Raw genomic sequence first — 57,671 nt, forward strand, 5'->3', positions numbered from 1 at the left:
ACAGTAGTAACGGGAAGCACAGAAGCGGGCGCAGAAGTGCATGTGAAAATTGACAAAAAAGTAATTGGCAAAGGAAATGCAAAATCGGATGGAACGTTCAGCATCACCATTCCAAAGCAGTCTGCTTCTACAAAATTAGCTGTTATTGCAAAAGATGCAGCTAATAACTACAGCTCCAACACGTTTGTAACAGTCAGTGATGCGCAGACAAAACCAGCGCTTCCAACCGTTAATACACTTACTGAAAAAAGTACAGCGGTAACGGGAACAGGAGAAAAAAATGCGTCTATTTATATTAAAGTAGGCGGAAAGATTATTGCGAGTGGAAAAATTGATGGAAATGGCAAGTTCAGCGTAAAAATTCCTGCTCAAAAAGCAGGAACAGAAGTGACGGCAGTTCTGCAAAATAAAGTAGGATACAGTCCGTATAAAATTGTAAAAGTACAAGACACAACGCCGCCGGCACCTCCGGCAGTTAATGCCGTTACGTCTTTGTCCACATCTATCTCTGGAAAAACGGAAGCGAATGCCGTGATTACGATTAAAAGCGGTACAAAGCTGATCGCATCAGGCAAAGCAGATGGCAAAGGACAGTTTAAAGTAACTATCCCAAAACAAAAAGCAGGCGTAAAGCTGGCTGTGACGGCAAAAGATGCCGCTGGAAATACAAGTTCAGCAACGAACGTAAGTGTTAAATAGAAAGAGGCTGGGACAAAAGTATTTTAGTTAAAGTTAAACACGAACTATCTATCGAAAACTGATGGATAGTTCGTGTTTTTTTTTATGATCATGGTGAACGTAGGCGTCATGTAGGTAAGTGCTTCTAGCGGTTGATTGGAGGGGCAAGGCGAAGACTCCTGCGGAAAGCGAAGCCTTGCACGGAAATCAACAGCGGTGGAAAAAACAGTCCAGATTATTTATCCCGATTGTTCGTCTTTAGATTGGATTCATTTCGTTATGTCCCAATCTCTTTTAGCGGTTTTTAAGTGAAATGGCAGGTTACTTCCAAGTTACCTTAGAACTTTGAAGTGCCTAACTTACTTTAAAGTGGGTTCTATCTTTTTCTTTTTTTCTGTTTCATAATAACAAATGTAAAGAAATTAGTAGGGGGTTTTTTATAATGAGTAATCATTTGCAAGATACAGTAACACTTCACAACGGAGTCAAAATGCCTTGGCTTGGACTAGGTGTATTTAAAGTAGAAGAAGGGCCTGAATTAGTGAATGCGGTGAAAACAGCTATCGTCAAAGGCTATCGCAGCATTGATACGGCAGCTATTTATGGAAATGAAGAAGGTGTAGGAGAAGGAATTCGCCAAGGTCTGAAAGAAGCAGGTCTTTCACGCGAAGACATTTTTGTTACATCAAAAGTTTGGAACGCAGATTTAGGCTATGAAGAGACACTAGCTGCTTACGAAACAAGCTTACAAAAGCTTGGCTTAGAATATTTAGATCTATACTTAATTCACTGGCCGGTAGAAGGTAAGTATAAAGAAGCGTGGAAAGCATTAGAAACGCTTTATAAAGAAGAAAAAGTAAGAGCTGTGGGTGTAAGTAATTTTCAAATTCATCATTTAGAAGACTTAATGAAAGATGGAGATGTTAAGCCTGTTATTAACCAAGTGGAGTATCATCCTCGTTTGACGCAAAAAGAGCTGCATGCTTTTTGTCAAAAGCACGATATTCAGCTAGAAGCATGGTCTCCGCTTATGCAAGGAGAATTGCTAGATAACGATGTGTTAAAAGGAATTGCTGAAAAACACGGTAAATCAGTTGCTCAAATTATTTTGCGATGGGATCTGCAAAACGGAGTTGTAACGATTCCAAAATCAACAAAAGAACATCGTATTGTTGAAAATTCATCGTTATTTGATTTTGAATTGGATGCTGAAGACGTAAGCAAAATTGATGGATTAAATCAAAATCACCGGGTAGGTCCAGATCCGGACAATTTTGATTTTTAATAGAAGAACTAAGAGGCTGGGAGAAAAGTAATTTAGCCCAAGTGAAAAACGAACCATTCATCAACAAGTTTGATGAGTGGTTCGTTTTTTTTTGTTATGGTGAATACAGCTTCATCTGTTTCGTCCCTTCTAGCAGTTGATTGAAGGGCAAGGCGAAGACTCCTGCGGGAAAAGCGGGACAGATGAGACCCCGCAGGAGCGCAAGCGACGAGGAGGCTCAGCGCCCGCCCGCGGAAAGCGAAGCCTTGCACGGAAATCAACGGCGGTGTCATAAGCGGTTCAGCTCATGTATCTCATTTGTTCGTCTTTAGGTTGGATTCATTTAGTTATGTCCCGGCCTCTTTTTATGCATTATTACATAAATTTAACATTTTCTTCACAGTAAGCTAAAGGACGGGCCGTATGATAAAGAAAGGTCGTGAAACATAGAGAAATCATTTCATTTTTAAGTGTAAAATAGGCGGTGTAACGATGACAAAACAAGCTTACTCTCACATACAATGTAAAAAAACATCAATGATTGATTTATTGCTGGATGCAGGGGTTTATAAAAAAGGAAACAAGCAGCTATATGAGCTTACGCTTCAAGAACTAGAAATAGAATACGAAGCTATTTCACAACAGCGCATATCCCGATGAAATTTTGATACATTGCTAGAATTTGTTATAATAGAGGAAAGGATAGGAGTTGATTTATATCGAAAAGCACCCGACAGACTCGCAGCCCATCCGTATGGATATCCTCGATTCTATATTTGCTAAAATGGTATTAAATAAGGCTATCCGAGATTTTAGAAGAGATCAAATTTTACGTGAAGTCGATCAAACATTAGAAGAAAGAAACAAAGAGAAATTTTTTCAATTAATTGAAGAATTAAAATCAATTTCATAAAGGGCGTTCGCGCGGTAGAATTTGATTTTATCATTTTAGCATATAAAAACAGGTAAGAAGCGGCATGCTTAGTTACCTGTTTTTTTGTTGTCTTATTGCAAAACAAGGCCTCACATAACAAGTGCACCTTGCTAGTAAACAGACAAAAAGAGCAAGTCTAATGTACTCACTCTTTTCAGAAAGGTATGGGTGTTACTGAGAAAATGAATGTCACTTTCTAAGTGTTGCGTGTGGGGTTTAGAAAGTTCTATGCATCTGCATATTTTCTAATTCATTCGCTCTATGTATTGTTAAAGTAACAATATAACCATATCTTATCACATGAACGAAATTCGATTCAATATATTTATTGATTTTCTTTTTAAATTGTTCTAAATAATTAGTGAATGTAAAAAAATGTTTTTATTAGGTGAATGTGTATCTATGAAAAAACAATAGAAAAATATAGTGATTTTTTATGAGAGACATTCGTTTATTTCTGACGGACTGTAAGCTTCAAAAGAGTACAATCCGTCCTGTAAATCAGTATTAAGAAAAAATGAGCTGAACCCAGTAGAATAGGAGGAAAAGAGTAACGATAGTGGTAAGCGGGATAACGATAAGTGATACTTTTAAATAATCTTTCCATTTTACCTTGATATGATTTTCTTTTAAAATATGCATCCAAATAAGAGAAGCCAGTGTTCCAATCGGCAATAAAAGCGAGCCCATATCACTTCCAATAATATTAGCAAGATAAATGGTTTTAAGAGTAATAGGATCGAGCCCCATTTCAGTCAAGGTAATGGTTCCGACCATTAGGGCGGGGTGATTGTTAAACAAGTTAGAAAGAATGGAAACAAGTCCTCCCATGATAAAGCTTGCTTCAAAAAGTCCTCGATTTACAATTGGTTCGCAAACTTTTACAAGTAGCTCCGTCAACCCTACGTTATGCAGTCCGTAAATAATAACGTACATCGAAAATGCAAAAACAAAAATGTGCCACGGCGTTTTCTTTAAAATATCAATTGGGTTTGTACGTAAGTGATACCATCTCCAAATAAGTAAGATCAGTGAGCCCAGTACAGCAACCAATTCGATTGGTATGCCGAAATAAGAGGCGACAAATAGGAGACAGCGCATAACAAACACAAATAATAAAACTTTCAGCATAAATTGTGTGCGTTTACGTTTTGTTTCAACAGAAATGCTTCCTTTTAAGGGGTGAAACTGTTTCGTAAAGAAACTCTCTTCTATATCTTTTGAAGCATGCGGCAGTTTTTTTGGCAAATGGCGTTTTACGACCGTATACATGAGCCAAGACATAAATAATAAACCAAGTGTCGCCGGTACGAACATCATCGCCGTGTGCATATAAAGCGACATATGAACAATTTTTAAGGCAATCAAATTGACAATATTACTTACACCTATAGGCGCGCTGGAAGCGGTAGCAATAAGCGCTCCACTTAAAAGGTAGGGGATCTGCTGGTGGGGTTTTAGCTGAAGGTTTTTCAAAAGTAGAATTAAAATTGGAGTGGTAATTAAAATACTGCCGTCATTATTAAATAGTAAAGTCATTAGAAAGCAAAGCAGTTGAATGTACCAATATAATCGGTACCCTGAGCCCTTGGATAAACTCACTAGCCGTGCAGCTGCCCAGTGGAAGAATCCGAAACTTTCTAATATGACGGCCATAACAATGGTGGCAATAATGGTGATAGAAGCGCCGCTTATCTTTCCGAAAATATCAACAATGTCTGATTTGGATACAATCCCTGTAAGTAGGATAATGGCTGCTCCTATGGATGCCGGCCATGCTTCGTTGATGCCGTTTGGCCTCCAAAAAATGACGAGCATTGTCATTGTAAACACGAAAATGGCAATTCCAATTTCAATATTCATCAGTATGCTCCTTTCTTCTAAAATTTGTAATGAATATACCCTTGCATGTCCCTTACACTCTATTTATATTCATTTATTACTAGAAGGATTGTGCATAAGACCATTTTTGCTAATATGTTTGTTTATCTTGCCAAGGCACGTATCATCTCGGGAGAGGAGCCTATAAAAAAGAGGCTGGGACATAACTAAACCCATCTAATCTAAAGAGAAATCAATTGGATAAAGGAGCTAGTATGCATTGCTTTTTAAAACGCTGTTGATTTCCATGCCAGACTTCGCCTTCCGCGGGCGGGCGGTGAGCTTTCTCGTCGCTTGCGTTTCTGCGGGGTCTCATCCCTTCCGCTTGTCCCGCAGGAGTCTTCGTCTTGCCCTCCAATCCACAGATAAAAGCCACTATATACATGAAACCTACGCTCACCATATCAATAAAAAAATCCGAACCATTCATCGTTCGGATCTTCCTTCAACTAACATACTTTTGTTCCAGCATGTTTAAGATTAGCAAGTATAGATTTTTTCGTGTAAAGTTAGCGCTTGTATCTGATCGTGATCAGGTTCGTAGCCGATGCCTGGTGTATCAGGAACGGAAATAATACCGTTGTTGACCGTGATTTCCGGATGAACGATATCACGCGGCCAGTATTTAGATGATGCGGCCGTATCTCCGGGAAGCGTAAAATTAGCAAGTGTGGTAATGGCAATATTATGTGCTCGTCCGATACCTGATTCCAGCATACCGCCGCACCATACGGGCACACCGTGAGTTTGACAAAGGTCATGAATTTTTTTAGCTTCTGTTAGTCCTCCTACTCGTCCAATTTTAATGTTAATAATTTGTGTGCTTCCAAGTTTAATAGCTTTTCGAACGTCTTCAGCTGAATGAATGCTTTCATCTAAGCAAATGGGCGTGCGCATGCGGGCCTGCAGTTCAGCGTGATCAATTAAATCATCATGAGCCAACGGCTGTTCAATCATCATTAAATCAAACTCATCAAGCTGAGCAAGGTGATCAGCATCTGCAAGCGTATAAGCAGAGTTCGCATCAACCATCAGCGGAATAGAAGGGAACTCGTTTCGAACCGCGCGCGTCAAGTTAAGATCCCAGCTCGGCTTAATTTTAATTTTTATCCGCTTATATCCTTCATTCAAGCCGGCTTCAATTTTTCGAAGCGTTTCGTCAATCGTAGGCTGAATACCAACGCTGAGACCAACTTCAATTTGACTTTTACTGCCTCCTAACGCTTTAGATAGAGAGAGGTTTTGCCTGCGCGCATACAAATCCCAAACTGCGCCTTCTAACGCCGCTTTTGCCATGTAATTGCCTCGAATATGAGCAAAGCGTTCAGATACTTCGTCAGGATGCTGAATTTCTATCTGTTGAAGCAATGGAATTAAAAAATCCTCCATGATGTGCCAGTTTGTTTTAAGCGTTTCTTCTTTATAAAAAGGATCCGCGCACGCTACGGATTCAGCCCAGCCGGACCGTCCGTCTTCGTCTTGAATTTCTACTAAAATAAAATCTCGATCCACTTCTTTTCCAAGGCTTGTGGTAAAAGGGTGAAGTAAATCCATTTTTAAATGCCGTAAAATGACGTGTTTTATGTTCATTTTTGCACCTCTTTTTTCGTTAAAATATAAAAATGAACGGGTGCGCTGCTTTCTGGATACTTCATGAAGTCTGTTACTTCAAACCCTTTTGCAAAACACGTTTGAAATACGTGTCTTGTACGCATCCGCCAGTCCAATGCAAGAGAAGGAGAAGCTTCTTTCATTTGCTGAAAAGCAGACGGAATAGCTACAGACACGACGTCATGATCCAACAATTTTTCATCAATATCTGTAACAGAAGGAAACCCTTCATCCGTTAACGTCCATTGAATGAGCGATGCGTCCATTATTTGATCTGGCGTATAGAGAAGCTGAGCTCGCTTTGTATCCTCTGAGGATGCCCATTCTACAACGAATCGATCAGAAGGCAAGTCAGCATTTAACGGATCATTCATATCTCCGTAGCAGTTTTCAATATACGTAGAACAAACGGCTCCAAGCTTTCCAATATTTAAATACCCGTTGGCGCTTTCTAACGGATCGTACGTCCAGCTGATATATGAATACCCTATTTTTTTACTTTCTTGCCGCTGCGCATGCTTAAGCTTGGCACCGATACCCATGCTGCGATAGGCAGGGTCAACTGCTAATATATGAGAACATAAATAGACGCACGTTCCGTCAAACCCTGGAAAACTATATTGAAAGCCAATCAGCTTTTCATTTAGAAACGCACCAAGAACAAGACCTCCGTTTTTAACAGCGGTTAAGGTTTGATGAACGGGCGTTGCTTCTTCTTCCCCCCAGACGCGGCTTTCTAATGCGCGTACCTCTTCTAGTTCATTGGTTGTTGTAAGTGAACGAATCGTTAAGGCTTCAGTCATATGTTTACTTCCTTTCTTTTTATCATTTATTCTAAAAAGATGTCTTGCTCGGCATAGAGCTTTTCCAAATGTTCTTGTCTTTTTCCAGCCGTTTTTTCATCTCTTTTTTGCATGCTGCTAATTACAACTTGAGATAGAGCAAGAAGCGATAAAATATGTTCGGTTGTGCCGGCTAAAAGCGTGATATCAGCGATTTGACCTACCGGAGATAGACGGCGGTCTGTAATGGCAATCACTTTCGCTCCTTGTTTTTTAGCCTGCTGAGCTACTTCAAGCGCTTCTTTTGTATAGCGCGGCAGTGAAAATACAACAACCGTTGATGCGCTCGTGAGATTGCATAGCGTTTCAAGCAAAAATCCTGTTGGAAAAGATAAAAGAACATGATTGCGAAGCTGATTCATTTTATAATACAGCCAGTAGGCTGCCGTATGAGATTCACGGAAACCCGCAATATACACTTGATCACTTTTGATAAGCGCATCTACAGCTTGAGATAATTCCTTTTCGTCAACAGGGGAAAGCCATTCACTAAAAGGTTTCTTTTCTTCCGCTGCAGAATCAGCTGCATGCTTGCTAGCTGCTTCTTTTAATTCGGCAGAAGAAAGCCATTCTTTTCGCATTAGCTCCTGCAAATCAGAAAAACCATTTAACCCAAGTGCGTAAGCTAGACGAATAACGGTTGTTTCACTGACCCCTGCTTCTTTGCCAATTTGCCCAGCCGTGTACAGCGAGCCTTTTTCCATAAAATTAACGAGAAACTCAGCTACTTTTTTTTGACCGCGAGAAAGGTCAGGGAATTTATGTTTAATTAATTCTTGAAATGATTGATTCATATAGCCTCCTAAAAAAAAGAAGTTATAACTTCATAAAAATATATTAATGCATTTTTTACTTCATTTCAATTGCTGTTTCAAAATAAAAAGAAGCGCTCGTGATATAATAAATTGATTATTCAAAAATAAATGCCGTTATTCAAAAACGAATTGTATTTTATTCAAAAATGAATAGAAAGCGGGGAGCATACATGAATTCAGAATGGAATGAAAATCAGTGGATCCTTCATTCATTAAAAGATGATTTGCTTGTCACGGATGAAAAAGGCATCATTGTCCGAATACATGAAGGAACGGGAAACATTTACGATGTAAAAGCTGAAAAACTGCTGGGAAAGTCTGTTTATGAACTTGAAAAACAAGGGTTATTTACACCAATCGTTACGCCAATTGTGCTTGAAACAAAGAAGAAAATTACGCTTGTACAAACAACTAAACAAGGCAAGCAAGTGCTCGTTACAGGCATTCCTGTCAAAGATGAAAAAGGAGAGATTAAAAGAATCGTCAGCTATTCTCATGATGTGACGGAGCTTATGGAAATGAAAACATATCTTGATGCGATGGAAGGCGAAATGCAGCGTGTAAAGAGCGAGCTTATGCTGCTGCGGAACCAAAATCTATCAACAGAAGGAATTGTATGCAACAGCGAAAAGATGCAGCACGTTCTTCGTACGGCTGTTCACGTTTCGAATGTAGACGTAAATATTTTACTTTTAGGGCAGTCAGGAGTAGGAAAAACGCACTTAGCCAAGCTGATACATAACAAAAGTACAAGAAGCAAAGGGCCGTTTATTGAAGTGAACTGCGGGGCGATTCCAGATCATTTATTTGAAGCTGAACTGTTTGGCTATGAAGCGGGTGCTTTTACCGGTGCATCTAAAAATGGAAAAGTGGGGCTAGTCGAATTAGCAGATGGAGGTACGCTTTTTTTAGATGAAGTGGGAGAACTGTCACCGGCGCATCAAGTAAAAATCTTAAAGCTCATTCAAGAAAAACAGTTTTATTCTGTTGGAGGAAGAAAGCCTAAAACCGTGGACTTTCGCTTAATTGCAGCGACGAACAAAGATTTAGAAAAAGCCGTTGCTGAAAAAGAATTTCGAGAAGATTTATATTTTCGTTTAAGCGTCGTACCGATTACCATTCCATCTTTGAACGAGCGCCCTGAAGATATTTTTCCGCTGCTCACACATTTTGCCGAGCAGTTTGAAAAGAAATATAACCGAAAAAGAACGTTTGATAATGCGGTTATTCACGCACTGCTTGCACATGAGTGGAAAGGAAACGTACGAGAGTTAATCAATGTGATTGAACACGCCGTGGTTGTGTCTTCACAAACGCTGATTACAATGGAGCATTTGCCGCATTCTCTGCATAGAAAAAAACGGATTCAGCACGTTGAAGAACATGGGGAAATGAAGCTTAATGACGCGTTAAACGAGCTGGAAAAAGAGATATTAGTAAAAGCAAAAAAACAGTATAAAACGACAACAGAAATAGGTGAAGCACTTGGAATCAGTCAGCCTTCAGTTGTTAGAAAATTAAAAAAACATTCCGTTTTTTAACGTCTTTGGCACGCTCTTTGCATGTAAAACAAGTACAAACACATTACTTGATAGATTGCGAGGAGGAAGTCAGATGACGCAGGCATCACTTACACAGTTAATGAACAGTCTACCAGATTTACTGGCACCAAGCATGGCGAAAGATCATCCTAATTTACCGGTGGTAAAAGCAGAAGGCTGCTACTACTACGGAGCGGACGGAAAAACGTATTTAGATTTCACATCAGGTATTGCAACAGCGAATACGGGTCATCGTCATCCTAAAGTTGTACAAGCGATTAAAGATAGCGTTGATCATCTTATGCACGGTCCGTCAGGTGTGATTATGTACGAATCTATTTTACAGCTTGCCGAAGAGTTAAAAACAGTGTTGCCAAGAGGCTTGGACTGCTTTTTCTTTGCCAACAGCGGGACCGAAGCAATTGAAGGAGCGTTAAAACTGGCAAAATACGTTACGCAAAGACCTTATACTGTTTCGTTTACGGGCTGCTTTCACGGCCGTTCTCTCGGAGCGCTTAGCGTGACGACATCAAAAAGCAAATACCGGAAATTTCTTCAGCCATCGGGCTTAACGTATCAAGTGCCTTATGCAGACGTGACTCAGTGTCCAAAAGGAGAAGATCCGGAAATCTACTGCGTGGAAAAGTTAGAAAGAGATTTTGACACTTTGTTTAAGCATCAAGTAACGCCGGAAGAAGTAGCGTGCATGATTGTAGAGCCGGTTCTTGGAGAAGGCGGCTACGTGATTCCTCCGAAAGCGTGGCTGCAAAAAATAAGAGAAGTGTGCGACAGACACGGGATTCTGCTTATTTTTGATGAAGTGCAAACCGGTTTTGGACGCACCGGAGAGTGGTTTGCAGCTCAAACGTTTGACGTGACACCTGACATCATGGCAATTGCAAAAGGCATAGCATCAGGACTTCCGTTAAGTGCTACTGTAGCTTCCAAACAGCTAATGGAAAAGTGGCCAATTGGTACACACGGAACCACTTTTGGAGGCAATCCCATTGCTTGTTCAGCAGCGCTTGCGACGTTGGACGTATTAAAAGAAGAAAAGCTGATTGAAAATTCAAAAGCAATGGGGAAATATGCAGCGGATCAGCTTCAGCATTTAAAGGCGAAGCATGAAGTTATCGGAAGCATTCGTTCAGTAGGACTAATGATTGGAATTGAAATTATTAATCCTAAAACAAAGCAAGGTGACGGAAATCTTCTTCTTGAGATTTTAGACAAATGTTTGGAAAAAGGGGTGCTGTTTTACCTTTGCGGAAATAGCGGAGAAGTGATTCGAATGATTCCTCCTTTAACGATTACAAAAGAAGAAATTGATGCCGGGCTTCGCGTGTTAGACGAAGCATTGACAGAAATCACAAGTCTTCACGTGATCTAAAGCTTTTAGGAAGCTCTTTGTTTCACTGAAAGATAGATTGACCCATAATAAGGAGGAATCTGTTATGAACGGACTGGATATGACGGTTATGTTTGTCTATTTTGGCGTATTGGTTGTAGCTGGTATTATTGGCTCGTTAAAAGCAAAGTCATCAGAAGATTTTATTTTAGCCGGACGAAACTTAGGGATGTTCATGTATTTAGGGTGTTTGTCTGCCGTTATTTTAGGCGGAGCGTCGACGATTGGAACGGCTCAGCTTGGCTATGAGCACGGGCTGTCTGGCATTTGGTTTGTAACGATGATTGGACTTGGAATCATTACGCTTGGCACGATTTTTATTAAGCGGATTTCGTCGTTGAAAGTGACAACTATCAGCGAACTGCTAGGAAAAAGATATAACGCTCAAGCGCAAATTATCAGCGCCGTTGTTGCCGCTATTTATACACTCATGGTATCAGTCACTCAAGTGATTGGAATGGGAACCATCATTCATGCGTTGCTTGGATGGAACATGACGGCATCGATGTTAATTGGCGGTTCGATTGTTCTGTTCTATACGATTTTAGGCGGAATGTGGAGCGTAACGGTCACTGATATTATTCAGTTTGTTGTGATGACGGTGGCGATTTTTGGATTTATGCTTCCAATAAGCGTATCGGAAGCAGGCGGTCTCAAAGCACTTGCCGGAGATTTGCCATCATCTTATTTTGATTTTTCATCCATTGGATACGGTCAAATCTTTCAGTATTTCCTTCTATATACGCTGGGTATGGCAGTATCTCAAGATATTTGGCAGCGAGTATTCACGGCGCGAACAGAAAAAATTGCGCGAAACGGCTCCATTTTTGCAGGCGTGTACAGCATTGCCTACGCGATTGCGGGAAGTGTAATTGGAATGTGTGCGTATTTGCTGCTGCCAAACGCAGAAAGCAGTCAAAGCATTTTTGCGACGCTTGCAGTTCAAATCCTGCCTCAAGGATTATTAGGTCTCGTACTAGCAGGCGTTTGTTCGGCGCTGATGTCAACTGCTTCAGGAACGCTGCTTGCGTCTTCTACGCTGATTAGTAACGATATTATTAAAAAAGTGTGGCTTAAAAATATTTCGGAGAAAAATTATTTAATTTTAACGCGCGTAAATACGCTTATTGTTGGCGTGCTTGCTATTGTGTTTGCTCTTTGGATTCAAGACGTGCTTGTCGCTTTAGACGTTGCGTATGCCATTTTATCAGGAGCAATTTTTGTTCCGTTTGTTGTGTCGCTGTTTTGGAAAGACATTCATCCAAAAGCAGGGGTTTCAGCTATTGTTGTCAGTACACTAGTAGTACTTGGAGGTCTATTGATTGAAGGACTTTCTTCTACCACGCCAATCCTATACGGAATTTCAAGCAGCATTATTATAATGGCTGGATTTGCGGTTATGGCTCGAAACAAAGAACTGTCTGACCAAGAGCCGGTAAGCGAAGATGTAAAATAAGAAAAGAAAGGCTTCTCCTTTACGGTGAGAAGCTTTTTATATTCCTGCTTATTATTTTAGCCAGTAATCGTACATACTAATGGATATTCACAAAGAAAAGAGTGTTGCAAATGGAACGAACACTGCTAAAAGGGCTAACTGTGTTGTGTGCAGTTCTTTTTCCTTTTGTTGTAAAAAAACCGAAATTTAAAGAAATGCTGATTGTCTTTTTTGCAAAAGGGATTTTAGCCACGCTTATTGATGCTTATGCTGTAAACACGAATCGAATCAAATATCCTGTTCGGCCGTATCCTCGCATTTTTTCAACTAATATTTTATATGATCTGCTGTTTTTTCCTTTGCTAAGTATGGTTTGGGTTAGACAATCTTATGAAGACAAGCTTCCTGCAATCTTACTAAAAAGCTTGATGTGGAGCGTGCCGATGAGTATCAGCCAGTGGTATTTAGAGAGAAATAGCAATCTGTTTAAATGGAAAAAGTGGACCATCTTTCATACATTTGCAAGTGTTAGTTTTACATTGCTGACAATCAGGGGGGTAGCTGGCCTTGTCAAAAAAGCAGATAAAAAGCTATAGTTCAGCTTTTTATCTGCTTTTTTATGCACAAATCTAGACAACATCTATCAAGCAGGAGTAAACTAAATGCTCAGATTATACAGATAAGGAGATTGTCAAATGAAAAGCAGAACGTCCGTAATGGTTAGTATTGTGCTGGCAATGCTAGTGGCTTCGCTTGATTCAACGATTATGAATACGACGATGCCTGTTATTGCAAAAGAGCTTGGAAGATTTGATTTGTACGCGTGGTCGTTTGCTTCGTACATGATTGCAAGTACGATTTTATCTCCAGTAGCAGGGAGATTATCGGATTTATTTGGCCGCAAAAAAGTATTTGGGTTTGGAATTATTGCTTTTTTAATTGGTTCGATGCTTTGCGGCGTGGCAAATACGATGATTCAGCTTGTGCTTTTCCGTGCGGTTCAAGGAATAGGAGCCGGGTTTATGGTGGCGTTTCCCGCTATTATTGCCGGAGACTTATTTCCCGTAGAGAAGCGAGGGAAAATTCAGGCGCTGTTTACAACAATGTGGGGATTATCAGCTGTGTTAGCTCCGCTTTTAGGCGCTTTTTTTGTGGATTATTTAACGTGGAGATGGATTTTCTTTATTAATTTACCGGTATGTATCGTGTCATTTCTGACGTTAATGCCGTATCAAGAAAGCTATGAGCCGAAAAGAGCAAAAGTCGATTACATCGGTGCTATTTTATTTGGAGCGGGTGTTACGTCACTCCTGCTCGTTACGGTAGTGGAACAAAACCGAGTTGTGTATACAGTCGTTGGACTTATTTTACTAGTCATTTTTTATCTACATGAACGAAAACATGCTTCTCCGATTGTACCGCTGTCTATGTTCCAAAACAAAACGCTGTCATGGATTAATATCAATGCATTTATTGGGACAGTGGCTTTATTCGGTACGTCGAGCTACATTCCGTTATTTTTGCAGCGAGTGGCGCATTTGTCACTGTTTATGAGCGGAGTGGCGCTGTTAGGAACAGCGGTCGGATGGATGTCTGTGTCCGTTCCTGCGGGTAAATGGATTTTAAAACATGGCTACAGAAAGCTTTTGCTAATTGGGAATGTGCTGCTGGTTGGATCAGGAACGCTGCTGCTCATGCTAAATGAAAGTCACGGTTTCTTCTATGTGTTTTGCGTCATGATTGTACAAGGACTATCGTTTGGACTGCTGTCTACGGTTGGAGTCATTGGTGTGCAGCAATTAGTAGGAGGACATGAAAGAGGTATTTCTACGTCATTTTTTATGTTTTGCCGAAACATGGGAACAGCAATCGGCGTTACCATTATGGGTGCTTTGCTGACTTCAGGCGGAAGCTTTATGGCAGGCATTCATCACTTGTTTTTATTTGGCTTTGCAGGAAGCATCGTGGCTTTATTAACGTCGTTAAAAATTCAAAACGATACAGAAGCAAAGCACAATCGAGCTGCTAGTTAAGGGAATTTATGCTAAATATGTTTATTTCATAAAAAAACGGGAAGAAACCAAATAAGGTCATAGAATTGCCTAAGAAATCGTAGGCATATTCTTCTTCTTCTTTCACTTACTACATGTGGGACGCCGGGTATCGGCGTCTTTTTTTTGTGCTGTAAAGAGACTGATTATATAACCAAAAGCATATACATAAACGATTTTGTTTAAATAATGGGACTTTTTACAAAAATAAGTCTTTAAATGGTAAGAATCATTAGGTATAATTTAGTAGTCATTTAGCATATTTTAGAAATGTTTGACTGAGTTCGTACGAAAAAGTGAAAGGGGAAATTTCATGTCATGGCTCACCAAATGGTCGTTTAAAAACAAAGCGGCTATCACGATTATGTCTATTTTAATTTTAGCTTTAGGAGTTATCAGTTATTTTACACTTCCGATGGAATTCCTGCCGACCGCTGATCAGCCTCAAGTATCAGTAGTGGTTATGGGGCAAGGAACGGATGCAGACTCGATGGAAAAACAAGTTACGTCACCGATTGAAGAATCGGTCGCCGGTGTTAAAGGAAAAAGCAACGTGTATTCAACAACAGGAGACGGCTATTCTAAAATCGATATTTTATTTGAATCCAAAACGGATATGAAAGAAGCAAAAACAAACGTCCAAGAAGCGCTGTCTTCCGTGCAGCTTCCAGCCAATGTATCAAAACCTAATGTTATTCAATTAAATACCTCTATGATTCCCATTGCAGATATTTCACTTACATTTAAAGAAGGGTTAACAAGAGACAACCTAGACCTTGCAGAGAAAAAACTAATTCCTAAATATAAAGACATCAAAGGCATTGCTAGTGTTCAAACGTATGGAACAGCAGATTCCTACGTGTCTATTAAAGTTGATAATAAAAAATTGTCCGAAAAAAACGTGACCATTGATAAAGTCATCAGCGTGTTAGAAGGTAAAAACACGTCACTTGCAGTTGGCGAAAAAGTCATTAACAACAAGTCGAGCAATATCAATGTAACAGGTAAAATTGACAGCTTGGATAAAGTGAAAAAGCTGCCGGTTGTACCGAATGTCACACTGGGCGACCTTGCAAAAGTAGAAGTAAAAAAGCCTGAAGGCGTCGTGACGCATATTAACGGAAAAGATGCACTTTTACTTATTGTTACAAAAGACAGTCACTCAAACGCCGTTAGCATTACAAAAGAAGTAAAAAAACTGTCTGAACAAATCAGCAAAGATTATAAAAATGTAAATGCTTCTGTATTTTTTGCCACAGGAGACAGCGTACAAAACTCTGTTCATTCAATGATGAAAGAAGTGTTGCTAGGCGCATTTTTTGCGACCGTTGTAATCATGCTGTTTTTACGCAGCGTACGCTCTACGTTTATCACAATTGTATCCATTCCTTTATCGCTTTGCTTTACGCTTTTCCTATTATCCAAATCAGGCGTCACGCTTAATATTTTAACGCTTGGAGGAGTAGCTGTAGCGATTGGGAGATTGGTAGATGATAGCATCGTTGTCATTGAAAACATCTTTCGGAAAATGCAAAAAGAAGAGTTTTCGCTTAGGCTAATTATTGACGCAACAAAAGAAGTAGGCTCTGCTATTACCGCTTCTACGTTAACGACAGTGGCTGTCTTTTTACCAATCGGCCTTGTAAACGGAGGGCTTCAAGACTTTATGCTTCCGTTTGCCTTAACGCTGACGTACTCGCTGCTGTCTTCATTAATCGTGGCACTTACGGTTGTGCCGTTAATGAGCGCCGGATTATTAAAAAATGAAAAACTTCGCAAGCACAAACAGCCGGTTCGTTTTACAAAGGCTATTACGTGGTCACTTAATCATAAGTGGGTTGTGCTGCTGCTTTCGCTGCTTTTATTTGTCGGATCTATTGGCGCGTACACGATGATGCCTAAAGGAGCGGTGGATAACTCTTCATCTGACTTTGTAGGCACGACGTTAAGCTATCCAAATAATACGCCAATTAAAACCGTAGAAGAAAAATCACTGCAGCTTGAACGCTATATTTTAGCTCAAAAAGAAGTGAAAGATGTATATATGCAGCTTGGTAATACAGACGAAGGAGCAAAGTGGGGAGACGTTGGTTCGCCTACTGAAGCTACGTATACGATTATAGTAAAAGACAGTGAAAATATTGATTCGCTGATGAAACGAATCCAAAATCAAAAGAAACTCTATGACGGAGGGGACCTTAGCGTCAGTGCTGCTTCACTAATGGGAGCTTCCACTACTTCCATTACCGTTGATGTGATTGGAAACGACATGAACAAATTAGAAAAAACAGCAAGCAGCATTAAGAAAGAAATTAGCGATATAAAAGGAGTAGACAAAGTTTCTACCAACCAAGATGAAAAGAAAACCATTTACTCTTTAGACGTAGATCCAACAAAAGCGAACACTCAGCAAGTAGCGCAGCAGCTTGGCGTTATGCTGAACAAAACGCCAATTGGAACAGTGGATGTAGAAGGAAAACAAGCAAACGTGTCTCTTGAATCTGTCCTAAATCCAACATCACCAAAAGAGTTAAAAGATATTTCCATTATGACGGAAACTGGAGCAACCCCTGTTTCAAAAGTGGCTTCACTAAAGCAAGCTGAAAAGCCAACAAATCAGTTTCATAAAAATGGAGACCCGTATATTCAATTGACAGCCGATGTAAATCCAGAAAAGCTTTCAGAGATTAATAAAGACATCCAAACAACAATTTTTGGAGACGGTAAGAGTAAAGGACTATCGATTTCAAAAGATGTTGACGTTGTAATCGGCGGAGCAAGCACGCAGCAAGGAGAGGATTTCTCTGACTTGTTCATTACAATGCTCGTGTCGATTGGTATTGTGTTCTTAATTATGGTGATTACGTTTAAAACGATCCGCACGCCGTTTGCGATTTTATTTTCACTTCCGCTTGCTGCAATCGGTGCCGTTTTAGGGTTATTAGTTAGCCGCATTACAGTAGATGTAACGGCTTTATTAGGCGCATTGATGCTAATTGGTATTGTTGTGACCAATGCAATTGTACTATTAGACCGCGTGAAGCAAAATGAAAAGAAAATGATTATGCGCGATGCCATTGTTGAAGCTTCCGCTACGCGTATGCGGCCAATTGTCATGACGTCTGCTGCTACCATTTGTGCGATGCTGCCGCTTTTATTTAAACAAAGCGAAAGCGGAAGTCTTGTTTCTCAAAGTCTAGCAGTCGTTGTAATTGGAGGACTGGCCGTTGCGACTCTTCTGACGCTTGTAGTCATTCCGGTTGTATATGAGCTGCTTCATTTCAAAAAATCGAAAAAGCAAAGAATACAGCAAAAACAGCAGGAAGATGTAACGCCACTGTAATGTTTAAAAGAGGCTAGGACATAAGTATTTTAGTTGAAGGAAGATCCGAACGATGAATTGAGATTCTTGAGAGAGAATCCAACTCGTTCGGATTTTTTTATTGGTAGAATGAACGTAGGTTTCATGTCTGTAGTTGCTTCTAGCTGGTGATTGGGGGGCAAGACGAAGACTCCTGCGGGAAAAGCGGAACAGGTGAGACCCCGCAGAAGCGCAAGCGACGAGGAGGCTCACCGGCCGCCCCCGGAAAGCGAAGTCTTGCATGGAAATCACAAGCGGTGTCACAAGCGGTTCAATTCATTCCTCCCAGTTGTTTGTCTTTAGGTGGAATTGATTTGGTTATGTCTCAGGCTCTTTTTTATGAAACCCTTTGGCTAGTCAAACGTATAGTTATACAAAGAAATGGAGGGATAGTGTGTTTGGAATAAAAGAGCTGTGCTCTGTTTGTCAAAAAGAAATTCAGCCTGGTGAAGAAGTATGGATACGGATGAAGTATCCAAGTAAAAGAGGCATGACTGAAATTAAAGCTTTTTTACATCAAGAAGCGCAGTTTGTATGCATGGACTGCTTTAAAAAAACAAAAAAATGAGTCAAATGCAACTGTTCTCTTTTCAAAATATTGACATAGTATATTTTATAGTTTAATATTTAGATAATTATCTAAATACTTAAATATGATGGAGATGAACTTCAATTGAATGAAACATTTAAAGCCTTAGCGGATCCCACTCGCAGAAAGATTTTAGAGCTGCTAAAAGAGCGGGATTTAACCGCAGGAGAAATTTCCGAGTATTTTAATATGACCAAACCAAGCATCTCAAATCATTTAAAAATCTTGAAGCAAGCGGACCTCGTTCAAGATGAAAAAAGAGGGCAGTTTGTGATTTATTCGTTAAATACAACCGTTTTTCAAGATTTAATCGGCTGGTTTTTCAGCTTTCAGAAAGGAGAGAGTTAAATGAAAAAGCATGTATTTCCTTTAGGTATTACCCTTTTAACATTGGTTGCATGGCTGATTGCACTGCCGCATCTTCCGGCTACGATGCCCATTCACTGGGGAGCAAATGGAGAAGCAAACGGATTTGCAACAAAGATAAATGCAATGATATTAACAGTAGGAATCATGGTACTTATTTATTTTGTAATCGCATTTGTTCCGCGAATTGACCCGCGTAAAGAAAATTATAAGTACTTTTCAAAAACGTATAATATTCTGTTAAACGCCGTACTGCTATTATTCTTTTTTGTAAATATGAGCACTATTTTACAGGGGCTTGGCTATAACGTGCCGATGTCCTACATTGCTCCGATTATGGCTGGAATCATTTTTATCATTATCGGAAACTACTTGCAGCGCGTGCGCTCTAACTATTTTATGGGGATTCGTACACCATGGACGCTAAGCAATGAAACCGTATGGAAAAAGACGCATCGTTTATCTGGAAAGCTCTTTTTTATCGGCGGACTGCTAATTCTCATTAGCGCTTTTTTACCTGATGGATACAAGTCAGTTATCATGTGGGGCAGTATCGTTCTGTGCGTGGCGATTCCTTATCTGTATTCGTACCTGGCGTATAAAAAAGAAATGAATATGTAAGCATACCAAAAAATCCGGTGAACATACCGGATTTTTTTATGGATAACATATCAGCCGTAACGCCACCGTTCGTGTCACGCCGGCTGATGGGAATAAACAAATCATAAAGTATGAAACGCGTTTCAGGTCAAGTCTTAGCATGGAAAAACTTACAGATTTTTCGAATGAGAAAGCCCACTCCTTTAGATGTGGGATGAAAGTGAGGTCAAATGCATTGTGTCGTTTTATAACCAAAGGGTGATAGTATCTTAAGTATCGGAAACGGTAAGAGAAAATTCTCTTGCTTTTTTTGTTTCCAGGAATGTATAATAATAGGAACATGTGTTCGTTTTGGAGGCGCGATGAATGGCTAAAAAGCAGTCCCCTACATTTGTATTAACACAAGAGTTAAAAGAGCATCCACTATTGTTTTCTGTCATTGAAAAAGAGTTAGAGATTTGTCGAGTTATGTACAATGCCGTTTTAGGCAACTATTTAAAGTTAGAAAAACAAATGAAACGTGAAAAACAATTCAAAAGGCTAATGCGTCAGTACAAAGGTGTGCAGAAGAAGTTGGAAAAAATACGAAAAATAAGCAATTGACAGGGGAAAAGAGAGTATTGCAACAAGCATTTAAATCACTTCGTGATCAGTACGAATTGAACGAATATGCTTCACACCACTGGGTAAAAGCCATTCGGAAACACTTCGGTAATCAAGTTAATTCTGCCGTTGCGCAAAAAGTAGCTTCCCGTGCGTGGGGGCTTTTGAAAAGAAGTTGTTTGGCCAAGCTAAACGTGTTTTCTTCGTGCGTAAAGGCGAGTTCCCTAGCTTTGAGGGCAAAACGAACACAACAGGATGGCGTTTCGTAGATGGGTTTATTGTTTATAAGAATGTATACACACGTTTAAAAACAAAGAAAAAAGATACCTATGCGAACGAAGTCTTAAGAAATATTCATCAGAAAACGGAGTGTTCTTATTCAGTCGCTAGTAAAGGTAAAACGACTGTAGTTAAAGGTACATGTCACGTGAAATATGTGCGGATTGTGAAGAAAACCATTCGTGGGAAATCCCGTTATTTTGTAAACCTTGTCATTGCAGGATATCCCCCTTTCAAAGAACGAAAAATAGGAAAAGGGAACGTCGGATTAGATATTGGTACATCTACTGTAGCCGTTTCTTCTTTAAAGAAAGTAGCTCTCTTTAATTTAGCTGAACCTGTTAAACATTTAGCTAGAGAAATTCGTCTTCTTCAACGGAAAATGGATCGTTCCAAACGTTCAACGAACCCCTCGGCTTCAGCCGTGTGGAGTATCAGGCATTGATATTTTGAAAAAAACAGTTAAAATATTATAAGAATACAAATTTGTCCTACCCATGTAAATAAAAGTATGTATTTAATATGTTTTATAATTAGTTAAGAATAGAGCCAACCAAAGAGGTTGGTTTTTTGCATGAGTTCATTCTTTTTTTGTGGAAATTAAAGAAGATAATCCGATGTAAATCTAGAGCACATAGGCAAGTTTTAAAACTGTCGGATCAGTTCTTTAAACAGGAGGCCATCACTAGTGTCGATAAAGAAAAAGTTATCCGTATTCTTTACTTTGCTGGTATTGTGTATTCTACTAGCGAATAACACCTTGCACTACATTCGATCCAAAAATAGATTAACAGAATTTAACCAAAGGGAAATCACGCTGGTAACAGAAGAAATTGCGTACGAAGTCGAAAATTCTAAAAATAGTGCTTCCTATATAGAAGATCGAATGGCACAAGAACTACGAACGGCTTCGATTGCGATTCAACAGTCTTTGCCTGCTGATTACCATGACATCAGCAATGACGAGTTAAAACAGTTGGCTAAAAAACTGATGGTATCTCATATTACATTATTAGCACCCGTAGAAGGTGATATTATAGGCGTAAAATCTTCTGACCCTAAGGAAATCAATATGTCTACAAAAGAGTGGGGCTATTGGTATACATCTTTTCAGCAGCTTCTTTCTCAGCAGCCGGTCACGACAACAAAAGGATTGACTTTACCTCACTTTTGGAGCGGGCCGATTGAAGTAGCTTCTAGTAACCCTAATCACATTGACAAATGGGGTTATTATTACGACGGGTCTACTAATTATATTATTGATCCTTATTTTCGGGATCGCCACGTCCTGGATTTTGAAAAAAGGTTTGGCCCTACGAACGTGATGAACCGCTTTACGGAAAATCTTGAAGGCGTTCTTGAACTAACGGCTTTTAACCCGAAAAATTTCGGAAAAAGAAATCAAAACGTATATTTAAACGGCAATAAATATATTAGAATAAAAGATCAGCCGATTTGGTACGGTACCTACACGTATCGAAATACCGAACGTGATAAAAAGTCCATTCAAAAGGCCTTAAAAACGGGAAAATCACAAAGCTATACTGCTGAAATTAACCATAAAAAAGTATTAAAAACATTGGTACCGATTAAAGAAAAAAACTCTCCAGCTTACGTAATAGGCGTAGTTTATGACTATGGACTTATTGAAAAAGAGCTGCAGCAAGAATTAATTAAACATTTACTGCTGTCTCTTCCGTTTATCTTTATTGTCCTTATTATCAGCTTTGTCTTCTCCACATCCATTACGCGGCCAATTAAACATATTATGGAGCACGTAAATCAAATCGCCAAAGGCAATTTTGGCAAGGTGCTGAATGTAAGGAGAAAAGATGAGCTGGGAGGACTCGTAGCAAACATCAACCACCTTTCTCACTTTTTAAAAACATATGTAGACGATTTAAAGAAAAGTCAGGAAGAAAGTGAGTATCATGCGTACCACGATTTTTTGACAGGATTGCCGAACAGAAGATATTTTAAAGAAGAATTAAACAGGCGCTTAATTGAGTCGAAGGAAAAGTCCATTCGTCACGTAGCCGTGTTATTTATGGATATAGACCGGTTTAAAGATATTAATGATACGCTAGGGCATTCAAAAGGAGATCAGCTTATACAGCTGATAGCCAACCGTATTAAAGAATGTCTGCCTTCTGCTAACAGCTTTCTTACAAGGCAAGGAGGAGACGAGTTTGTAATTTTATTCAGTGATTTTACACCGGAAGAAGTTGAATGTATCACCGAGAAGATCATTGCGTATGTTCAACAGCCCTGCTACATTGACAATGATGAAGTTTTCGTCAGTATCAGCAGCGGGTTAAGCTTTTATCCGGAGCATTCTACGAATTTAGACACGCTTATTACGTATGCAGATGTCGCCATGTATGCTTCAAAAAGACAAGGCGGCAGTAAAGTAAGTATTTATCATGATTCGTTAAATCAAAAACAAGCTGAAAAAGTTCACATCGAAACGCGCTTGCGAAAAGCGATTCAAAAAGGTGACATTGACGTTTACTATCAGCCGAAAATAGAAGCGAAGCGCAATGTAATAACCGGCGTAGAAGCATTAGTTCGCTGGAATGACGCAGAGCTTGGATTTGTTTCTCCAGAAGCGTTTATCCCTATAGCAGAAGAAGCGGGTTTGATTCAGTCTCTATGGGAAGTTGTCATGAAGAAAGCTTGTTTTCAAGTCAGCAAATGGAACAAGGACCTAAACGAAAAAATGACGCTAGCGGTTAACTTTTCTCCGCGGCAATTTCAAGATCCGATCGTGTTGGTTAATGAAATACAGCAATTTCTTTCGCTCCATAGATTTGATCCCACATGGTTTGAAATGGAAATTACGGAAAGTACATTGCTGATGAACGCGGAAGAAACGATTAAAGCTTTACATCTGTTAAAGAAATATGGTATATCAATTTCTATCGATGATTTTGGAACCGGATATTCTTCATTGAGTTATTTAAAAAAATTACCAATCGATTGTTTGAAAATCGACCGGTCTTTTATCCAGGATATTCAAGAAGATTACAGCAACAGCGAAATTGCGCAGGCGATTATCAGCTTATCTCAAAGTTTAAAGCTGCAGGTAATCGCAGAAGGTGTAGAAGAAGAATATCAAAAAGCGTTTTTAATGAAAAATGGCTGTGATCATATGCAGGGGTACTTATTTAGCAAGCCCCTTGCAGCAAAAGATTTTGAAGCAGCGTTTTTAAATAGCTGAAGCAAAACCATCATTTGAAAATAAACTTACTAAGAAAAGGGAAGAGGACATAAAAAGATGGCACTTAGTACACAAAATTTAATTGCTCAAAAATTTTTAGAAACAGTAGGCACGAATTCAACTGAAATAGATAAAAAAATAGGTCAAGCTGACACATTTATGAATGCGGTGAAAGAACTGATTGATTTATGCGGAGATAATCCGGAAAGAGACGGCCTTGAAGAGACGCCGTACCGCGTGTTAAAGGCGTTTTTAGAATACACGGAAGGCTACCGAGAAGATCCGAAAGCTCATTTGGAAAAAACATTTGATGTGAATCACAATGAATTGGTATTGATACGAGACATTGAATTTCACTCAATGTGTGAACATCACTTTGCGCCGTTCTTTGGCGTTGCTCACGTTGGGTATATACCGGATAAAAAAATTACAGGTTTATCTAAAATCGCTCGTACGGTAGAAGGATATGCAAAGAGATTTCAAGTTCAAGAACGTCTAACAAATGAAATTGCAGATGCAATCGAAGAAGTGTTAGAGCCGAAAGGAGTTATGGTGATTATTGAAGCGAAGCATATGTGCATGTGCGGAAGAGGAATTAAAAAATCTTCAGCTTCTACAGCCACTTCATCCGTTCGAGGAACATTTATGGAAAAACCAGAGGTTCGAGGAGAATTTTTATCTCTTTTACAGCGACAAATGTAAAGAAACAAAAAGCCATATAAGCTGAGAAGCAGAAGCGAGGTGAGCTGTATGCAACATGTTGACGTACTGATTATTGGCGGAGGACCCGCTGGTATCTCTGCTGCCGTGTGGTGTAAAAGGCTAGGCGTTGAGTGCTTGCTTCTTGAAGAGCAGGCACAGTTAGGCGGACAGCTGTTTACTATTTATAATGAGATTATTGATTATCCCGGAATACAAGCGGAAAATGGAATAGAAATGCAGCGTAAAATGGTTCAGCATTTTATCGATATGGACTGCTTATATGAAGTGAATACAAAAGTAATTTCCATTGACGAACGTTCTAAAACAGTAAAAGTAAAGCAGCAAGAAACAGAAAAAGAAATTGGCTATACGTATCTTATTTTAGCAACGGGCTCTAGTCAGCGAAAGCTGGGAGTGCCGGGTGAGCAGCAAATGATTGACCGAGGAGAAGTATATTCTGCCTCAGCAGACGGAGAACGGTTAAAAGGTAAAAGGGTTGCTCTCATTGGCGGAGGAGACCGGGCTTTTGAAGGAGCACATCTTTTAGCATCAAAAGCAAAAGAAGTATATCTGATTCACCGTTCTACGCACTTTAAAGCAAGAGAGCAATACGTTGAAAAAGTTCTTTCCGATCCTAGTATTAAGGTGATAACAGATACCGAAGTGACGGCTATCCACGGAAAGCATCATGTCACATCGATCGATTTAAAAAGTAAAAACAGTGAATGCGAGAACTTATCAGTAGACGCAGTGCTGATTAGACTGGGCATAGCGCCTAATGTTGAACTCATTAAAGAAAAAGTCACCACTACACAAAGCGGACTCATCGTCATTAATGAAGTGCATCAAAGCAGCAACCCAGCCATTTATGCAATTGGAGACGCGTGCACGACTCCCTTGTTTTCTAGTATTAGCTCTTCAGCCGGCCAAGGAGCGGTTGTAGCCAAGCATTTATCAAGTCTCTTAAATATGTAATGTTTTGTTAGATATATCTTACAAAGCGTTGCAGATAAAAAATAAATGACCTATAAAAAGCATCTACCCATGAGGATAGATGCTTTTTAACTTGAAAAGTACAATAAACATAAAAGAAACACGTTCACCGGCATACAAATGGTTTGAAAAAAAGTAATATAGCCTTTGGGATCGGACCCTCGCTTTTTAATAAGAACATATTCAATGATGAAATCAAAGCGGAGAATCGCTAATGACAGCATCACATAGAGCCCTACGTTTTCCCGAAACATCCGCTTTACTGAAAAATACCCATTCATTTATTTACTTACTTATTCTATTTAATTGACCCTTCTTCTTATTGTTATTTGAGGTAAAATTTTTCTTGGTTAAAATGATAAATGCTAATATGCGTGGCCTCGTATATGAAGGGTCAATGCTTTGAGTAACGAGTAAGCTGACTCTTCAAGTGTTGAACCTATTTGTCATAGCGAAGGATCTTAAAAGTAAAGGGTTATGGAATTATTTACATATGGAATAACTAAAATGTTTAAAAATTACATTTTTTACAACTAATTCTCCTGTTGATAAACTCATCTAGGTATGATTAACTATAAAAGTTGAGTAAAAAAATTGAAAAATAGGGCGTAATTTTAATTATTTTTTAATAGTTTAACATATCTATTCCGACAAAAGTCGGCGTAAATAAGGAGGAAACGGTTTAATGGTGCTCAGTGTTATTTTAATCTGTTTGTTTCTAGTCCTTGCTTATGGAGCAAGGGAGCAGATTAAACATCAAAAAAATATTGATTCTATCCCCGTGAGAATTAACATTAATGGAATTCGCGGGAAATCAACAGTTACTAGATTAATAACGGGTATTGTAACGGAGGCTGGATATAAAACTGTAGGAAAAACTACAGGAACGTCAGCCAGAATGATTTATTGGTTTACGGATGAAGAAAAGCCAATTGTCAGAAGACCTGAAGGGCCGAATATCGGTGAACAAAGGCGCGTAGTAAAAGAAGCTGCAAGGTTAGAAGCTGAGGCATTGGTAAGTGAATGTATGGCTGTAAACCCAGACTATCAAATTACTTTCCAAGAAAAAATGATTCAAGCTAATATCGGTGTCATTGTAAATGTATTAGAGGATCATATGGATGTTATGGGTCCGACATTAGACGAGGTAGCTGAAGCATTTCTAGCAACGATTCCTTATAAAGGACATTTAATTACAATCGATGGTCCTTACCTTGAATATTTTAAAACAGTTGCTGCAAAGAGAAGAACGAAAGTGATTGTGGCTGATAATTCAAGGATTACAGATGAGTTCTTAAGAAAATTCGATTATATGGTATTCCCAGATAACGCATCCCTTGCTTTAGCCGTAGCGGAAGCATTAGATATTCCGGAAGAAATTGCTTTTAGAGGAATGTTGAATGCTCATCCAGATCCTGGTGCAATGAGAATTACCAAGTTTGGTAACCCTAAGGCACCTGCATTCTTAGTAAACGGATTTGCTGCAAATGATGCCGCTTCCACATTGCGTATTTGGGAGAGGGTAGGGGAGATTGGTTATTCAGTAGATTCACCTATCGTTATTATGAATTGCCGTCCTGATCGTGTAGATCGTACAGAGCAATTCGCGAGAGATGTTTTACCATATATTAAAACTGATATTTTAGTGTTGATTGGAGAAACAACAAGCCCTATCATGGATGCCTACAATGAAGGAAAGATTCCAGCAAAAGAAATTTGGGATTTAGAAGGTCATAGTACAGAAGAGATATTTAATAAGTTAAGACCTGAATTACATAATCGAATGATTTACGGAGTAGGAAATATACATGGTGCTGCTGAACCACTAATTGAAGTAATGAAGGAATATGAACATATCGAGGAAGTTGTCTAGGAGGAAATTGAATGTTTGGCTCAGATTTATACGTAGCATTAGTTTTAGGAGTTATTTTAAGTTTAATTTTTACAGAAAAAACAGGAATTATTCCCGCAGGGTTGGTTGTTCCAGGCTATATTGGTTTGATTTTCGATCAGCCGGTTTTCTTAGTCATGGTATTAATTATTAGTCTATTAACCTACGTTATTGTAAAACATGGTATTGGAAGGTTTGTGATTTTATATGGCCGTCGTAAATTCGCTGCGATGTTAGTAGTCGGTATTTCGTTGAAGTTGGTATTTGATTACTTCTATCCTATCATGCCTTTTGAAATTTATGAGTTTCGAGGAATCGGAGTTATTGTTCCTGGTCTAATTGCTAATACGATTCAAAAGCAGGGCTTAGCAATGACGATGGGTAGCACGCTGTTAATAAGCGGTGCTACATTCAGTTTAATGTTTGTATACAACTTTTTTATTTAGGGTGATTTGATGGACAGGAAATTAGATTTCAAAGAAAAGTTATTGAAATTTATAAAAGTAACGAAGAAGAAAACGGATAAACATGTATGGATTATGTTGGTAATCCTTGTGATTTTTATGTACGGAACCATTTTGCTAAGCAAACCAAGTGAAGCAATTGAAAATAACACGACAGACGATACGTTGCTTAATGCAACAATGGTTGGAGATATCATGTTTGGCCGTAATGTAGAGAAAGCAGCTAGCCGCTATGGACAAGAGAATTTATTTCGCTATGTGAAGCCATATTTTGAAAACGCGGACTATTCAACAGGAAATTTTGAACATCCAGTTACGCTTAGCGACAAATACCCAGAGCAGGAAAAGTATATTCACTTGCAAACGGACGCACAATCCGTGAAAACTCTGAAGAATCTTAATCTGTCTGTTTTGAATGTAGCAAATAATCACTCGATGGATTATTTGGAAAACGGATTAAACGATACAATAAAGACGTTTAATAAGTCAGACTTGGACTTTGTAGGAATTGGAAAAAATATTAAAGACGCTAGTAAAATTAACTATCAAACAGTTAACGGAGTTAAGATAGCTACACTTGGTTTCACGGATGCATATGTTGCTGATTCAGCAGCTAATCAAAATAATCCAGGCATACTTCCTGCTAAACCGGAAATTTTTATTCCACTAATTGAAGAAGCAAAAGAGAATGCTGATTTAGTTGTGGTGCATGCGCACTGGGGGCAAGAGTATGACACGGCTCCTTCTCCTAGACAAGAAGGATTAGCCAAAGCAATGGCAGATTCAGGGGCCGATATCATTCTTGGCCACCATCCTCATGTTTTACAATCTGTTGATGTCTATAAAAATACCGTTATCTTTTACAGCTTAGGGAATTTTGTCTTCGACCAAGGATGGTCAGCATCAAGGGAGAGCGCACTCGTTCAGTATAAGTTAAAGAAAGACGGAACAGCCCGTTTTGAAATTACACCTGTACTTATAAAAGAAGCTACACCGACTCCGTTAGGAAAGTGGGATACGTACTATAAAGAAAAGATTTTTAAACGTCTGACTAAAAGTTCTTCAAAATCACTTGGAATCAAAGAAGAAAATAATAAGTTAGTATTTACAGTCGACCACTCTCGGGTAGTAAAAAAGGGGTTAACTGAATAAATGAAAAGAAAATGGATGTACTCGCTGATCTTTCTTGCAGTTCTGTTAGTTGGCGGTTACGCGATTGTACAGCAGTTTAATAGTGAAACAGATAACAAGTTTTATAAAAAAATTAATAAATTTGAGTCTAGCAGGGAGATTAATCATTCTTCCGGAGGATACGGTGTAAGCTCTTCAAATCCGATAGCTGTTGAAGTCGGAATGGATGTGTTAGAAGAAGGCGGAAATGCCGTGGATGCTGCTGTTGCCGTTTCTTATGCTTTAGGTGTTGTAGAACCTTATGGGTCTGGTATTGGCGGAGGAGGAGGAATGCTTATCCTTCCAGGTGACCAATCGGACAAGCCGACTTTTTTTGATTACCGAGAAACCAGTCCTACTTCAAGTGAAGATTCCGAAGAAGGGATAGGTGTGCCTGGATTTGTAAAAGGTATGGAAACGGTCCATGAAAAATACGGAAGCAAAAAAATGGATGAATTAATAGAGCCAGCTATTAAATTAGCTGATGATGGTTTTCCAGTCGGACAGCAGCTTGCAGAGCGTCTAAAAGGAGCACAATATCGTCTATCAGAAGATGAGATTCCTAACTTCTTTCCAGGGAACCAACCTATTGAAGAAGGTGAAAAACTCGAACAGCCTGAGCTGGGAGAAACGCTTGAGCTAATTAAAGAAAAAGGTTCAGATGTGTTTTACAATGGAGAACTGGCAGAGGAAATAGCGGATGAAGTTCCAGGAATACAGAAATCAGATTTAGAAGAGTATTCTGTTGAAGAAAGAGAACCCGTTCAAGGAGAGTTTGCTGGTTACGATGTAATCTCTGCACCTCCTCCGTTTGCAGGAATTACGTTAATACAATCCCTGCAAATGGCTGAAATGTTACACATTGAAAAGACAGAAGAAGATACAGCACTTTTTACGCATGTAACTTCTGAAATAACGAACCGGGCAAATAGTGATCGCGTTAAGCATATTGGAGATCCTGCTTTCTCTGAAATAGATGAGAAAGAGTTAACGGACAAAGAATATTCTAGAGAGTTAGCACAAGATGTTTCCCTGAATAAGCTGTCTGAAAAGTATCAGCTTAAAGGAAACGATCTTGAAGAAGAGCATATTAGTACAACTCATTTTGTTGTAACGGACAAAGATGGTACGGTTGTCTCCGTTACAAATACACTAAGTAACTTTTTTGGATCTGGAGAAAATGTGGAGGGATTTTTCCTCAACAACAATCTTAATAATTTCAATAACATAAAGAATTCCCTTAACTATTATGAGCCTGGAAAACGTTCACGAACGTTTACAGCACCTACTATTCTTCGAAAAGATAACGAGGTTATTGGAATAGGTACACCAGGAGGAAGCAGAATACCGATGATGCTTACGGAAGTTTTAGTGCGCCATCTTTTATTTAAGGAATCTTTACAGGACGCGATTGATGCACCTAGATTCTCGATAGAAAACAATCATCTTTATACCGAGTTCCAATACCCCACAAGTGTAAGAGAGGAATTAGAGGGAATGGGCTATGAAGTAGAAGAGAAGAGCTCTTTTATCTATTATGGAGGCGTACAAGCTATCGTTATTGATCAAAAAGACAATGTTATCTATGGAGGGGCTGACCCTAGAAGACAAGGAACATGGAAAGTCAAATAAACACTTATTTTAAAGGAGAGTACAATGACTATCGTAAGAAATCTTATTAAAATAATAGTTCCAATTATTATCGTCGCAGGATTCTTTTTTATCATGTCTAATTTCAAACACACGCAAACATTGAGTCTAGCAGAAGAAAAAAGAATAAAGGCATATGCTAGCTTAATGCAGCAAGCGAAAGCAAAAGAAGAGGATAAAACTCAAATTCTATCACTTAGCAGTGCTGCAGCTCTTGGAAAAGGATCAGCAGGAGAAGAAGTCAAAGTTGTTCAAAAATCTTTGGGTCTTAATCCAGACGGCTTCTTCGGTCTACAAACGGAACAGGCAGTAAAAGAGTTTCAAGTGAAAAACGGCTATACAGCAGACGGTATTGTAGGTCCCAAGACGTGGGAAGCTTTAGTAAATACGGGCAAGAATGCAGAAGGTACAGCTGAATCTACTAGCAATAGCTTATAATAGTTTGTATAGAAAAAGTTAAATAAAAGCGGGCTTTCCTAGGAAAGCCCGCTTTTCTATTAACGTAATAACTGAAGTACGTTTTGTGGCTGTTGATTAGCTTGAGATAGCATAGCTTGAGAAGCTTGAGATAGAATTGAATTCTTTGTTTGTTCCATCATTTCTTTCGCCATATCTACATCACGAATACGTGATTCAGATGCTGTTAGGTTTTCAGATGAAGCATTTAAGTTGTTAATAGTATGCTCCAAACGATTTTGTTTAGTGCCAAGCTGAGCGCGTTCATCAGATACCTTTTTGATTGCTCCATCGATTGTTTCGATTGCAGTAGAAGAAGTACTTGCATCTGTTCCTAAGTCAAGGCCGTCGATCCCTAAGTCACTGGCTTTCATACTAGCAAATGTCACATCGATGGTTTGATCTTTGTTTGCACCAATTTGAAACGTAAATGTTCCGCTGGTTCCGCCTTCACCATTTAACAGTTTTTGAGTGTTAAATTCTGTATCACCAGAAATTCTATCTACTTCGCTTACTAAATCATTTACTTCTTTTTGAATTTCCGCTCTGTCATCTGCTGTATTAGTATCACTACTTGATTGGACAGCTAACTCACGAACACGTTGTAAAATAGAATGTGTTTCGTTTAATGCACCTTCACCAGTTTGGATCATGGAAACACCATCTTGCGCATTACGAGAAGCTTGGTCTAACCCACGAATTTGCCCACGCATCTTCTCAGAAATAGCTAGTCCAGCTGCATCATCAGCTGCATTGTTAATACGCTGACCAGAAGATAATTTCTCCATAGATTTTGCTTGTGCATTATTAGCTGTGTTGTACTGACGGTACGTGTTTAAAGCTGTAATGTTGTGATTAATTCTCATTTTCCTTACCTCCGTATAATGGTTTTACTTCTTGATTACATCCTTGTATTCAAGAAGTGTCCCAGTCTTGGCTGGGATGACAGTAATCGAACACCATCCGTTTGAGAAATATGTTCATACTATATATCGACTGAGAGGAGAGGTTGTTTATACCTTCCATTAATTTATTAAATAAAAAATTTGTGCGTATATAAAAAGAAAAACCAGTTCTCTATATGAACTGGTCTTTAGCATTAATGAGTAGCTCCGCCTGAAACTAAAATATCATCTTCAGTTAAGATTGTAGTTTTTACGATAGAAAGAAGTCCCTGCACAATCAAATCTAACGACATGCTGGCTTTCCCTGGATGATTGACGGCTTGCTCAGGCAAGTAAGGAATATGAACAAATCCACCTTTAATGGAACAGTTGTTAATCATATTCATGAGCCCGTAAAACACGTGGTTGCACACAAAGGTTCCAGCGGTTTGTGAGACGCTGCTTGGGAGGCCTGCTTGGCGTAAGTTTTCGACAGCTGCTTTGATGGGCAGTGTCGAAAAGTATGCGGCAGGACCGTTTTCGATAATAGAGCGATCAATAGGCTGCTGACCAATGTTGTCAGGGATTCGCGCGTCGTCTACGTTAATCGCAATGCGTTCGACGGTAATTCCTTCTCGGCCCCCTGCTTGTCCAACGCAAATGACGATGGAAGGGCTAATTTCTTCTATATACGTATGAAGCTTTGCGATTGATTCGCCAAACACAGTAGGAAGAGGCTTAGCAATAATGTGATAGTCTTCAACGACTACACCGTCTAAAGCTTTTACAGATTCTAAAGATGGGTTAATGCTTTCACCTTCAAATGGTTCAAAGCCGGTTAGTAATACAGTTGTCATTCTATTAGTCTCCTTTAAAAGTGATATACAAGGTAGTACATTAATAGCGTATTAACAACAAAAACGGATAGCGCAATCGGCACTTGTACTTTAATCACGGCGTTTTTGTCTTTTAGTTCAAGCAGCATAGCAGGTACGATATTAAAGTTAGCTGCCATTGGCGTAAGAAGCGTGCCGCAGTAGCCAGCAAACATGCCCAGTGCTGCCATAATTGCTGGATTTCCTCCGTGCATATGTACAATTAACGGGAGTCCAATCCCTCCAGTAATAACGGCAAACGCCGCAAACGCATTTCCCATGACAATCGTAAATAGCAGCATCCCCAAGCAATATGCAAGCACAGCAACAAACGCATAGTTAGTCGGCAGTACATCACTTACAATATCTGAGACGACTGTTCCAACGCCTGATTTTGAAAAGATACCGCCGAGCGCTGCCAGCATTTGCGGTAAAATAACCGCCCAGCCGACTGCTTGAAGCAAGCGGCTTCCTTCTTTAACAGGCACGTCCATTTTCGCTTTTGTGACGCCCATTGAAGCGATAAAAGCAATGACAGCAGCGATTGCCAGTGAAATTAACGTGACCTTTTCCGGGTCAATTAACGCCCAGTTTCCAAATTTAATTTTGCCAAAGAGAAGGGTACCGATAATCGTAAAAATAGGAATAAATAAAGCTGGTAAAAAGATTTTGTTTTTTAATCGTTGCGCGTGAGCCACTCGTTCTTCAGCAGGTGTTTCCGCTTCATTCGATTTAGTTACGCGGTTAAAAGAAGCAAGCAGCACCATGATAATAACTAAGCACCCTACATAAAAAGGCGGAATCACGTTGCCAAATAAAAATGTAATGGAAAACAGCGCCCAGAATAGGGAAGATCCTAAACGATTAGGATGGTTAGGGTCACGTGCAATTCGAATCGCGATAAAAGCGACAATAATACCGAGTAAGTAGTAAATCGTATCAAGCGTCAGAATGCTTTTCATTTAGCTCGCCTCCGTCTTAGAAGATGATGTTGGTTTGTGCTTCGTCATTTTTCTGTGAATACGTCGGTCTAACTGACGGAAACGAATGGCACTGATCAGCAGTGCTGCGATGGCTGTTGGAATACCCCAAAGCGCCATATCCCAGACGTCAACGTGAATGCCTACGGAGTCAAAGAATCCTTTCATTAGGAGAATTCCACCCGTTGCGATAAAGATATCTTCTCCGAAAAACCAGCCTGTATTTTCAGCTGCTGCTGCATGAGCGCGAATATCTTCTTTTACTTTAGGCGGAAGCTCTCCGTATTTTGCACGAGCTGCTCCTTCAGACATAGGTGCAACTAACGGACGCACGGATTGAGCGTGTCCGCCGATATTTAAGCCTACTGCGGCTGAGATTTCACGGATGAAAAGGTATATAAGTAAAACATTTCCAGAAGAAGCGTTTGTGGCTTTTTTGATCAGCACTTCCGCTTGTTCCTTCAATCCGTATTTTTCTAACACGCCGAATATAGGAAGAGTAAGTAAAATAGCCATAGACATATAGCGGTTATCTACAAAGAACTGTCCAAACATCGTAATCACTTCATACAGTGACAAACCTGATACAAGGCCCGTCACGATGCCTGCAACAGTCACCACAAGCAGTGTATTTAGACGAAATAAAAATCCCACTGCCACTAACAAAACCCCAATTAATTTCAACATAAAAAAACCCCCCCTGAGTATGTATAAATCGTGCTGTAAATTCACCTCCATTGCTTTTCTAAAAAAACAAAGATGTTTTGAGTATAAACAATTCTGAAAATTAAAACAAGATAGTTAAGACATAAAATAGTTATATTGGTGAACTAAAAGCATAAAAAGAAGGTTTATACACAACATGCATGTAGAAATAAAAGAGAGAATTTTGCGAAGAAGTTTTGGCAGAAACTTTTTAAGCTGATCTGCTGAAAACATCTCTCCTGAAATACCAAAAATGGTGTATAATGCTAAAAGGTATGAATATAGAATTATATAGATTACATATAGGTAAATCTATATAACTATATTTTAAACAATATATTGAAGGAGGAAGGAGCATTTGAATTGTTCAAATTGCGGCCATTTTAATGATGGCGGGAAGTTTTGCGTGAAATGCGGTCATAAATTACAAGAAGAGGCAGTAGCAAGCCAGACGGCAGCAGCATCTGAATATCAGCCTCAGCCGCAAACAGCGTATGCGCCTCAACAACCTAATCAGCGTGTCCGTCAAGCGAAAAAGGTGTCAAAATCATTTTTTAGTTATTTTGCAGAAGGAATTAAAAATCCAACAGCTACAGCACAAGCAGCAGGTGAAAGCCAATTCGTTAATGCTCTTATCACAGTCATTCTTTATGCTCTTAGTATACCTATTATGCTGTATGTAGGCTGGAAGCTATTGTTGATTCAATTTGTTCGAAGCATGTTCAAACTGCCTATTATCAGTGAAGAGCTGGATCCATCTGACCTGGAGGAATTTAATACGGGCGCTGATTTGATAAAAGCTACAGATATCAATAGCATTATTCATTTCAATTTTACCGATTTTGTCTTTAAGCAAGGGATTCTCATTTTTATTGGACTTGCGGTTATTATTGGAGCAACATATATTGCAGCAAAGTTTGGAAAGGTAGACGTTTCTTTTAAAGAATTTTTCTCACGCTTTGGCACGTTTATGATTATTCCAACAGCGCTTCTTCTAATTGGACTTGTACTTGCATTTCTCCATGTAGAGTACTTCTCTTATTTTATGAATTTTGGTTTGCTGAGTATTTTCCTTGTGGTTCCATATACGATTGCCAGCTTCAAGCAAAGCGGCACAAGTGGGCTTGATCGTATCTATAGCACTCTTATCGTGTACGTAGTAATTACGATTGTACTGACGTTCATTGCGAATGGGTTAGGAGAAGAAGCCAAAGCAATTATTACAAGAATGGGAAATAGCAATGAATTAAATGATCTATTTTAAGCCGACAGAAAGCATCGTGCACAGCGGTGCTTTTTCATAACACTATAAAAAGGAGTGTAGAAATTGGGATATTGTAAAGAGTGTGGCCATCAGTTAGCAAATGAGCATGAATTCTGTCCAGAGTGTGGACATCCCGTCGAAAGAAAGGAGACTTCTAGCCAAGGAGCACAATCACAGCGTTACGTAGAATCCGCATCACCTTCAGTAGAGGAAGGGAGAGAATCGGTAAAACCTCCAAATAAAAAAACAAAGGTTATTGCGATTTCAGTTATAGCAGCAGCTGCTATACTTGGCGGCGCTTATTACGGAATAGATAAAACAATGATGGCGCCTAAAGCCGTGTCAGAAAAATTTATTGCTTCAGTAAAGGGCAATGATATTGATAAAGTAAAAAAATATGTAAACGATGGTCAAATTCAACTAGAAGCCAACGATGGACAGACAAAAGCATTTATTACATATTTGCATGAAAATCCGGATGTAATGAAATCAATCTCTGAAGGGTTAGCGGCAGATAGCAGAGCGCTTGAAGCAGGAGTTCCAAGCGAAGATCACTCTTCATACGCTAAGTTAGAACAAGACGGAAAGAAATGGGGAATCTTTGATCATTACACGGTACAAGTAAACCCTGTATATGCAAAAGTTCAGTCTACAGAAGATGCGACAGCGGTATATATTGACGGTCAAAAAGCTGGCACGGTAAGCAGTGACTCCTCTAAAAAGATTGGTCCATTTTTACCTGGTACGCATACCGTAAAGGGTGAAGTGCAAAATGATTATGGGAAAGTTGAAAATGAACAAGAGATTGACGGTACCGAAGGAGAAGATGTGAACGTTGAGTTTGATTGGTCAGATCATGCAGTATACGTTTCTTCAGATTATGATGACGCGACGCTGTTCGTTAATGGCAAAGACACAAAAACAGAAATTGGCGATATTGATTATCTAGGTCCACTGCCAATGGATGGTTCTGTAAAAGTATATGCAGAACGCAAATTTGATTCTGGAGAAAAGAAAACGGAAGAAGTGTCAATCAAAAAAGGAATGGAAGATATTGCACTTAACTTTGATGAGGAAAATACGGCAGAAGCATCAGCTCCTTCTAGGGAAGATGGGGAGGGTAGCCAAGATTCAAAAGCTGATTCTGGAGTATCTACTAGCGAAGTTTCTAGTTTTATTGAACAATATATGTACGCTACAATTTCCTCAATTAACAGTGGAGACTTCTCTATTGCAGAGCCTTATATCGATTCTAACGGACCAAAATACAAGGAACAAAAAGATTATACAGCTTACCTAATCAAAAAAGGAATAACAGAAGATTTATTAAGCTTTAACGTAAATAGAGTAACAAAAATTGATGATTCTATGTATAAAGTGTATACAACAGAAGAGTATGATATTTCGTACGGAGACGGATCTGTTAAATACAAAAAATTCAATAGTATTCATAAAGTAAAAGAGTTATCTGATGGAAGTCTAGGAGTTTACCAGCTTATTAGTTCAACTGAAGTAAAATAAAAGCTAATAAATAGAGCCTGAACAGCAAAAAACATAGGGTAGTAAGGAAAAACAAATAAAAAAGACGTCTTCTATGAGAAGACGTCTTTTTTATGTATTAAACCCAATACCTGGGATACTGCCGATCTTGAAATAAATTATTATACACCGTAGAAATCAGTACAACCACACATGCACAAAGTATAATAACTCCTAAAAATCCCCAGCCGGCTCCTGTGTTAATGGCTACAATCGCACTAGCCGCCGCGGGAGGATGAACGGTTTTTGTAAGAATCATTAAAATAAGAACAAACGCAAGCACAATCGCAATCGTGATAAGACTTCGATGAAATAAACTCCAAATAATAAGTGCTGAAACCGTTGCGAGCAAATGCCCTCCAAGCACGTGGCGAGGCTGTGATAAAGGGCCTTTATGAGCACCGAAGACAAGCACGCAGCTTGCGCCAATCGGAGCAAGCGCCATTGGATACCCAAGTGCGAGTGCAATCGAGCTGCTGATGATAATCGCAATTAAGCCTCCTAAAGAAGAAACGACTGCATCTCTGTAATTAATTTTTGGTTCTTCTTTTAGTTCTCCTTTCATCTTTTTCGTATAAGAGCTTAAGTAAGACAGAAAGGGGCTTTTGCTTTGAGAAAAACTCTTTTCAATTTCCATTTCTTATTTCCTTTCTCTTTTGTAAGTAAAAGTTGTTTGTCAAGTTGTATGTCAGAACATCTGCTATATTAAGTTAGTTTATAAGAAAAAAAGGATTACTGGAAGAGGAAAAACGACTTTTTTTAATGGAAATTCCTTTTGTGGACGAAAAAAGGTGAGATAGGCTGGGAAAAGGGTCTCTATGTGCAGTAAGGACAAGAGAGATGTATAATAAACCTAGAGGTGACTGAATTATGTATCTAGTAGACTACCATCATCACACGAACAATTCATTTGACTCACAGGCAGTCATGAAAGAAGTGTGCGAGCAGGCTGTAGAAAACGGCATAAACGAAATTTGTTTTACCGAGCACTTTTCATTAAATCCATTAGCGCCAACGTACGGTCATATGGATTTTGATAAATATGAACGAGAACTAGCACAATGCAGAGATCAGTTTCAAGGTCAGCTAGTAATTAAAAAAGGAATTGAAATTTGCGAGCCGCACTACCTGAAAGAAGAGTATCAAAAAACGATGAAGCAGGAGAAGTTTGATTTTATTTTAGGATCGGTTCATAACATTAATAACATTAAGCTTCGCAAGCATTTGGAGCTGAATGACAAAGAAGCGATTTACCGCGCTTATTTTAATGAAATGTATAAGCTAGTAAGCGAAGCGGATATTGATGTGTTGGCTCATTTAGATTTAATGAAGCGCTATGCGTTTGAGCAATACGGCATATATGACTTTTATCAATTCAAAGACATTTTGGCGGATATTTTGAAAAAAGCCATTGATCGTAATATTGGAATTGAAATTAATACTTCAGGCATAAGAGGGAAGCTGGGCGAAGCACTGCCGGCACTTGAAGTTGTTGGGCTGTACCGTGATTTAGGCGGAGAAATCTTAACGATTGGATCTGATTCACATTTTGCCGAAACGGTAGGAGCACATATGAAAGAAGCGGTTGAAATGGCAAAACAGTGCGGATTTACGGGAATTTATACGTTTGATCAACGTGAGGCAAAAGGAGTTCGTATTTAAAAGGCAAAACTGGAAAAAGCATGCTCAAACCAGAGCATGCTTTTTATATTCAATTACGCTTGAATTCCGATAAAAATTTCCGGACCTCTTCCACCGTCAGCCCTAGTGTACGAGCTGCTTGCATCAGGCTAATCCATTCATGATCAATTAACAGTATATTTTCCTTCTTCATTACGGTTCATCCGCCCTTTACCAGGGAACCCAGCCATCATAGCCGGAAGCGGCCTTAGATCTGAAGCTTTGCGTCACTATTTGCCCCTATCTGAATAATTTGTAATAGTTATCAAATTTGTAGATTAGGGCTATTGTATAAAATACTATTAATAAAAAATGTCGAAACAGGTCGATATTCATAATAAAGTTAAAAAACCTGGTAAATTTTAGTCAATTTGTGCGGTCATTCATTTTGCGGAACTTTAAATAACATTGAAATTCCACAAACTCTTCTTTGGTCATGCCGTCTTTAATTGCTTGCTCAATTAAGTAAAGCCATTCTTTGTTAATAAGTGGTTTTGAAGATAATACAGGATGACTAATTTCAGCTTCAATTAATTCATCAACCGTTGTATTAAGAGAAGACGCAATTTTATTAAGCATGTGAAGAGAAGGGTTATTGTTTAGCCCTTTTTCTAAATGAGATAAATATGATTTTGAAATTTTGGCTTTTTCAGCTAGTCGTGTAATGGAATATCCTTTTTTTAATCGCAAACTTTTAATTTTGGCTCCTACCACATTCAGCCCGTCCTTTTCTTATGTCTTTTGTTCATTATAATGCATATACACTTATTCAGTACGTATTTCTACTAAAAAATGTTCTTTATCAAGAAAAATATTTTTAACTTTAAAATCATTTTGATACAAAGGTCTCTGGTGAAATTCATATCTAGTTCATATAAACCGTTCACAATACTAATAGATAAACACAAGACAGGAGAGATGAACGGGACGTGGAACAACGAATGGAATAAATGGATCAATCATAATGAATTACAAAGTGAATTAAAAAAACAAATGAATGACATGACGGAACGTGAACGAGAAGATGCGTTTTATAAACAGCTGGAATTTGGAACAGGAGGCATGAGAGGCGAGCTTGGCTCGGGACCGAACCGCATGAACATCTACAGCATTCTTAAAAGATAAAGGAAAAGAGACTCGTCATTAAGATAAATGATTCCTACCTCTAAAGAAATTATTTATAATCATTAGAACGCTTTAAGCGGATAGCACAATTTTTAGACAATATACAATAAATTCATTAATTTATACTAGAAAAATTTGTCTGATAATCTGTTTATTAATCAAGCAAGTAATAAAAATATATTTAACGAGAATATGAAACGAAATTATAAATAGAAAAGTCTCTTCTTAAATAAGGTTTCTTAGTAAATATATACCTATTTATCCTAAAGTACTTCCTTTGTGACCAATAATGTAGTATTTTGAAGATATTTGATAATAATGGGAAGGAAGTTGTGTTGAATGTCAGTTGTAGACAAAGCATTTGCAGTAACTAAGGGAAGTTTGTTAAAACTAAAGCTTTCAAAATCAGGTAAGTTGCCACGATTAAGAGGGGGCTGTTCAGTAAAATCTCAAGGCCAGATTGTAGCAGGGCACAACTTATCAATTACGGGGCGCCCCATAAAAGTAAGCCTGAATACCGAGAACAAAGAATCGAAAATAGTATTTGGAAATAATGTGTTTATTAATTACGGGGTAGATATAGGTTGTGCTAGATTAGTTAGAATCGGGGATAATGTAAAGATAGGTCCGTTGACAAATATAATCGACAGTAACTATCATCTTGTAGATTCTAATGATTCTTTAAAGAGTGAGCAAGTAGTAATTGAAAATAATGTCTGGATTGGACGGGCCTGTTCAATCTTGAGCGGTGTAACAATTGGCGAAAATTCTGTTGTTGCAGCTGGAAGTGTAGTAAATAAAGATGTACCACCTAATGTCCTAGTAGCCGGTTCCCCAGCAAAAATAGTTAAAAATTTAGAAATAAAAGACGGATGGATCAGAGAATAGAAAATTATAATGAAGGTTACATAGAACATCCCCATTAAACTATTAATGGGGATGTTCTTATATAGCTATTTATAAGTTTGAAGGTTGGGAAGTTCGTCAAGTGTAATGACATAAGGGCTATTATAAACCCTCAATAAATGCTCTCGGCTATTTATAATACCATCTTTCAAGTATTCATCTTTCCATGTAAGAAACCAACTCCATGAGATATGATAATCCTTCAAATCAGTTGGATCAGGAATCGGTCCATTTTCTGATAAGCTTACAAGCTTTTTGTTGTTTACAAGTGAATTCAAGCGATCATATTGTAAACTTATCGCATTGTAGTTTCCGGCTTTAGGATAGGAATCATAACTGACAATATCTACATATCTATCACCGGGATACCAATCTTCAGATACAGAATTCCATACCCAAATAATATTATTAATTTTGTGATAGTAAGTTAAGCGGTCATACATCAGTTTGTATAGCTGTTTTGCTGGTTCAGAACCTTTGGCGCCCCACCAAAACCATCCTCCTTCGGCTTCGTGCAACGGTCTAAATAGGATTGGAACTTTAGCATCTTGCAGTCTTTTTAACTGTACAGCAATTGCATCGATATCCCGTAAAAGCAAGCGGTAATCTTCAGAGTCTTTATGATTCATAGCATATTGAAGGTCAAAGGTCGTTGCACTTTTATAGGATCCTTTGTACCATTCTTTTCCAGGTTGTTTAATAAGATCTTTAGGAGCGTTCCAATGCCATGAAAATGTAACAATTCCTCCTTGCTCATGCCATTTAATTGCTTCTTCTACTTGATTTGATTGACGGCCGTAAGCAACTTTAGACGGAGAATAATCAGTAAAATCAAACCCTGCAACGGCAGGCTTCTTGCCGATATTATTATTTAGCCATTGAACACCAGACATATCCTGTTGGCCAGATAAAATTTTCTTTCCGTATTGATCTACAAGAAAATTCATTAATGATTTAGTCTCTTTTGTTGCATGTTGATTTACAGGTTCTTTGTTAATCGAAGCTTTGTTATTTTTGCGTGCGGAAGTATTGGATGCTGTATCATGAGTAAGTTTAATGTAATCTAAATCGTAATAACCCCATCCGGATCTTATTTTTATAGTGTTTTTTCCTTTATGTAACAGTACTTTCCCCACATTCAATTCTTTAAATTTATCAGATTCTTTTAATATTATTTGTACAGAGGGTTCACTATTTAAATTTACCGCAGCGTGTTTTTCTCCATTTCCGCTTGAAACTCTATAGCGTATAGCTAATTTATACAAACCTTCTCGAGGTGCATCGATAATAAAAATAGCAGAATCATCTTTTTTATGAAAATTAGTTACGTAACCATCGCCTGAATAACCGCTAACTTCTTTGCTTGTTTTTGCTCCGTTTAATATAGATTTTTCAGCTTCATAAATCTGACTGGTGCTAGTTTTTTGTATGGTAGAGGGTTTATTAGGCTTATTAGTAACTACATAAATAATCCCGATTAATAAAAGAGTGAGCGGCAGATAAAGTGCAAGCTTCTTTTTCAAAGTTTCATCTCCTTACAATTGATTTATTAATTATAAAACAGCGATAAATGTATGTATGAATTCAGTATCTACTAAAATAGATACAGTAATATTATCATAAAATGGAAATGGATCATCAACTTTATAAAATTAATTTAGTGTGAAGTTTTAGTGCGGATAATCCATGATAATTGAGAAATCATATTGGAAATGGACGTTCATATTCATCTATTGCTGATTAGTCAGTAAGCAAGACCAAGATAAAGTTAAATTTAAAACCCCTTGAACACGTCTTTCACTCAAGGGGTTTTAAGAGGAATAGCTTCAATTTAAATTGGAGACTTTACTCGTTTTTTTATTTCTAAAGTTATACAAGAAAAATAAAAATAGAGCTCCTCCAAATGAATCAATCATTACATCAGCAATACGTCCATCACGGCCAATAATAAATGCTTGATGAATCTCATCTAAAAAAGCAAAAGCGGCTAGTAGAAGCCATGCTTTTAAAAAACGTCCCCGTATTTCTTTTAAATTCCAATAAAATAATAGAGCCAGTATACCGAAAAATGAAATATGAGCCAGTTTACGCAAAATAAATTCTAAATCAAACCCATAGGAATAAGCGTCATAAAAATCACTGCCAGGTTTCAAAATGTCCCATAACGTTGCATGATGATTCCATACAGATGAATTTCGCCACGTGCTAGCGTCTGTAATTAATAAGTGGGGGGTATGGGAGAAATGTGCAATGCTTAACATCATTAATAAAACTACTATTTTTTTTATCATACAAAAAATTCCTTCTTCATTAGACTATTCACATATAGTAAGAGAAAAAGGTCCAAAATGCAAGTTATTTTCTAGGGCATACTTCATAAAAGAAAATTTTTTTATAAGCTTTTTCTTTTTATATAAGTGAAATCTTAAAGGGGATTTTAATATCTTTGTTTAGAGCCGACGTTTGTTTGAATGTTACTAATTTACTATTAAGAGTATTAAATAGGTCAAAACAACTAAAGTCGAAAAACCATCTTTTGAGGAGCTTTTTAAGTCATTTGATGCTTTTTAGAATACAGATGACAATATTCGACAAAAAAACTCATATCCAACAAAAATTCTATATGATAATATTGATTTCGTGATAATTCTAAAGTATTAATAAAATCCAATTTTTAAACAGTTGTTGATTCTATTAGCACCTATTGGTGTAATTATTTAACTGTATTTTCTAGTTTTAAACATGTATTTTTAATGCATGAATTAAGAGGTTAATAGGAAATAGGAGTAACTGCTTGAGTCTAAGTTACTCATTTTTCACTGTCTTTCTTAAATCGGATATAAAGTGCTCTGATTAAATCGAATGAGCGTACAGAAAGTAAATTAGTCTTTGCAGTGCAAAATGAACGTAATGGTGATACCTCCTGACCACTATCAATGGAGGTACTCGGCTACACTGTGGGTGAATAAGAAAAGGCACCTTAGACACATCAGTTGTCAATAGTGCGGTGTGAGGGTGGGTTGGATGCCCTTCTTTTATTATACGTATTTAAGAGACAAGTAGATTCCATACTTGTCTCTTAAATACGTATAAATTATTTGTGGAAAAGAGTGATCAGATGAGCATGAATGAATTTGATACTTTGCCAAAAGCAGTGAAGAAGACAGTTAGATATATCAAGCAGGATTCAACTTTAGAGCAGTTGTTTTACATACAAAAAATAATTAATCAAACAATTAAGACAAGAAAGGAGAATCTAATTAATGATATTAGATTAAATGACAGCAAATGATTCTTCAATTTTAAAGTGCAATTAAAGAATAAAAAGTAAGAAAGGTGATGGAACTTGAATTATAAGAAGAGAATGTCTCTTTTAATGCTGCTGGATTCTATTATTGTATTAGGATCGGTGTATGCAAGTTATTTTATTTTACACCCTTATTTCCATTTTTTTACAACAAAGACGTTGTTAGTTAGTTCCGTCAGCTTATTTGTAGCACATCATGTCCTAGCAAATGCATTTCATTTATATAAAAAAGCATGGGAATATGCAAGTGTCGGTGAACTGTGGGCCATTTTTAAATCTGTCACGATCTCTATCGTAATTACTGCCATTATACAATTAGGGTTCTTCCAAGATGTTTATTTTAGAACATTGTTTATTGCTTGGATCTTACATATTTTATTAATCGGTGGGTCCCGTTATGTATGGATTATTTTTCGAAATGCATATTTCAAAAAACAAAACGTGGCGGATTATAAGCGTACATTAATCATAGGAGCTGGCTCAGCGGGAACAATGATTGCAAGGCAGTTAAAAACAAATCATGAAAGCAAGCTTCATCCTGTAGCGTTTGTAGATGATGATATTAAAAAACATAAATTAGAGATTATGGGATTGCCTGTGTTAGGCGGTAAAGAAGTCATACAGGAAGCTGTTAAACAGTTCAACATTGATTATATTATTATTGCTATTCCGTCTTTAAAAACAAGTGAATTAAAAGAAATATACAGTGAATGCTCAAAAACTGGGGCTAAAACACAAAGTATGCCGAAGATTGAAGATATCATGCTAGGGAAGGTATCGGTCAATCAATTAAAAGATGTGAAAGTTGAAGATTTATTAGGAAGAGAACCTGTGGAACTTGACCGCGATGGAATCTTAGAAAACATAGGTGGTAAAACAATCTTGGTGACGGGAGCTGGAGGATCAATTGGTTCTGAAATCTGTCGTCAAATTTGTAAATTTAACCCTAGTAAAATTATTTTGTTAGGTCATGGTGAGAACAGTATCTATACCATTGATATGGAACTACGTCAAAGTTATCAAAAAGATATTAAAATTATCCCTATCATTGCTGATATCCAAGATAGAGACCGTATCTTTGAAGTGATGGAGACATATAGACCAGATGTAGTTTACCATGCTGCAGCTCATAAGCATGTCCCCCTAATGGAATATAATCCTAAGGAAGCTGTAAAAAATAATGTAATTGGTACAAAGAATGTAGCAGAGGCAGCTGATACATTTTCAGTCCGTAACTTTGTGTTGATTTCGTCAGATAAAGCTGTTAATCCTACAAATGTTATGGGTTCTACTAAGCGAATTGCAGAAATGGTAATTCAAGAATTAAATAAGCATAGTCAGACAAAGTTTGTAGCTGTTCGTTTTGGGAATGTTCTAGGGAGTCGTGGTAGTGTAATTCCCTTATTCAAAAAGCAAATTCAAACAGGTGGGCCTCTTACAGTTACCCATCCGGACATGACTAGATATTTTATGACTATTCCAGAGGCTTCTAGACTAGTTATGCAAGCCGGAACGCTTGCTCGTGGCGGAGAAATTTTTGTGTTAGATATGGGCGAACCTGTTAAAATTGTGGACCTAGCGAAGAATCTTATTGAGCTTTCCGGTTATACGGAAGAAGAGATTGGAATTAAGTATGCGGGAATTCGACCTGGAGAGAAAATGTATGAAGAGCTTCTAGGGAAAGATGAAGTACATAATGAGGCGATTTTTCCTAAGATTTTTATTGGAAAATCGGTAGAAGTAGATTTTTCTCGGGTTACCACGTTGGTTAATAATTATGAAGTTTATGATACGGAGTATACGAGAGACTATGTGTTGAACTTGGCGAACGATCGTGAAAATTTGCTTGCGCATAGTATGAATTAGATTGTTTTCTATTATAGAAGAAAGTGGTTTCATCTTTAATAAAATAAGGAGTAGGATACTGTGGCGAAACTATTAATCTTAGGTGCAGGCGGTCATGGGAAAGTAGTATCTGAAATTGCTCAACTCATGAAACAGTGGGAAGAGATCGCTTTTCTAGATGATAGAGAAGATATTTCAGAAGTATTAGGGATTTCTATAGCAGGTAAGTTAGCTGACTTACCTGCATTAAGGAGCGAATATGAATACGCATTTGTAGCTATCGGTAGCAATACTGCTAGGCTTAAGTGGACAGAAAAATTAAGTCATCATGGTTTCAAAATACCAATCCTTATCCACCCCTCTAGTATAGTGAGTGCAAAAAGCTCTATAGGAGAAGGAACCGTAATAATGGCAGGAGCAGTAATAAATACGGATGCAAGAATTGGTAGAAGCTGTATTATTAATACAGCTTCTACGATTGACCATGACTGTATATTACACCGGGGTGTTCATACGTCTCCTGGTGCATACCTTGGTGGCACGGTAAAAATTGGGGAGCGCACGTGGATTTGTATTGGAGCTACTATTATAAATAATATTAATATTGGTTGTGACTCAGTCATAGCAGCAGGAGCAGTTGTGACTAAAGATGTACCGAGCAATGTTTTAGTCGCAGGTGTACCTGCAGTTATAAAGAAATAATTTTTATTAATCACAATATCCTCAAGCGAAATAGAAAACACCTTACAAAGGAAGGAAGTCCTTAATATGCAAGATAGAATTTTTCTTTCATCTCCTCATATGAGTGAAGAAGGATATGAAATGGAATACGTGAAAGAAGCTTTTGATACAAACTGGATTGCTCCTCTTGGAGAGAATGTGAACAAGTTTGAAGAAGAGTTAGCAGCTACAGTGGGTTCAAAATCAGCAGCAGCTTTGTCTTCAGGAACAGCAGCCATCCACTTAGCTTTAAAAGCAGCAGGGGTAGAAGCGGGTGATATTGTTTTTTGTCCAACGCTTACTTTCTCAGCTACAGCAAATCCAATAATCTATCAAAATGCTACTCCTGTTTTTATTGATAGTAATGAAGAAACATGGAATATGTGTCCGAAAGCATTAGAAGAAGCTTTTACAAAGTATCCTAATGTAAAAGCCGTTATTGTTGTGCACCTTTATGGACTATCGGCTGATATGGATAAAATTACAGAGATTTGTACAAAACATAATATCCCCTTAATTGAAGATGCAGCTGAAAGTCTAGGAACTTACTATAAAGGAAAGCATACAGGTACTTTCGGAGACTATGGTATTTTCTCTTTTAATGGTAATAAAATTATTACAACTTCTGGCGGGGGAATGCTTGTCTCGAATAACGAAGAAAAAATCTCAAAAGCTCGTTTCTGGGCTACACAGAGCCGTGACCAAGCAAGACATTATCAGCATAGTGAATTAGGGTTCAACTATCGTATGAGTAATGTTGTTGCAGGGATCGGCCGAGGTCAGTTAAAGGTGTTAGATCAACGAGTAGAGAAAAAAAGAGAGATTTTCTCTTTTTATAAAGAACATTTAAGTGAACTCGAAGGAATTGAGTTTATGCCTAGCAATGAATGGGATGAACCGAACTATTGGTTAAGCAGCGTAACTTTAAATGGTCCAGTAAGACCTATTGATGTCATGGAAGCATTAGAGAAAGAGAATATTGAGTCAAGACCTGTATGGAAACCAATGCATATGCAACCCTTCTTTGAAAAATACGATTTTGTTGGTGAAGGTATTGCAGAGAAGTTATTTAAAAATGGTTTGTGTATACCTAGTGATACCAAAATGACCTTAGACGATTTAAGAAGAATAGTAAGGATTATTAGACAGTTGTGGGTGCAATAAGGAAAGTTTTCCATTGTAGGATTTAAGGTTAAAGCGTAATGTATAATATCTCTTAAATATAATATCTAAGTAGTTGTAATTTCCTGTTTGAAATTAGATTTTTTATAATGCTTAATACTATAAAGAGTACTCAAATTATTTCTCCTGTTTAGAGCAAAATAATTTAATAATTGATATTTATACATAATATCCCGTTAAAGTTTTAAGTAATGATTAAATAAGGATGATTAAATGAATGGAAAATTAAATTTTTTAATAAGGAAAGTTTTTGGTATTTTCTTAGGATCCACAGTCTTCATGGCATCACAATTCTTAATAATTGTAGTACTAGCAAAACTAGGGTCTCCTCGAGAAGTAGGGGAATTTGGTTTAGCTGTAGCTATTACAGGTCCAATATATATGTTTTTTTCTATGCAATTAAGAAGTATGTATGTAACTGATAGAGATAAAAAATACAAATTTATTGATTATATGTCTCTATGTCTTGTTAATGCTACTATAGCTCTGGTAGTAACTGTTTTATGTGTATTAAATAAACCTTCTGAAATGGTATTGTTAGTTTTATTATACTCAATAGCTAAATTTTTACAAACGTTAGGGGAAATTGTATATGGTAAGATGCAAAGAGAGGAGAAACTTGTACTAGTAGGGGTATCTAATTGTTTAAAAGGTATAGTATCCCTATTTTTTTTCAGTATCATTTTCTATATAACAAGAGAATTAGTTCTTGCAACTCTAGGAATTGTTATTTCTTGGTTTTTAGTACTATACCTTTATGATTTACCTAGAAGTAATCTTGAAAGAACGACTCAGCTATTCAAAGGGTTAATGAATATTAAATTTCATAATATGAAGAACCTATGGATGTTAGCTCTTCCTTTAGGTTTGATCTCTCTTCTGTATTCTTTTAATACTAATATAACTAGATATTTCGTAACTTACTATTTTGATGAAACTGCTTTAGGTTATTTTACTGCATGTGCATATTTAATGATGATAGGTAATACATTTATTGGTGCTGTGGGTCAAACGTTAAGTTCTAGAATGGCGACTTATTATAATATCTCAACAAGTAATAAAAAGTTTAATAAATTACTAATCTCTATGGTTCTGTTTGGTTTATTAATAGGAGTTCTCACTACAATATTAACTAGTTTGTTAGGGAGTGATATATTAACAATCTTTTATGGTAGCGAGTATAGTCATTATTCTATATTGTTAACATTATTAATGAGTGCCACCATTATACGCTATCCAGCAGAATTCATAGGATATGCTACTATTGCATCAAGAACATATAAATTTGAAGTACCTATGTTAATTATAATGTTGATTAGTAGTGTAATAAGTAGTTGGAAACTAATACCTTTAATGGGTCTCAACGGAGCAGCTTTTTCAATATTACTTTCTTCATTAATAGCAGCTATAGGAAGAGTAGTTATTATTATTAGGGCAAATAAATTAAAGGCGAGTGGTAAAATATATGAACAAAATAAACACATCAGTTAGATATTCAAAGGTACCGTCTGAGTATTTATTAGCACCTTTATTAATGCTTGTAATTCTTTCTGTTAGTGTATTTTATATTATAGGGAATAATTACAATAATATTCTTATAATTATTCCTATTATAATTACTTTCATCTTTCTTGTCCCAAGGCTTTCGTTAATCATAGTAGGCAAACGGCCACCCTTTGATGTTTGGTCTATATTTACTTACACTGCTCTTTTAGTTTTTATCTACTCTCCTTTATATCATTTAATCACAGGGAGACCTATTGCTAAAAATTTGCCGTATGACATGACAGAATTGATTTCTTATATAGCTTGGACTTGTGTACCGATAATTCCTCTCTTTTATTTAGGATCCTTACTAGTAAAAAAGAAATCTCACTATATTAAACATAGTTATGAAAAAGAACCTATTAATAAATTCATTAATATAGGGATATTCTATATCCTTACAGGCATGTGTGCTAATATAGCTATCATGATTGCCGGAGGAATACCCCTTATAGCGGGTACGTTATTCGTATTAAAAGATTTCTTTAGTGTAGGACTACTTTTGGTTTATTATGGAGTTATAAAAAAACTAATAAAAAAAGGAATAAAAGATAAAAAAAAGCATCAAGTATTATGTTTTATTTCATTAATAATCATAATATTTTTAATTTCCTATTTTAATTTAGAAAGGGGAAGTAGATTTTTTATCTTAATATATGCTTTTTGGGGATTGCATATATATTCAACTCATGTAGCAAAGATAAATATGTCTAAAATTTTAATAATAATTGTTCTGTTGATACCATTACTTACTCAATACAAGTTGTATAAGTATACGGGTTATGATAGTCAATATGTTTTAGATTCTAACTATAGATCTCAAATACAAGAGCAATATAGTCAGTTAACACCTACTTATACTCTAGCTACTGATTTAGGAAGATATTATATTTGGATGTTATATTATCAAGAAGTACAGCCAGGAGGAAATATTGATTATCAGTATGGAAAAACATATTTAGATGCCATTCTCACAATGTTTCCAAAATGGATTGTAAAGAATAAGCCACCAGGGATGATTGAACTCTCTCATGATGCTGAATCAGGAAGAGGGTACTATAAAGCCTATCATCCTAGTGCTGCCAAAATAGGAGGATTTTGGGCGGAATCTTATGTTAATTTTGGCATAATGGGAGTATGGCTTATGGCCATTGTAGGAGGATATATTTTAGGCGTTTTAGATAAAATAATTAAAGCTAGAAGTTTAGGATACATTACCCCTGTTTTAGCAGGGTTAATAGCTACTTTCGGTTCGGAAGTTTTACTCCAAGATTCTAGATTAATTCTTTGGCATTTATCTAAATACGTAGTTACCGTAATTCCTCTGATTGTATTATTAAAATTAAAGACGAGAAGAAAAGGAGAAGCAATATGAAGACAATTTTTGCAATAAGCTCAAAATACTACATGAATAGAGGGGAAGTTTGGACAACAACTTCATATAACAATGACATGTGGAGAGAATATTTGCAAAACTTTTCTGAAATTCACGTACTAGCTCCAATTATAGAAGTAGATCAGTTACCTAAAGGTTGTAAATTAGCGACTATGTCCAATGTAAAGTTTGTAGATTCTTCGGCTTTACATAAAAAAGAATTATCTGGAATTACAAGGTTGTTTAGGACTGTGAAAAAAATTGTTAGGAGTGTGGACTGTGGAATTTTGCATAGTCCATGTTTTGAAGCTGAGCTAGCATATCGTGCTTTGAAAAAATATAAAAAGCCATATATTGTAGAAAATCGTGGAGAACAATCTATGCATGCGGGATTTTTGAAAGCTAAACATCTTCCTTTCCCTAAAACCATAGCCAGTGTATTTAAAAAGATGCATTTAAATCACTTAGAAAAAAGTTATGGATGTATTTATGTTTCTGAAACTCTTCGCGAACGCTATTATCCTAAAAATACTATTCAATCAGCAGTAATTAGTGATTTAAGACTTCCAGACCACTTTATAAAGGAAGCTAGGGAATGGGGAACTTCACCTCATGTATTTAAAATAATTAACGTTGGAAACCTCAGCCCTTATAAAGACCAAGCAACTTTATTGAGGGCTATAAAAGTATTGAAGGAAAAAGGAATAAATAACATTGAGTTACACTTAGTAGGTAAAGGACCATTAAGAGAAGAATTACAAAGACAAGCCGAGCAAATGAATATTAGAGATAATGTCATTTTCCATGGTTTTGTTCCTTGGGGTGAAGAGCTGTTTTCTTTGTATGATAAAAGTGATTTATTTGTTTTATCTTCATTAACTGAGGGAATGCCGCGCGTAGTACTAGAATCACTTGCAAGGGGATTGCCAGTTGTATCTACTGAAGTCTCAGGCTCAATAGAAGTATTACCTGAACAATGTATTGTACCAGTAGGAGACTATAAAGAGTTAGCAAATACAATTTCAAAACTAGTTAATTCACCTGATACACTGACCAAACTTTCTGAAGAAGGGATTAAAATGATGCAAAGTTTTACAGAAACTAGACTTCTAAAAAGGAAAGTAAAATTCTTTTCTGAATTTAGAGAATTAGTAGGAGGTAATTAAGGTGTCTAATCCTTTTATTAGTGTGGTTATTCCAAGTTATAACCCAGGTAAGTTGCTGAGTGAAGCTATAAAAAGTATACACATGCAAACTTATAGGAATTACGAAATAATCATTATAGATGATGGGTCAACGGATGGAACAAGAGAATGGTTAGAAAATAATGCAGATAATCTTAAAGTTAAATATGTGTTTCAAAGTAATGCTGGAGCAGCTGCAGCCAGAAATAAGGGCGTAGATCTAGCAAAAGGAGATTATATAGCATTTTTGGATGCTGACGACATCTGGTTACCTACAAAGTTAGAATTACAGGTTAAATCTTTAAATAAAGGTAAAGATGAGTATTTGTTATCCTTTACAAACGGATTTGTGGTAAAAGGAGAAGAAACTTTACAAATAATAATGGATAATTTAGAAGATAAAGATAAGCCGACAGAGTTATTTGATTTGTATGCAAAACCACCTGTAAAGGTGGATTTTAACTGGAATTTCAAGATTCATTCTATACCTACCAGCAGCATATTAGTGTCTAAATCTTTGTTCCAAGATGTAGGTGGGTTTCCACATCTCATTCAGGGAGAGGACTTTGTACTTTTGCAATTAATATTAAGTAAAACGAATGCTGTTTGCTTACACCAACCATTGATGGGATATAGATCCCATAGTAATAATACTAGTTCATCTTTAAAGAAAAGTAACTTTAGGCAAAGAATGAGTAAAATTTCAAATAAAGATAAAGCAAGAATAGAGTTATATAATCTATTATTAAAATCTACAAATGTACCACCAGTCCTTAAAAATTACAGATATTCACCGGTTATTGTAAGGTTTCTGAAGCTGCTTTTTTGGAGGTTTTCTTACGGAACCAACAAAGGCAAAATAAAGAAGGATTTTATTAGATATGTAACTGGAAAGGGAGTTTGATTTTTGAGGGGCAGAGACAAAGCACAAAAATATAAAATAATACTAAACTTTATGACATTTTTCTTTAAGCTCTTTCCTAAGAAATTTAGATATTTTTTCCTATCGATGTTTCGTAATACTTCTGGCTCCTTAGGTCTTGCACTAAGGTTTAGTTTGTTTAAGACTCTTTGCAAAGATTGTGGAGAGAATATAATGATTTCACCAGGTTCTTACTTTTTTAATTTAGAAAATATATCATTAGGAGACAATATAAGTATTCATCCTTTATGTTACATTGACGGATACGGCGGTTTAATAATAGGTGATGATGTATCAATTGCTCATAATTGCTCATTAATCACTTTTGAACATGACTACCTATCAGGAGGTACTATTAGAGATAATCCAGTAAATAGGAATAGAATTATTCTAGGTACTAACATTTGGGTAGGATGTGGCGTGAGGATTCTTTCTGGATCTTGTATAGGTAATAATACTGTGATAGGAGCAGGAGCAGTAGTGAAAGGTGAATTGGAAAAAAATAGTCTATATGCTGGGGTACCTGTGAAAAAGATTAAACAGGTCCCTTAGGATTTGATTGTTCTTCGTAGAAAAAGGAAATATGTTAAAGATGGGGGTTTGAAAATAATTGATTAAAGTTGCACATGTTTGTACCTCAGCTGTGAGTCATAAAATTTTAGTTGATAAATTAGATTTATTGATGGAAAAAGGGTATGAAATTTATTTGATTTCTTCTAATGAAGGATTGAATAAAGAATACATAAAACATAGTAAGATAAAATTTAGGTACATAGATATGAACCGAAAAATCAATCCAATAGATGATATTAAATCAATTACTCACTTATCTAGATTATTTAGAAAAGAAAAATTTGATGTAGTCCATACCCATACAGCTAAAGCAGGAATTCTAGGAAGGATGGCAGCATCTATAGCTAAAATCCCCTTAATTATTCATACAAGCCATGGTCTACCTTTTTATGAAGGTCAACCTAGGCTCAAATATAAATTATATAGTTCTTATGAAAGATTAGGAGCGAAATTCTCTCATGCTCTTGCGTCACAAAACGAAGAGGATATTAGTAAGATAAAAGGGTATGCGTCAAATAAACCAGTATTTTATGAAGGTAATGGTATAGATATAAATAAGCTTGATGCTATAAATAAAGATATTAATGATTCTATTCTTGATGAATATAGAAATAAATATAATATTGATATAGATACTAAGGTAATATTTATGGGGGCGAGGTTTGAACCAATAAAAGACCATGAGATGTTAATAAAAGCCTTAAGTTTTTTTAAAAAAAATACCAAACAGAAGTTTGTATGTTTACTAGCTGGTGAAGGACCTCTAAGAAGATATATAGAGGAAAAAATTAATGCTTATAATCTAAAAGATGAGGTCAAAATAATTGGCTTTCAAAAAAATGTGTATCCATTAATTAAAATGTCGGATATTATTTGTCTAACATCCAAGAAGGAAGGTATACCGAGAATAATTATGGAATCTATGAGTTTCTGTAAACCGGTTGTAGCTACTAATGTACTTGGGACTAAAGAATTGGTAAGTGATAATAGTAGTGGAATATTAGTTGAATATGGGGACTCAAAAGGGATGGCCGAAGCAATTGAAAGGGTCTTTAAAAATGACACATTAGCAAAAGAATTTGGTTTGCAAGGAAGGAACATTATTACTAATAAGTTTACCGAGCAAATAGTAGTAAACAGGATAGACAAAATCTATAAAGAAATGCTAAGGAAAAACTAAGTTTATTAACATATATATAATATTTTCGTATCTTTTATCAATTTAGAGATAATAAAGTTTTAGAATTAAGGAGGGAAAAATATTGAAACGCTTCTTTGACTTCTTTATTTCATTATTAATGATTTTAGCACTGTCACCAATTATTTTAATTGTGGCAGTTCTTATAAAAATTAAATTAGGATCACCTATTATTTTTAAGCAGGAAAGACCTGGAATAAATGCTAAACCCTTCTATGTATATAAGTTTCGTTCAATGAACGATAAAAGAGATAATAGAGGAATACTATTGCCTGACCATCTAAGAATCACACAGTTTGGTAATCTATTAAGGAAATTAAGTCTGGATGAACTTCCGCAGTTATTTAATGTCTTAAAAGGAGATATTAGTTTAGTAGGACCTAGACCTTTACTAATGGAGTATATAGAACTTTATACTGTTTATCAAGCTAGAAGACATGAGGTTAAACCTGGTATAACAGGATGGGCGCAAGTAAATGGTCGTAACTCTATATCATGGGAAGAAAAGTTCGAGTTAGATGTCTGGTACGTTGATAACCATTCATTTTGGCTAGATATAAAGATATTAATCTTAACGGTAGTTAAAGTTTTTAAAAGGGAAGGTATAAATCAAACAAATCGTGTGACAATAGATAAGTTCACAGGTACAAAACAAAATAATACTTTTTGAAAAAATATACAATAATAGTTTAGTTATTATAGTAAGAAAGAAAAATAAAGGCGGGTAAGATTCTAAAGATAACTAACCTTATAAAAAGCATAAGAGGAAGTTTTTTACAAACGATTATGATTAAGTTAGGGGCGAATATTTAATAATTAGTAAAGGGAGGAGAAATAATGTATAAGATAGCTGTGGCAGGAACAGGTTACGTTGGCTTAGTAGCAGGCGTATGTTTTGCTGAAATGGGCCATCAAGTAACTTGTGTAGATATTGATCAAAACAAGGTGAAATTAATGAAGTCTGGTGTTTCACCAATCTATGAAGCAGACTTACAAGATTTGATGATAAAGAATTATGAATTGCGAAATCTTAATTACACAATAGATTATCAATCTGCTTATAAAGATGCAGATGCTATCTTTATTGGTGTAGGAACTCCAGAACAACCAGACGGATCAGCTAACCTTTCTTATATTGCAACTGTTGCACGACAAATTGCTGAATCGGTGGAGAAAGATTGCTTAGTCGTGGTGAAATCCACAGTTCCAGTTGGTACAAATGATAAAGTAGAGCAATTTATCCAAGACTTTTTAATTAATGATGTGAGAGTAGAAGTTGCATCAAACCCAGAATTTCTGGCTCAAGGTTCTGCAGTGCATGATACATTACATGCAGAACGAGTTATTATTGGAACGGAAAGTGACTGGGCAGAGAAGCTTTTACAAGATATCTATAAACCATTTAACCTTCCAATTGTCTCAGTAAACAGAAGATCTGCTGAGATGATTAAGTATGCCTCAAATGACTTCTTGGCATTAAAGATTTCGTACATGAATGATATTGCGAACCTGTGTGAATTAGTGGGAGCAGATATTCAAGACGTTGCAAAAGGAATGAGTTTCGACGAACGTATTGGTAGTAAGTTTTTAAATGCGGGTATTGGATTTGGTGGATCATGCTTCCCTAAAGATACAAAAGCATTAGATTACCTTGCAAAGCAAAATAGTTACGAGCTAAAAACAGTACAAGCTGCTATTAATGTAAATAAAGAGCAAAAAACAATTCTTTATAAAAAAGCAAGCCGTCGACTTATTACATTTAATGGTCTAAAAGTTGCTGTATTAGGTTTAACATTCAAACCGGGAACGGACGATTTGCGCGAAGCTGCTTCTCTTGAAAATATACCTTTATTATTAGAACAAGGTGCAGATATTTATGCGTTTGATCCCATTGGAGCAGACAACTTTGCGAAGGTACATCCCGAAGGTCGCCATGGAAGAGGAAGTATGACTTACGTGTCCAATGTTGAAGAAGCAATTAAAGATGCCAATGTTTGCTTTATCTTTACAGAGTGGGGGGAAGTAAAAGAAGTTACGCCAAGCATGTATAAAAAGCTAATGAGAACCCCATTAGTTTACGATGGAAGAAACATCTATAGTGTAGATGAAATGGAGCAATCAGGAGTAGAATACCATTCTATTGGAAGAAAAACAGTAGAAAGACAAAACGTGAAGGAGACGAATAAACGTGAGCTACAATCAACTAGACACTAATAAAACATACCTTATTACAGGTGCTGCAGGGTTTATTGGTTACTTTTTATCTAAGAAATTATTAGAGGATGGCTGTAGAGTTGTAGGAATTGATAACGTTAATGATTACTATGATGTCAAACTAAAATATACTCGCTTAGCACAGTTAGAGCAATATGAGAAATTTACATTTTTAAAAGTAGATATTTCCGATAAGGTAGCTCTTACGAAAGTATTTAAAGAGTATACACCAAACATTGTAGTAAACTTAGCTGCACAAGCAGGTGTACGTTATTCAATTGAGAATCCTGATGTATATATGCAAAGTAATGTTATTGGTTTCTACAATATTCTTGAGTCTTGCAGGCACTATCCGGTAGATCATTTAGTCTATGCTTCTTCAAGCTCTGTTTACGGTGCTAACAAGAAGGTTCCATTTGAAGAAAGTGATTTCGTTGATCATCCAGTATCACTTTATGCAGCAACTAAGAAATCTAATGAATTAATGGCTCATACTTATAGCCACTTATATAACGTTCCAGCTACAGGACTTCGATTCTTTACAGTATACGGACCAATGGGACGACCAGACATGGCTTACTTTGGCTTTGCGAATAAGTATTTTGCAAATGAGCCAATTAAGATATTCAACAACGGTGATTTTGAGAGAGACTTATATAGAGATTTCACCTATATTGATGATATTGTAGAAGGAATTGAACGTTTACTTCCTAATCCTTCAGTTAGAGAAAATAATGCCCCTCATAAAGTGTTTAATATCGGAAACAATAATCCAGAGAAACTAATGGTTTTTATTGAAACTTTGGAAAAATGTTTAAGTAAAGCTCTAGGCAGAGAGGTATTA

55 protein-coding genes and 1 riboswitch (2 of these 56 running past the window's edge) are annotated in these 57,671 nt (G+C 37.1%); of the genes, 42 read left to right on the top strand and 13 right to left on the bottom strand.

The genetic code is table 11. From position 1 onward, the window contains the following. The 5 genes from LIS78_RS05395 to LIS78_RS05415 form a co-directional block, all read left to right on the top strand. On the top strand, window positions 1-699 hold the 3' portion of the coding sequence (locus LIS78_RS05395; RefSeq protein WP_252284757.1) for an Ig-like domain-containing protein. The gene continues 2,616 nt to the left of window position 1, outside the view; the window shows 699 of its 3,315 coding nt (coding positions 2,617-3,315); its start codon lies off the left edge, out of view; the stop codon is at window positions 697-699. A 421-nt stretch (window positions 700-1,120) separates the two neighbouring features. Further along, window positions 1,121-1,963 (top strand): aldo/keto reductase, encoded by an 843-nt coding sequence (locus tag LIS78_RS05400; protein WP_252284758.1) that lies wholly within the window; start codon window positions 1,121-1,123, stop codon window positions 1,961-1,963. Between the two features lie 136 nt (window positions 1,964-2,099). Then, the gene (locus LIS78_RS05405) at window positions 2,100-2,237 is read left to right on the top strand and encodes a hypothetical protein (protein WP_161553946.1); all 138 of its coding nucleotides are present in this window, start codon (window positions 2,100-2,102) and stop codon (window positions 2,235-2,237) included. Between the two features lie 197 nt (window positions 2,238-2,434). Then, on the top strand, window positions 2,435-2,602 hold the full coding sequence (locus tag LIS78_RS05410; RefSeq protein WP_252284759.1) for a Fur-regulated basic protein FbpA: 168 nt from the start codon (window positions 2,435-2,437) through the stop codon (window positions 2,600-2,602). Window positions 2,603-2,651: 49 nt separating this feature from the next. Then, on the top strand, window positions 2,652-2,855 hold the full coding sequence (locus LIS78_RS05415) for an IDEAL domain-containing protein (protein WP_016766443.1): 204 nt from the start codon (window positions 2,652-2,654) through the stop codon (window positions 2,853-2,855). Between the two features lie 528 nt (window positions 2,856-3,383). On the opposite strand, the gene LIS78_RS05420 is transcribed toward LIS78_RS05415, so the two are convergent. From LIS78_RS05420 to LIS78_RS05435, 4 genes are all read right to left on the bottom strand, one after another. Beyond that, window positions 3,384-4,739, bottom strand: coding sequence for an arsenic transporter (locus LIS78_RS05420; protein WP_013055776.1), 1,356 nt, complete (start codon window positions 4,737-4,739; stop codon window positions 3,384-3,386). Between the two features lie 498 nt (window positions 4,740-5,237). After that, window positions 5,238-6,347: an o-succinylbenzoate synthase gene (gene menC, locus LIS78_RS05425; RefSeq protein WP_252284760.1), complete on the bottom strand. Its 1,110-nt coding sequence runs from the start codon at window positions 6,345-6,347 to the stop codon at window positions 5,238-5,240. Beyond that, window positions 6,344-7,171 carry a GNAT family N-acetyltransferase gene (locus tag LIS78_RS05430; RefSeq protein WP_252284761.1) on the bottom strand — a complete coding sequence of 276 codons (828 nt, stop codon included), beginning with the start codon at window positions 7,169-7,171 and terminating at the stop codon, window positions 6,344-6,346. The genes menC and LIS78_RS05430 overlap by 4 nt, the downstream gene beginning before the upstream one ends. A 26-nt stretch (window positions 7,172-7,197) precedes the next feature. Then, window positions 7,198-8,004: a MurR/RpiR family transcriptional regulator gene (locus tag LIS78_RS05435; RefSeq protein WP_252284762.1), complete on the bottom strand. Its 807-nt coding sequence runs from the start codon at window positions 8,002-8,004 to the stop codon at window positions 7,198-7,200. 191 nt (window positions 8,005-8,195) lie between these two features. Between LIS78_RS05435 and LIS78_RS05440 the strand changes: the two genes are divergently transcribed. The 20 genes from LIS78_RS05440 to LIS78_RS31270 all read left to right on the top strand — a co-directional run bounded on the left by LIS78_RS05440 (window position 8,196) and on the right by LIS78_RS31270 (window position 30,786). Then, window positions 8,196-9,566, top strand: coding sequence for a sigma-54 interaction domain-containing protein (locus LIS78_RS05440; protein ID WP_236658119.1), 1,371 nt, complete (start codon window positions 8,196-8,198; stop codon window positions 9,564-9,566). Window positions 9,567-9,639: 73 nt separating this feature from the next. Further along, the gene (locus LIS78_RS05445) at window positions 9,640-10,956 is read left to right on the top strand and encodes an aspartate aminotransferase family protein (protein ID WP_252284763.1); all 1,317 of its coding nucleotides are present in this window, start codon (window positions 9,640-9,642) and stop codon (window positions 10,954-10,956) included. 64 nt (window positions 10,957-11,020) lie between these two features. After that, window positions 11,021-12,430, top strand: a complete 1,410-nt coding sequence (locus LIS78_RS05450) for a sodium:solute symporter family protein (RefSeq protein ID WP_179879715.1) — start codon at window positions 11,021-11,023, stop codon at window positions 12,428-12,430. A gap of 110 nt (window positions 12,431-12,540) precedes the next feature. Then, the gene (locus LIS78_RS05455; RefSeq protein ID WP_195780950.1) at window positions 12,541-13,005 is read left to right on the top strand and encodes a CBO0543 family protein; all 465 of its coding nucleotides are present in this window, start codon (window positions 12,541-12,543) and stop codon (window positions 13,003-13,005) included. Between the two features lie 99 nt (window positions 13,006-13,104). Continuing rightward, entirely contained in the window at window positions 13,105-14,442 is a 1,338-nt protein-coding gene (locus tag LIS78_RS05460; protein ID WP_252284764.1) for an MFS transporter, read from the top strand. 331 nt (window positions 14,443-14,773) lie between these two features. Next, window positions 14,774-17,803, top strand: a complete 3,030-nt coding sequence (locus LIS78_RS05465) for an efflux RND transporter permease subunit (protein WP_252284765.1) — start codon at window positions 14,774-14,776, stop codon at window positions 17,801-17,803. A gap of 146 nt (window positions 17,804-17,949) precedes the next feature. After that, window positions 17,950-18,228, top strand: coding sequence for a hypothetical protein (locus LIS78_RS05470; RefSeq protein ID WP_252284766.1), 279 nt, complete (start codon window positions 17,950-17,952; stop codon window positions 18,226-18,228). Then, window positions 18,216-18,389 carry a Fe3+ hydroxamate ABC transporter substrate-binding protein gene (locus LIS78_RS05475; protein WP_209151094.1) on the top strand — a complete coding sequence of 58 codons (174 nt, stop codon included), beginning with the start codon at window positions 18,216-18,218 and terminating at the stop codon, window positions 18,387-18,389. The genes LIS78_RS05470 and LIS78_RS05475 overlap by 13 nt, the downstream gene beginning before the upstream one ends. Before the next feature lie 105 nt (window positions 18,390-18,494). Next, the gene (locus LIS78_RS05480) at window positions 18,495-18,758 is read left to right on the top strand and encodes an autorepressor SdpR family transcription factor (RefSeq protein WP_013082079.1); all 264 of its coding nucleotides are present in this window, start codon (window positions 18,495-18,497) and stop codon (window positions 18,756-18,758) included. Next, entirely contained in the window at window positions 18,759-19,397 is a 639-nt protein-coding gene (locus tag LIS78_RS05485; protein WP_209151095.1) for an SdpI family protein, read from the top strand. 345 nt (window positions 19,398-19,742) lie between these two features. Then, window positions 19,743-19,979 carry a hypothetical protein gene (locus LIS78_RS05490; protein WP_209151096.1) on the top strand — a complete coding sequence of 79 codons (237 nt, stop codon included), beginning with the start codon at window positions 19,743-19,745 and terminating at the stop codon, window positions 19,977-19,979. Between the two features lie 154 nt (window positions 19,980-20,133). Beyond that, window positions 20,134-20,703 carry a hypothetical protein gene (locus LIS78_RS05495; protein WP_252284767.1) on the top strand — a complete coding sequence of 190 codons (570 nt, stop codon included), beginning with the start codon at window positions 20,134-20,136 and terminating at the stop codon, window positions 20,701-20,703. Between the two features lie 243 nt (window positions 20,704-20,946). Next, window positions 20,947-23,478 (top strand): EAL domain-containing protein, encoded by a 2,532-nt coding sequence (locus tag LIS78_RS05500; RefSeq protein ID WP_252284768.1) that lies wholly within the window; start codon window positions 20,947-20,949, stop codon window positions 23,476-23,478. 57 nt (window positions 23,479-23,535) lie between these two features. Continuing rightward, complete coding sequence (gene folE / locus LIS78_RS05505; RefSeq protein ID WP_025749591.1) at window positions 23,536-24,180, top strand: GTP cyclohydrolase I FolE; 645 nt, start codon at window positions 23,536-23,538, stop codon at window positions 24,178-24,180. Window positions 24,181-24,228: 48 nt separating this feature from the next. Further along, the gene (locus LIS78_RS05510; protein WP_252284769.1) at window positions 24,229-25,155 is read left to right on the top strand and encodes an NAD(P)/FAD-dependent oxidoreductase; all 927 of its coding nucleotides are present in this window, start codon (window positions 24,229-24,231) and stop codon (window positions 25,153-25,155) included. 703 nt (window positions 25,156-25,858) lie between these two features. Further along, window positions 25,859-27,046, top strand: a complete 1,188-nt coding sequence (gene pgsB / locus LIS78_RS05515; protein WP_098900837.1) for a poly-gamma-glutamate synthase PgsB — start codon at window positions 25,859-25,861, stop codon at window positions 27,044-27,046. Between the two features lie 11 nt (window positions 27,047-27,057). After that, the gene (gene pgsC, locus LIS78_RS05520) at window positions 27,058-27,510 is read left to right on the top strand and encodes a poly-gamma-glutamate biosynthesis protein PgsC (RefSeq protein WP_013082090.1); all 453 of its coding nucleotides are present in this window, start codon (window positions 27,058-27,060) and stop codon (window positions 27,508-27,510) included. 9 nt (window positions 27,511-27,519) lie between these two features. Then, window positions 27,520-28,680, top strand: coding sequence for a CapA family protein (locus LIS78_RS05525; protein WP_252284770.1), 1,161 nt, complete (start codon window positions 27,520-27,522; stop codon window positions 28,678-28,680). Beyond that, window positions 28,681-30,330 carry a gamma-glutamyltransferase gene (ggt, locus tag LIS78_RS05530; RefSeq protein WP_252284771.1) on the top strand — a complete coding sequence of 550 codons (1,650 nt, stop codon included), beginning with the start codon at window positions 28,681-28,683 and terminating at the stop codon, window positions 30,328-30,330. A 24-nt stretch (window positions 30,331-30,354) separates the two neighbouring features. Continuing rightward, window positions 30,355-30,786: a peptidoglycan-binding domain-containing protein gene (locus LIS78_RS31270; RefSeq protein WP_209151102.1), complete on the top strand. Its 432-nt coding sequence runs from the start codon at window positions 30,355-30,357 to the stop codon at window positions 30,784-30,786. A 59-nt stretch (window positions 30,787-30,845) separates the two neighbouring features. Here LIS78_RS31270 and hag read toward each other — a convergent pair whose 3' ends face one another. The 4 genes from hag to LIS78_RS05560 form a co-directional block, all read right to left on the bottom strand. Beyond that, window positions 30,846-31,670, bottom strand: coding sequence for a flagellin Hag (gene hag, locus LIS78_RS05545; RefSeq protein WP_252284772.1), 825 nt, complete (start codon window positions 31,668-31,670; stop codon window positions 30,846-30,848). A 233-nt stretch (window positions 31,671-31,903) separates the two neighbouring features. Then, on the bottom strand, window positions 31,904-32,545 hold the full coding sequence (gene pcp, locus LIS78_RS05550; protein ID WP_252284773.1) for a pyroglutamyl-peptidase I: 642 nt from the start codon (window positions 32,543-32,545) through the stop codon (window positions 31,904-31,906). Between the two features lie 14 nt (window positions 32,546-32,559). Further along, the gene (locus LIS78_RS05555; RefSeq protein ID WP_252284774.1) at window positions 32,560-33,525 is read right to left on the bottom strand and encodes a DUF979 domain-containing protein; all 966 of its coding nucleotides are present in this window, start codon (window positions 33,523-33,525) and stop codon (window positions 32,560-32,562) included. Continuing rightward, the gene (locus LIS78_RS05560; RefSeq protein ID WP_252284775.1) at window positions 33,526-34,230 is read right to left on the bottom strand and encodes a DUF969 domain-containing protein; all 705 of its coding nucleotides are present in this window, start codon (window positions 34,228-34,230) and stop codon (window positions 33,526-33,528) included. A 376-nt stretch (window positions 34,231-34,606) separates the two neighbouring features. Here LIS78_RS05560 and LIS78_RS05565 point away from each other — a divergent pair, with 376 nt between their 5' ends. Next, window positions 34,607-35,512, top strand: a complete 906-nt coding sequence (locus LIS78_RS05565; RefSeq protein WP_252284776.1) for a zinc ribbon domain-containing protein — start codon at window positions 34,607-34,609, stop codon at window positions 35,510-35,512. Between the two features lie 63 nt (window positions 35,513-35,575). After that, window positions 35,576-37,033, top strand: coding sequence for a zinc ribbon domain-containing protein (locus tag LIS78_RS05570; RefSeq protein ID WP_252284777.1), 1,458 nt, complete (start codon window positions 35,576-35,578; stop codon window positions 37,031-37,033). Between the two features lie 97 nt (window positions 37,034-37,130). Here LIS78_RS05570 and LIS78_RS05575 read toward each other — a convergent pair whose 3' ends face one another. Then, complete coding sequence (locus LIS78_RS05575) at window positions 37,131-37,688, bottom strand: HPP family protein (protein ID WP_252284778.1); 558 nt, start codon at window positions 37,686-37,688, stop codon at window positions 37,131-37,133. Window positions 37,689-37,921: 233 nt separating this feature from the next. On the opposite strand from LIS78_RS05575, the gene LIS78_RS05580 reads away from it, so the two are divergent. After that, complete coding sequence (locus LIS78_RS05580; protein WP_252284779.1) at window positions 37,922-38,713, top strand: histidinol-phosphatase HisJ family protein; 792 nt, start codon at window positions 37,922-37,924, stop codon at window positions 38,711-38,713. A gap of 49 nt (window positions 38,714-38,762) precedes the next feature. Here LIS78_RS05580 and sinI read toward each other — a convergent pair whose 3' ends face one another. Both sinI and LIS78_RS05590 read right to left on the bottom strand, forming a co-directional pair. Beyond that, complete coding sequence (gene sinI, locus LIS78_RS05585) at window positions 38,763-38,885, bottom strand: DNA-binding anti-repressor SinI (RefSeq protein WP_252284780.1); 123 nt, start codon at window positions 38,883-38,885, stop codon at window positions 38,763-38,765. Between the two features lie 20 nt (window positions 38,886-38,905). Beyond that, window positions 38,906-38,980, bottom strand: a riboswitch (cyclic di-GMP riboswitch). Window positions 38,981-39,097: 117 nt separating this feature from the next. Beyond that, window positions 39,098-39,445, bottom strand: coding sequence for an XRE family transcriptional regulator (locus tag LIS78_RS05590; protein WP_252284781.1), 348 nt, complete (start codon window positions 39,443-39,445; stop codon window positions 39,098-39,100). A 204-nt stretch (window positions 39,446-39,649) separates the two neighbouring features. On the opposite strand from LIS78_RS05590, the gene LIS78_RS05595 reads away from it, so the two are divergent. Both LIS78_RS05595 and LIS78_RS31275 read left to right on the top strand, forming a co-directional pair. After that, window positions 39,650-39,856 (top strand): hypothetical protein, encoded by a 207-nt coding sequence (locus LIS78_RS05595; protein ID WP_286676944.1) that lies wholly within the window; start codon window positions 39,650-39,652, stop codon window positions 39,854-39,856. Between the two features lie 339 nt (window positions 39,857-40,195). Continuing rightward, on the top strand, window positions 40,196-40,744 hold the full coding sequence (locus tag LIS78_RS31275) for an acyltransferase (RefSeq protein ID WP_286676945.1): 549 nt from the start codon (window positions 40,196-40,198) through the stop codon (window positions 40,742-40,744). A gap of 65 nt (window positions 40,745-40,809) precedes the next feature. On the opposite strand, the gene LIS78_RS05605 is transcribed toward LIS78_RS31275, so the two are convergent. Then, a complete protein-coding gene (locus tag LIS78_RS05605; protein WP_252284782.1) occupies window positions 40,810-42,285 on the bottom strand; it encodes a glycosyl hydrolase in 1,476 nt (491 codons plus the stop codon). Window positions 42,286-42,588: 303 nt separating this feature from the next. Then, window positions 42,589-43,053 (bottom strand): VanZ family protein, encoded by a 465-nt coding sequence (locus LIS78_RS05610; protein ID WP_252284783.1) that lies wholly within the window; start codon window positions 43,051-43,053, stop codon window positions 42,589-42,591. A gap of 1,055 nt (window positions 43,054-44,108) precedes the next feature. Between LIS78_RS05610 and LIS78_RS05615 the strand changes: the two genes are divergently transcribed. The 12 genes from LIS78_RS05615 to LIS78_RS05670 form a co-directional block, all read left to right on the top strand. Continuing rightward, window positions 44,109-45,935, top strand: coding sequence for a polysaccharide biosynthesis protein (locus LIS78_RS05615; protein WP_286676946.1), 1,827 nt, complete (start codon window positions 44,109-44,111; stop codon window positions 45,933-45,935). 60 nt (window positions 45,936-45,995) lie between these two features. Then, window positions 45,996-46,616 (top strand): acetyltransferase, encoded by a 621-nt coding sequence (locus tag LIS78_RS05620; RefSeq protein ID WP_252284784.1) that lies wholly within the window; start codon window positions 45,996-45,998, stop codon window positions 46,614-46,616. Window positions 46,617-46,682: 66 nt separating this feature from the next. Continuing rightward, window positions 46,683-47,798, top strand: a complete 1,116-nt coding sequence (locus LIS78_RS05625; RefSeq protein WP_252284785.1) for a DegT/DnrJ/EryC1/StrS family aminotransferase — start codon at window positions 46,683-46,685, stop codon at window positions 47,796-47,798. A 231-nt stretch (window positions 47,799-48,029) separates the two neighbouring features. Continuing rightward, entirely contained in the window at window positions 48,030-49,307 is a 1,278-nt protein-coding gene (locus LIS78_RS05630; RefSeq protein ID WP_252284786.1) for an oligosaccharide flippase family protein, read from the top strand. After that, window positions 49,282-50,736 (top strand): hypothetical protein, encoded by a 1,455-nt coding sequence (locus LIS78_RS05635; protein ID WP_252284787.1) that lies wholly within the window; start codon window positions 49,282-49,284, stop codon window positions 50,734-50,736. The genes LIS78_RS05630 and LIS78_RS05635 overlap by 26 nt, the downstream gene beginning before the upstream one ends. Then, the gene (locus LIS78_RS05640; RefSeq protein WP_252284788.1) at window positions 50,733-51,902 is read left to right on the top strand and encodes a glycosyltransferase; all 1,170 of its coding nucleotides are present in this window, start codon (window positions 50,733-50,735) and stop codon (window positions 51,900-51,902) included. Before LIS78_RS05635 ends, LIS78_RS05640 begins: the two co-directional genes overlap by 4 nt. Before the next feature lies 1 nt (window position 51,903). Further along, window positions 51,904-52,824, top strand: a complete 921-nt coding sequence (locus LIS78_RS05645; RefSeq protein WP_252284789.1) for a glycosyltransferase family 2 protein — start codon at window positions 51,904-51,906, stop codon at window positions 52,822-52,824. A gap of 192 nt (window positions 52,825-53,016) precedes the next feature. Then, entirely contained in the window at window positions 53,017-53,394 is a 378-nt protein-coding gene (locus tag LIS78_RS05650; RefSeq protein ID WP_252284790.1) for an acyltransferase, read from the top strand. 58 nt (window positions 53,395-53,452) lie between these two features. After that, on the top strand, window positions 53,453-54,595 hold the full coding sequence (locus tag LIS78_RS05655) for a glycosyltransferase family 4 protein (RefSeq protein WP_252284791.1): 1,143 nt from the start codon (window positions 53,453-53,455) through the stop codon (window positions 54,593-54,595). An 82-nt stretch (window positions 54,596-54,677) separates the two neighbouring features. Further along, window positions 54,678-55,283: a sugar transferase gene (locus LIS78_RS05660; protein WP_286676947.1), complete on the top strand. Its 606-nt coding sequence runs from the start codon at window positions 54,678-54,680 to the stop codon at window positions 55,281-55,283. Window positions 55,284-55,450: 167 nt separating this feature from the next. Continuing rightward, window positions 55,451-56,827: a UDP-glucose dehydrogenase family protein gene (locus LIS78_RS05665; RefSeq protein ID WP_252284792.1), complete on the top strand. Its 1,377-nt coding sequence runs from the start codon at window positions 55,451-55,453 to the stop codon at window positions 56,825-56,827. Continuing rightward, window positions 56,802-57,671, top strand: the 5' portion of a protein-coding gene (locus tag LIS78_RS05670; protein ID WP_252284793.1) for a GDP-mannose 4,6-dehydratase. It continues 162 nt past the right edge of the window; only the first 870 of its 1,032 coding nucleotides appear in the window; it begins with the start codon at window positions 56,802-56,804; its stop codon lies beyond the right edge, outside the window. Before LIS78_RS05665 ends, LIS78_RS05670 begins: the two co-directional genes overlap by 26 nt.

This window comes from Priestia megaterium, from assembly GCF_023824195.1.
In the GTDB taxonomy this organism is placed as follows: Bacteria; Bacillota; Bacilli; order Bacillales; family Bacillaceae_H; genus Priestia; species Priestia megaterium_D.

Bases quoted from the DNA above. Each gene is read 5' to 3' on its own strand.
- LIS78_RS05400 (WP_252284758.1), top strand. From the start codon at position 1,121: ATGAGTAATCATTTGCAAGATACAGTAACACTTCACAACGGAGTCAAA.
- LIS78_RS05410 (WP_252284759.1), top strand. From the start codon at position 2,435: ATGACAAAACAAGCTTACTCTCACATACAATGTAAAAAAACATCAATG.
- LIS78_RS05420 (WP_013055776.1), bottom strand. From the start codon at position 4,739: ATGAATATTGAAATTGGAATTGCCATTTTCGTGTTTACAATGACAATG.
- menC (WP_252284760.1), bottom strand. From the start codon at position 6,347: ATGAACATAAAACACGTCATTTTACGGCATTTAAAAATGGATTTACTT.
- LIS78_RS05430 (WP_252284761.1), bottom strand. From the start codon at position 7,171: ATGACTGAAGCCTTAACGATTCGTTCACTTACAACAACCAATGAACTA.
- LIS78_RS05435 (WP_252284762.1), bottom strand. From the start codon at position 8,004: ATGAATCAATCATTTCAAGAATTAATTAAACATAAATTCCCTGACCTT.
- LIS78_RS05440 (WP_236658119.1), top strand. From the start codon at position 8,196: ATGAATTCAGAATGGAATGAAAATCAGTGGATCCTTCATTCATTAAAA.
- LIS78_RS05445 (WP_252284763.1), top strand. From the start codon at position 9,640: ATGACGCAGGCATCACTTACACAGTTAATGAACAGTCTACCAGATTTA.
- LIS78_RS05450 (WP_179879715.1), top strand. From the start codon at position 11,021: ATGAACGGACTGGATATGACGGTTATGTTTGTCTATTTTGGCGTATTG.
- LIS78_RS05455 (WP_195780950.1), top strand. From the start codon at position 12,541: ATGGAACGAACACTGCTAAAAGGGCTAACTGTGTTGTGTGCAGTTCTT.
- LIS78_RS05460 (WP_252284764.1), top strand. From the start codon at position 13,105: ATGAAAAGCAGAACGTCCGTAATGGTTAGTATTGTGCTGGCAATGCTA.
- LIS78_RS05465 (WP_252284765.1), top strand. From the start codon at position 14,774: ATGTCATGGCTCACCAAATGGTCGTTTAAAAACAAAGCGGCTATCACG.
- LIS78_RS05485 (WP_209151095.1), top strand. From the start codon at position 18,759: ATGAAAAAGCATGTATTTCCTTTAGGTATTACCCTTTTAACATTGGTT.
- LIS78_RS05490 (WP_209151096.1), top strand. From the start codon at position 19,743: ATGGCTAAAAAGCAGTCCCCTACATTTGTATTAACACAAGAGTTAAAA.
- folE (WP_025749591.1), top strand. From the start codon at position 23,536: ATGGCACTTAGTACACAAAATTTAATTGCTCAAAAATTTTTAGAAACA.
- LIS78_RS05510 (WP_252284769.1), top strand. From the start codon at position 24,229: ATGCAACATGTTGACGTACTGATTATTGGCGGAGGACCCGCTGGTATC.
- pgsB (WP_098900837.1), top strand. From the start codon at position 25,859: ATGGTGCTCAGTGTTATTTTAATCTGTTTGTTTCTAGTCCTTGCTTAT.
- pgsC (WP_013082090.1), top strand. From the start codon at position 27,058: ATGTTTGGCTCAGATTTATACGTAGCATTAGTTTTAGGAGTTATTTTA.
- LIS78_RS05525 (WP_252284770.1), top strand. From the start codon at position 27,520: ATGGACAGGAAATTAGATTTCAAAGAAAAGTTATTGAAATTTATAAAA.
- ggt (WP_252284771.1), top strand. From the start codon at position 28,681: ATGAAAAGAAAATGGATGTACTCGCTGATCTTTCTTGCAGTTCTGTTA.
- LIS78_RS31270 (WP_209151102.1), top strand. From the start codon at position 30,355: ATGACTATCGTAAGAAATCTTATTAAAATAATAGTTCCAATTATTATC.
- hag (WP_252284772.1), bottom strand. From the start codon at position 31,670: ATGAGAATTAATCACAACATTACAGCTTTAAACACGTACCGTCAGTAC.
- pcp (WP_252284773.1), bottom strand. From the start codon at position 32,545: ATGACAACTGTATTACTAACCGGCTTTGAACCATTTGAAGGTGAAAGC.
- LIS78_RS05555 (WP_252284774.1), bottom strand. From the start codon at position 33,525: ATGAAAAGCATTCTGACGCTTGATACGATTTACTACTTACTCGGTATT.
- LIS78_RS05560 (WP_252284775.1), bottom strand. From the start codon at position 34,230: ATGTTGAAATTAATTGGGGTTTTGTTAGTGGCAGTGGGATTTTTATTT.
- LIS78_RS05575 (WP_252284778.1), bottom strand. From the start codon at position 37,688: ATGGAAATTGAAAAGAGTTTTTCTCAAAGCAAAAGCCCCTTTCTGTCT.
- LIS78_RS05580 (WP_252284779.1), top strand. From the start codon at position 37,922: ATGTATCTAGTAGACTACCATCATCACACGAACAATTCATTTGACTCA.
- sinI (WP_252284780.1), bottom strand. From the start codon at position 38,885: ATGAAGAAGGAAAATATACTGTTAATTGATCATGAATGGATTAGCCTG.
- LIS78_RS05595 (WP_286676944.1), top strand. From the start codon at position 39,650: ATGAACGGGACGTGGAACAACGAATGGAATAAATGGATCAATCATAAT.
- LIS78_RS31275 (WP_286676945.1), top strand. From the start codon at position 40,196: ATGTCAGTTGTAGACAAAGCATTTGCAGTAACTAAGGGAAGTTTGTTA.
- LIS78_RS05610 (WP_252284783.1), bottom strand. From the start codon at position 43,053: ATGATAAAAAAAATAGTAGTTTTATTAATGATGTTAAGCATTGCACAT.
- LIS78_RS05625 (WP_252284785.1), top strand. From the start codon at position 46,683: ATGCAAGATAGAATTTTTCTTTCATCTCCTCATATGAGTGAAGAAGGA.
- LIS78_RS05630 (WP_252284786.1), top strand. From the start codon at position 48,030: ATGAATGGAAAATTAAATTTTTTAATAAGGAAAGTTTTTGGTATTTTC.
- LIS78_RS05635 (WP_252284787.1), top strand. From the start codon at position 49,282: ATGAACAAAATAAACACATCAGTTAGATATTCAAAGGTACCGTCTGAG.
- LIS78_RS05640 (WP_252284788.1), top strand. From the start codon at position 50,733: ATGAAGACAATTTTTGCAATAAGCTCAAAATACTACATGAATAGAGGG.
- LIS78_RS05650 (WP_252284790.1), top strand. From the start codon at position 53,017: ATGATTTCACCAGGTTCTTACTTTTTTAATTTAGAAAATATATCATTA.
- LIS78_RS05665 (WP_252284792.1), top strand. From the start codon at position 55,451: ATGTATAAGATAGCTGTGGCAGGAACAGGTTACGTTGGCTTAGTAGCA.